We start from the raw sequence: 56235 nt of genomic DNA, 5'->3' as shown, positions 1-56235 counted from the left end.
CGGCTGGTGCTGGAGACGTCACCCGACCGTCCCGAGCAGGTGGTGGCGTACCCGAAACACGTCCACAGTCGCGAGACGGCACTGACCGCGCAGCTCGCCGCGCTGTGCCGGGCCCGCTCGACGCTGCCGCTGCGCTCCTACGACGAAGACCCGGCGCTCCACGACGACCAGCGCGCGGCGGTCACCATGGCGCTGACGAGCACGGTGTCGATCATCACGGGTGGTCCGGGGTGCGGCAAGAGCCACACCGTCAAGGCCGTCGCGGCCACGGTGCGGGCCGCGGGGGGCTCGGTCACGCTGACCGCGCCGACCGGCAAGGCGGCCAAACGGCTGTCGGAGCTGACCGGCATGCCGGCGATGACCGTCCACCGCATGCTCGCCCAGCAGCCCGACCCCGACCCCGAGACGCTGTTCGACGAGCGGCCCTCGCAGGCCGACCTGGTCGTGGTCGACGAGGCGTCCATGCTCGACCTCCACCTCGCCACCCGGCTCACCGCCGCCGTGCGGCCCGGCAGCCACCTGCTGCTCATCGGCGACGCCGACCAGCTGCCGAGCATCGGCGCCGGCGACGTCCTGGCCGACCTGCTGCGGGTGCCGGCGATCCCGCGCGTGCACCTCACCCACGTCTTCCGGCAGGCCGACGGCAGCGGCATCGTCGACGCCGCCCACCGGGTGCGCGCCGGCCGCCTGCCCGGGCTTCCGGGCGGCGGCGGGTTCTGGTTCGAGGAGCTCGACGATCCGGCTCAGGTGGCGCGGCGGGTCGCCCACCTGGCGATGGTGGCGATCCCGCGCAAGCAGGGGGTGCCGCCCGGGCAGGTTCAGGTGCTGTGCCCGATGCGCAAGGGCGAGACGGGCGCCACCGCCCTCGGGCGGCTCATCCAGGACCAGCTCAACCCGGCCGCCGACGACAAGCCCGAGCACTGGTCGGGGGCGACGGTGTTCCGGGTGGGCGACCGGGTGATGCCCATCCGCAACAACTACGACAAGGGCGTCTTCAACGGCGAGACCGGCACGGTGACCGCGGTGGTGCGAGAGGAGCGCGCGATCGACATCCGCACCGACGACGGCGAGACGGTCCGCTACGGCTTCGACGAGCTCGACGACCTGACCCACGCCTACGCGATCAGCGTGCACCGGTCGCAGGGCAGCGAGTACCCGTTCGTGGTGGCGCCGATCGTGGCCGAGTCCGGCGGCATCATGCTGCGCCGCAAGCTCCTCTACACCCTGGTGACCCGGGCCAAGGCCTGGGTCGTCCTGGTAGGCCAACGAGAGGCCCTCGAACTGGCCGTCCACCGTCTGGGCCACCCCCGCAACACCGGCCTCCCCCGCCGCCTCACCCTCGCCCTGAGCTCCTGACCCTCAGCCGGAACCTCGCGCTTCCGACCGTCGTGCGGGTGCCGGCGGCGGGCAGGCGCGAACCCGCGGCCGGGGGGCTAGCGGTGGGTGGGGGGGAAGGTGCGGTCGTAGGTGAGGGTGAAGGTGCGTCTGACCCAGCCGGCGCCGCGCGGGTCGCCGTCCGGGTCGGGGATGACGCCGTCGAGCACGGCGTCGCGCACCGCCGCCACCTCCGCGGAACGGTCGACGCGGGCGACCACGTGGCCCGCGTCGAGGACGACCTCGACCACGCGCGCGTACCTCCAGCCGGGCGCGAACCCCATGTCGACGTGCAGGTGCTCGATGATGCCGCGTCCGGCGAGCAGCCTGCCCGAGAACGGGACGTGCACGCTCAGCGGGGCCGCGGTGTACGACCCGTCGCCGGCGTCCTCGGTGACGCTCGCGCCGAAGACGGTGGCGCCGGGTGAGATGGGACGGCCCGCCACCGTCGCGTGCTGGCCGAGCACCAGCTCCCGCAGCGTCAGGCGGTCGTCCGCGATCGAGTAGCCGCAGACGTAGCCGCGGTGGCAGCCCGTGTGGAACGGTCCCGGGAAGACGTCGTGTCCAACGGGGTCGAAAAGCGGGTCACCGTCGACGGCGGCCAGGGCGTGCGGGCTGCCGTCGATGTCGATGGTGTCCGGGATCTGCGCGGTCACCGGACCAAAATCTCATGCCGGCCCGATGCCGCGAGAAGGTTGAGACTCTTTCGTCACCTGTTGGCACTCCAGCCGTTCCACGGCACGATGGCATCAATGGACGAGCAGCGCATCACGCGCATTTCCAAGTACCTCTCCCGGCATCTCCGGCACGATCCGCAGGCCATCGGGCTCGTGCTCGACAGTGGCGGCTGGGTCGAGGTGGAGACGTTGCTGCGGGCCGCCGCCGAGGACGGCTTCCCGATCACCGAAGAGGAACTGCGGGAGGTCGTCGCCGCTGACGCCAAGCGCCGTCACGCGCTGGAGGGCGGGCGGATCCGCGCCAACCAGGGGCACAGCGTGCCCGTGGACCTCGGGCTCGCGCGGGCGGAGCCGCCCGCGGTGCTGTACCACGGCACCGTCGGACGGTTTCTCGCCGCGATCAGGGACGACGGCCTGCGGCCGATGAGCCGGCACCACGTCCATCTGTCGCCTGATCGGGAGACGGCGACGCGGGTGGGGGCGCGCCGGGGCGTCCCCGTGGTGCTGGTGGTGGCGGCCGGGAGGATGCACGCCGACGGGTACGCGTTCCGGTGCAGCGCGAACGGCGTCTGGCTGGTGGACCACGTCCCACCGCCCTACCTGCTCTTCCCCTCCTGACCTCTTCGCGCTGTCGCGGGACCTCAGGTGGTGCGGAGGTCGGTGGGGTGGTTCGCGCGGAGGGTGGTGCGGGCGGACATCAGGGCGAAGCCGAGCAGGTTGAGTCCCTGCCAGGTCGTCGGCGAGGCGGCGCGGTCGTCGCCGGCGGACAGGCCGATGCCCCACACCCGGTCGTGCGGGCTCGCCTCCACCAGCACCCGGTCGCCGGTGGACAGGAGGAAGCCGAGCAGCTCCGGCTGCTGACCGAACTTGGCGACGTTTCCCCGTACCACGATGTCGAAGCGGCGCGACTCCCACACCGCCTGGTCGAACCCGCGTACGGCGCGGCCCAGGTTCTTGGCGTCCCTCGGGTGCCCGGCCGCGAGGATCGCCGCCGCGCTCGCCTCGTCGCCGAACAGCCAGGCCTTGTGCGCCATCATGTAGTGCTCGGCGGAGGCGTACGTGTGCCCGTCCTCGCTGAAGGCGCCCGGCCACCACTGACTCAGGCACCCGGGCCCGACCCCGCCGCCACGCGCGGGCCGATGCCCCCAGAAGTAGAGGTACTTCAGCCGCCGACCGGACTTCTCGGCGGCGACGGCCTCGTCCACGGACAGGGGCAGAGCTAACTCGTCGGACATACCGACCACAGTGCCACAACCGGCCATCTCGCCGCGCGAGACGCGAGCGTCAAGAAGGCATGGTTTCCCCGTCAAGGACACGTGGGTGCTCTGGCGCTCACCGGGCCTGTTACGGTAGGCCACGCGCCCGGGGGAACGGCCGGCACCGAGCATCGGCCGAAGGCCTCACGGGAGGCGTTACCACCCCCTGAGGAGCGAGTCACCGTTGGCTGAGTACAAAGGCGACCCGGTGGTCGTCATCGGCCTGGGCCGGTTCGGCACGTCACTGGCGCTGGAGCTCACCCGGCGCGGCACCGAGGTCCTGGCCATCGACAACCGGCCCAAGATCACCCAGAGCCTGGCGGGGCAGATCACCCAGATCGCGACCGCCGACGCCACCGACATGGAGGCCCTGCGCCAGCTCGGCGTGCCCGACTTCTACCAGGCGGTGGTGGCCGTGGGCGGCGACATCGAGGCCAGCATCCTCACCACGTCGCTGCTGGTGGAGCTGGAGATCAACGACATCTGGGCCAAGGCGATCAGCACCCAGCACGGCCGCATCCTGAGCCGCATCGGGGCCCACCACGTCGTCTTCCCCGAGCACGACATGGGCGAGCGGGTGGCCCACCTGGTGAGCGGGCGCATGCTCGACTACATGCAGGTCGACGAGAACTTCGCGCTGGCGAAGACCGCGCCGCCGAAGGAGTACGTCGGCGTGCCCCTCGGCCGCTCCAACCTGCGCCGCAAGTACGGCGTCACCATCGTCGCGGTCAAGCCCCGGGGTGAGGAGTTCACGTACGCCACCGCGGAGACCGAGCTGTCCTACGGCGACGTGGTGCTCGTCTCCGGCACCACCGAGCAGATCGACCGTTTCTCCGAACTTCCGTAGCCCCGCGCCGCGCGGGCGCGTCGGCTACCGTGAAGGCGGAGGCGACAATGCGCGCACGCGATCTCGCCGTCGAGTTCCCGACGGTCACCATGGACACCCCGGCGCTGGAGGCGGCCAGATTGCTGGCCGAGCAGGATCTTCCCGGCCTCATCCTCGTCGACGGCGACGGGCGGCCGCTGTACATCCTGCCCGGCACCCAGGTGCTGCGGCTGGCGGTGCCCGCCTACTGCCGCGACGACCCGGCGCTGGCCCGGGTGGTGGACGAGGCCCACGCCGACACGTTCCTGCAGCGGCTCGGCGGGAGGACGGTCCGCGAATGCCTGCCGGAGCAGCCGCGCGAGCTGCCGGTGGCCGACTCGAAGGCCACCGTGCTGGAGCTGGCCGCGCTGATGGCGCGCACCCGCAGCCCGGTCGTCGCCGTCGTCGAGGACGACCGTCTCACCGGCGCCGTCACCCTCCAGTCGCTGGTTGATCACGCCATCTGACACCGCGTCACCGTCGCCGTCCGGACGCGAGGGGCAGCGTCGTAGGGTGGGCACATGACCACGACCGCGACACGACAGCCCGCAGCCGCCCGGCGTGCGGACGGCGACCCCGCCGCCGCGATCCTCGAGGCGGGCGCTCGGCTGCTCAGCGCCGATCCGGCGGCGAACGTCGCGGACATCGCCAGGGCCGCGGGGGTCGACGAAGGCGTCCTGCACGGCCGTTTCCCGTCGCGTGAGGCGCTGGTCGCCGCAGTGCTCGACCGTACGGTGCGCATGACCGACGAGGCGCTGGCCGACGAGGCGATCGACGCGGCGCCCGCGCCCGAGGCCATGGCCGGGTTGCTGCGCTCGTCGTGGGAGGTGCTCGACCGGCACCGCAGGCTGTTGCCGTCCGCCGACCGGTTCCTCGCCTCCGACCTGGTGCGCGAGCGGCACGAGCGCCCGCTGCGGCGGGTCGAACAGCTCCTCGCCCGGGGCCGCCGCGACGGAGACTTCCGTACGGACCTGCCGCTGCCGTGGCTCGTCACCGTGTTTTTCTCGATCATCCACAGTGCCGCCCAGGACCGGGAGGCCGGACGGCTCACGACGGACGAGGCCGAGCGGGTGCTCGTGACGACGACGCTGTCACTCCTCAGCCACCCCGCTCCCGCGGCCGTGTCCACCCACTGAGTGCCCGCGCAACCTTCCCCGCACCGAACACCGGCTACCGCACGGGACGTCGCGGGAATATTCTTCGTGGATGGCGCATGTCCCCCGGCCGCGAACAGTGACGCCCTAGATGCCGCCGCTGTCGCTGGCGCACCACTACCTGCCCGGCGTGACGGTGATCACCGTCTGTGGTGAGGTCGACGCCACCAACCGGGCCCAGTTCGAGTCCTACCTGCGCGAGGCCAGGCGCGACCCGTCGGACGCGGTGGTGTTCGACCTGGCGCGGATGCCGTTCCTCGACAGTTCGGGTCTGCACGTCCTGCTGATGACCGCGACCGACTGCCTGCGGCACGGTGGCACGGTCCACCTCGCCGCGGCGCAACGCCTGCCCGCACGGCTCTTCCAGGTGACCGGCGTGGCGGCGCACATCCCCGTGTACGACACGGTCGAGGACGCCGTCGCCGCCGCGCGTCCCCCGTTCAAACGTTCACTCTGACGCGCCGCCGCGCGCCCGACGGTCCTGGCACGAAGAGAGCCGGCGGCTCTCGCCACCGGCTCTTGTTCCATGGGACCGGAGTTACCACCACCAGTCGTCCCAGCCGCGCCATGGACCGCCCCACCACCGCCTACGGCGACGGAAGCGGCAGAAGCGGCGGCGGCGCCAGCCTCGGCCACATCCCGGGTATTCAGCCATGCTTCCTCCCCCGTTGATTGATCCCAAAAACGACGCTAGCACCCAAATCAGGACAAATCATCCAACTTTCACTCATTTCACGGAGACTTGAAGGGAGCCCTCACACGCCCACGCAAGCGCAAAAATGCTTGTATTTCGTACTAACCAGGCACAGATCATGAAATAGCGCGCTGACCATAGCCGCACCGCCCTGCGGGACACACGAGCGCGCCCGTCACACCTCGGAAGGCAAAACGACGGTCCTCTTGGGTACGGCCCCTGTCCGGGTACAAGTCAGCATTAGGCACAGATAGCCCCATTGACGCCAGCTTCTCGACCCCCACCGGGAGGCCTCCGGACGCCTCGCCACGGCGTGCTCCTGCGGACCCGGCGGCCGGTCAGGTGAACATCAGCGGCCCGTCCTGGGGATGCCGAACCCCTGGACACCGACTCACGACCTTCCCGACATGGTCAACTTTTCTTGGACGTCGCCATACGGGGTGGTTCGTGGCGTGAAGAGTCCCCCTCACCTACGTTTTCCGCTGCAGATCACTTTGTGTAACCGAAAGGGGACTCGATGTTCCGTCATACCCTGGCAAGCGGGCTCGTCCTGGCCGCCACCAGTCTCGTCATGGCCGGCGCCCCCGCGGTCGCCGACGTCTACGCCCCTTACGCGAGGGCCGGGGCGATCATCGACGCGGACGGCACGCTGAACAACGCCAAGAACATCACCTCCGCCCGCCGCGTCGCCGTGGGGTCGTACTGCGTGGAGGTCGCCGAGACGGTGAACGCGGCGAACGCGATCATCCAGCTCACCCCGCGCCACGCCCGGCGGCTGCCGCACATCGCCTACCGCAACCCGTCGGCGCTGTGCGGCCAGACCAACAACACCGTGGCGGTCCAGGTCTACAGCACCGTGACCAACCAGCTCGCCGACAGCGGCTTCGACCTGGCGATCCTCTGACCGGAGTGACCATGCAGACCATCCTTCACCGCACCGCCGGCGTGCTCGCCGGAGCGGCGGTGCTCACCGCTCCGGCCCCAGCCACCGCCGAGACGCCGTACGCGCAGGCCTCGGCGCTGATCTCCCCGTACGGATACCTGGAGAACGGCGAGAACGTCGTACGCACCTGGCGGGTCGACGAGGGCGAGTACTGCGTCGCCCTCGACCACAGCGTCAACCTGGAGGAGACGCAGGCGATCCACGCGACGGTGGTGGGCGAGTACCGCACCGCGCGCGTGCTCTCGGTCCACCTGGGCGCGCCGCGCTGCGAGGACTGGCGGGGTGGCGGCGACGTCATCGGCGTCCAGAGCAGGGACGTGTTCAACCACGGGCGCGACACCGCCTTCTACCTGACGGTCTCCTGACGCGACGGCGGGGCGCCCTGGCACCGGGGCGCTTCGCCCGGACCAACCGTGAGACAATGAAGGTCCACGACAACCCTCTCCGCCGGCCCCGGCGAGAGGGTTTTTTCATGCCCGCGTACCGCTGACGTGCGGGCTTTCCCCCTCTCAAGGAGCACCTCCATGGACCTCGGTCTCACCTGCCCGCGTTTCCACTGGGACGGCGGCGACGCCGCCATCGCCGAGAGGTTCGCCGCCGTCGCCCGCGGTGCCGACCGCGCGGGCCTGCGCAGCCTGTGGGTGATGGACCACCTCTTCCAGATCCCGAACTTCGGCCGCGCCGAGGACCCGATGCTGGAGGCGTACGGGGCGCTGTCGTACGCCGCCGCCCTCACCTCGCGGGTGACGCTGGGCGCGCTGGTGACCTGCCCGGTGTACCGGGAGCCCGGCCTGCTGGTGAAGCAGGTCAGCACGCTGGACGCGCTGTCCGGTGGCCGGGCCGTGCTCGGCATCGGCGCCGGCTGGTACGAGGACGAGGCCCGCGGGCTCGGGCTGCGCTTCCCGCCGACGGCCGAACGGTTCGAGCGGCTGGAGGAGACCCTCCGGATCGCCCGCCAGATGTGGAGCGACGACAACGGCCCCTTCGAGGGCCGCCACTACCGCCTCGGACGGACGCTCAACGCGCCGCAGGCGAACCCACTCGTCCTGGTAGGCGGCAGCGGCGAGCGGCGGACGCTCCGCCTGGTCGCCCAGTACGCCGACGCCTGCAACCTGCTGTACGGCGCCGACGTCCCACACAAGCTGGGCGTGCTGCGCGCCCACTGCGAACGGCTCGGGCGGCCGTACGAGGAGATCGAGAAGACGCTGCACATGCGCGTGGCCGACGGGCAGAGCATGGCGGAGAGCGTCCGGCGCTGCGCGGAGCTCGCCGAGCAGGGCATCGACCACGTCATCGTGGCCGTCCCCGACCCGGCGGACGACAAGTGGCAGGCGTACGTGGGCGAGCTGGCGGAGCGCGTCGCCCCGATCACGGCGCGGGGCCGCTGACGCACGGGATGCGCAGGACGAAGCGGGCGCCCACGTCGGAGTCCTCGATGGTCAGGGTGCCGCCGTGGGCGTGGGCGATCTCGCGGGCGATGGGCAGGCCGAGCCCGGTGCCGCCGGCGTCGCGGCTGCGCGAGGCGTCCAGCCGGGTGAACCGCTGGAAGACGGCTTCGCGCTGGTCGGGCGCGATGCCGGCGCCGTCGTCGAGCACCTCGAGGACGCAGTCGCCGCCCTCCCGCCGCACGACCACGGTGATCTCGCGCTCGGCGTGCCGTTCGGCGTTGTCGAGCAGGTTGACCAGCAGCCGGGCCAGTTGCAGCGGGCTGCCCATGACGAACACGCCTTCCTGCAGCGAGGCGCGAACGGGCTTGCCGCGCTGCCGCATGGTCTCGTTGGTGACGAGTTCGGCGATGTCCACCGGCACGCGTTCTGCGGGGGCGTGGGCGTCGAGCTTGTTGAGGGTGAGCAGGTCGGTGACGATGGCCTGCAGCCGGTCGAGGCTGGCCAGCACCTCGCCGCCGACCTCCCGCCAGTCGGCGTCCTCTGGGTGCAGCAGGGCCTCCTCGACCTGCGCGCGCATCGCCGTGATCGGGCTGCGCAGGTCGTGGGAGGCGTCGGCGGCGAAGCGGCGCTGCAGCTCCATCGCCGACTCCTGCTGCTTCATCGCCGTGTGGAGCCGTTCGAGCGTGCGGTTGGCCGTCTCGGCGAGGTCTCGGATCTCGTCGTCGGACTCCGGGACGGGGATGTGCACGTCGCTGCGGCCCATGCTCATCTCGGACAGTCGCGCGGTGATGCCGCCGACGGGCGTGAGCGTCCTGGAGACGACGTGGGAGACGCCGATCCAGGTCAGCGCGACGAGCACCATCACGACGCCGACGTGGATGAGCAGCATCTGGATGCTGACGTACCAGGGGACGGCGGGGTCGAAGGCGTAGACGACCCAGGGGCCGTCCGGCTGGAAGGCGATCAGCGCCACGACGAGCTTGCACTGTCCGGGGAAGGCCGGCAGGTCGCAGAGCTCGGCCGTGTCGTTGGCCATGGTGCCGCGCGGGATCGAGGTCACCTGGCGCGGCTGCCCGGCCAGGCTGGGCGTGGACGAGACGGGCTTGCCGGCGGCGTTGACCACCTGAATGCCGTCGAGCCCGTCCTGATCGAGGACGGGGGGCAGCCGCTCGCGCTTGACCTCGAGGAGGACGCGTACGGCCTTGCCCGACAGGTCGTGCGTCCGGATGTCGGCGACCTCGCCGCGGATGCTGAGGATGGAGAACAGGCAGGCCACGAGGATCACCGCGAGCATGGCGAAGCTTGCGAGCAGCGCCAGGCGTGTCCGCAGCGAGTGACTCAACCGTGTGCTCAACCCGTCCCCCGCGACACAGAAGAACACGAGAACAACTATGGCCGCCAATTTCCGGCGATTCCCCCATAAAGCTGCCCTCGATAGCCGCCTACCCACGGTGAGCGACAGCAGATCACGGTCACGAACCGTACGCCGATCCGACCAATGGTGATGTTTCCTCCCAGCCACACCTTGAAGTACCCCTGCCCCATCGGCATAGTGGACGGGATCACCGGCACAACCGGCCGTGGCTGACATTTCTCGGGGGCGAGCGGGCCACGGCCACCCCCCAGGCGCACACCGTACGCGCGGAATTGGACATGATGCATGAGTTCGCCCCCGCCGCTCCGCACCAAGCTGCTCAGGATCCTCCTGCTCCCGCTCGTCTCCATGGTGGCGTTATGGGGGTTCATCGCGTACGCCAGCGTCGATGAGATCAGGACGATCTCGCAGACGCAGGACCGCTGGGAGGCCATCGGATCGCCCGTGCTGCGGCTCATCGTCGAGCTGCAGGGGGAGCGCCAGCTGTCGGCGGAGGCTCCGCGCGGAACGGCGACGCACGCGCCGCTGGCCGAGCAGCGGAAGGTCACCGACAGCCGGGTGGCGCGGCTGCGCGAGGTGATCGGGACGGTCGCCGCCAACCCCGACAGCGGCCAGCAGCCCGAGCAGGTACGCGCGATGATCCAGGCCCTCGACGGGCTCCAGGCGCTGCGCGCGGCCGCGGACGGAGGCGTGCTCGCACCGCCGCTGACGATCATCGAGGCGTACAACAACCTCATCGCCGTCGCCAATCAGCAGTTCAACGACCGCGACGCGCTGAGCAGCGTCTCCTCCTTCCAGGCGGTACGCGGCATGGCCGCCTACAGCACGGCCGCCGAGTATCTGGGCCGCGAGCACGCGGTGCTCACCAGCTCGATCGTGCAGCGCCGGATGACCTCGACCGACCGGGCCGCGTTCGTCGCCGCGATGACCGCCCGCCGGCTCGTGTTCGCCGACGCCGAGCGCGACGCCGGCCCCGCCCTGCGCGCGGAGTACGACAAGCTCGTGCAGAGCGCCGCGTACCAGCGGCTGGTGGCCGTCGAGGACGTCCTGTTCTCGTGGGACACCGGCGGCGCGCCGCCGGTCACCGCCGCCGCCTGGCGGACCGACGCCGAGGCCGTGCTGAACGCGATCAACCGCGGCACCCAGACCGAGCTGGTCCGCGCCGCCGCCGAGAGCGAGGCCTCGAAGGAGAGCGCGTACTGGCGGATCGGGCTGGTCGTGCTGTCGGGGCTGGCCGCGGTGCTGCTGTCGCTGGGCCTGTCGTACCGGTTCGGCCGTTCGCTGGTGAACGAGCTCAAGCGGCTGCAGGCGTCGGCGGTCGAGCTGGCCGAGCAGCGGCTGCCCCGGCTGGTCGAGCGGCTGCGGCGCGGCGACGACGTCGACCCGGCCACCGAGGCCCCCGTCCTGGAACCCGCCGACACGGCCGAGGTCGACCGCATGGTGGAGGCGTTCTCCGCGGTACGCCGCACCGCGGTCGAGGCGGCGGTGGGCCAGGCGGCCCTGCGCAAGGGCGTCGGCCAGGTCTTCCTCAACCTGGCCCGGCGCAACCAGGCGCTGCTGCACCGCCAGCTCGCGCTGCTCGACATCATGGAGCGCCGGGCGGAGGAGCCGGACGTCCTCGAGGACCTGTTCAAGCTCGACCACCTCACCACCCGCATGCGGCGGCACGCCGAGAACCTGATCATCCTGTCGGGCGCGACGCCCGCCCGCCGCTGGCACGAGCCGGTGCCGCTGTTCGACGTGGTACGGGCGGCGGTGCTGGAGGTCGAGGACTACACGCGGGTGAACGTCGTGCCGATGCAGCATCCCGCGCTGCTGTCCGGCCCGGCGGTCACCGACGTGATCCACCTGGTCGCCGAACTCGTGGAGAACGCCGCAGTCTTCTCCCCTCCGGACACGACCGTGTTCGTGCGCGGCATGACGGCGGCGAACGGCTACGCGATCGAGGTGGAGGACCGCGGCCTCGGGCTCAGCGAGGCCACCATCGCCGAGCTCAACGCCCGCCTGGCCGACCCTCCCGAGTTCGACCTGGCCGACAGCGACCGGCTCGGCCTGTTCGTGGTGGCCAGGCTGGCCGCCCGGCACGGCATCAAGGTGGTGCTGCGCCGCTCCCCGTACGACGGGACGACCGCGATCGTGCTGCTGCCGACCGCGCTGCTCTCCCCCGGCGGACCGCTCGCCGGCTCGGGAGGCGCATGGGGGACGGCGGGCCGCGCGACGCGGGCCATCGAAGCCGCCGCGGTCACGTCGTCCCCGAGGCGCGAACCGGCGAGCGGGATGGCGAACGGAGTGGCGGTCGTCGGCGAGCAGCCGCGCGCCACCTGGTTCGAGCCAGGACCGCCGCTGCGTCCCCCGGCCCCTCCCGCGGGCCCGCCGCCGGAGCGGCCGCGTCCGCCGACCGGGTGGAGCGTCACGGTGCCCGGCGACGAGGCGGACGAGGACCTCGACGGGCTGCCGATGCGCGTGCCGCAGGCCAGCCTCGCCCCGCAGCTGCGCGACAGCACCCTCACCGACCGGCGGTCGGTCCAGGAGCGCTCGCCGGAGGAACTCGCGCGGCTCATGTCGTCCATGCAACGCGGCTGGCAGCGGGGCCGCGGCCAGGCGGGTCATGACCACGACACCAGGAACGGAAAGGACGGCCACCCCGATGCCCGATCCCAGAACTGAACTGAGCTGGCTGCTCGACGACCTCACCCAGCAGGTCCCCGGCATCCGGCACGCCATCGTGCTGTCCTCCGACGGGCTGTCCATGGGCAGTTCCCGCCACCTGACCCGCGAGGACGCCGAACACCTGTCGGCCATCTCCGCCGGCACCCACAGCCTCGCGGCGGGCGCCGGCCGGCACTTCGGCCTGGGCGGCATCCGGCAGACCATCATCGAGCTGGAGGGCGGGTTCCTGTTCGTCACCGCGGCCGGGCAGGGCGCCCGGCTGGCCGTGCTCGCCTCGGCGGACGCCGAGCTTGGCCTGGTCACGTACGAGATGGCCCTCATGGTCAAGCGGGTCGGCGAGCACCTGACCGCCCAGCCGAGGGGGGCGGCACCGGCACCCGTCTGGAACGGCACGCGCCCGTGACGGACGAGGACCCGGGGCCACTCATCCGGCTGTTCGGGCTGACCAGGGGCCGGGCGCGCCCGCAGGGCGAGATGTTCGACCTGGTGGCCATCGTCACGACGGTGCTCGGCGGGCGCCCGCCCCACGACCTGCTCCCTGAGCACCACACCGTGCTGGCGCTGTGCCGCAGGCCCACGCCGGTGGCCGATGTCGCGGCGCACCTCGCGCTGCCGGTCAACGTCACGCGGGTGATCCTGGGCGACCTGCGGCGCGAGGGCCTGGTCACCATCGAACGCCCGCGCCCGGTCGCGCAGACGATCGACGTACGCATCTACAAGGAAGTGCTGGATGGCCTACGCAGCCTCTGAGCCGGGGACCACGGCGGTCGCGCCGGCCCTGGCCATCAAGATCCTCGTCGCGGGCGGCTTCGGCGTCGGCAAGACGACCATGGTCGGCACGATCAGCGAGATCCGCCCGCTGCACACCGAGGAGCTGCTGAGCGACCGCGGCATCGGCGTGGACGACACCTCCGGGGTCGAGACCAAGATCACAACCACGGTGGCGCTGGACTTCGGCCGCATCACGATCCGCGAGGGGCTCTGGCTCTACCTGTTCGGCACGCCGGGTCAGGACCGGTTCTGGTTCATGTGGGACGAGCTGGCGCTCGGCGCGCTCGGCGCGGTGGTGCTCGCCGACACCCGCCGGCTGCAGGACTGCTTCCCGGCCGTGGACTACTTCGAGCAGCGCGGGATCCCGTTCGTGGTGGGCGTGAACTGCTTCGAGGGCGCCCGCCGCCACGACCCGGTCAAGGTGCGGCGGGCACTGGGGCTGAACCCGTCGATCCCGATCGTGCTGTGCGACGTGCGGGAGCGCTCGTCGGTCAAGGAGGTGCTGACCACGCTGGTCACGTACGCGGTCGAGGGTTTCTGAGGCAGGGACGGCATTCCGGCGCTTGACGGGGGCGCCGGGAGCGCTTACGTTCCGGCCTATCGGTGAAATTATCGTGGCAAATCCGAAATTTTCGGAAAACCAGCCCGACTGCGGAGGTCAACCGGTGAAGCCCCTGCTCATCGCCCTCGCCCTCACCCTCGCCGCCCCCATGTTCGCGCACCCGCACCCGCACCCGGACCCGCACCAGCCCCGCGACCTGCGCGACGTCGCCAAACTCCACCGCATCGCGATCGGATCCGCCGTCGACATCGCGTCCCTGCACGCCGAGAAGGACTACCGCACGGTACTCAACCGCGAGTTCACCCACGTCACCGCCGAGAACGCGATGAAGTGGGAGTCGGTCGAGCCGGAGCGCGGCGTGTACACCTGGGCCGACGCCGACGCCCTGGTCGAGAACGCGCGCCGCAACCACCAGCAGGTCCGCGGCCACACCCTCCTGTGGCACAACCAGCTGCCCGCCTGGCTGACCTCCGGCGTCGCCGACGGCTCCATCGACGCCGCCGAGCTGCGCGAGATCCTGCGCGAGCACATCACCACCCAGGTCAAGCGCTACAAGGGCAAGATCAGGGCCTGGGACGTCGTCAACGAGGTCGTGGAGGAGGACGGCTCGCTGCGGCAGAGCATCTGGCTCACCCACCTCGGCCCCGGCTACATCGCCGACGCCTTCCGCTGGGCGCACCGCGCCGACCCGCACGCCAAGCTCTACATCAACGACTACAACCTCGAGTGGAACCAGCCGAAGATCGAGACGACGCTGTCGATCGTCAAGGACCTGAAGGCGCAGCGGGTGCCCATCCACGGCGTCGGCTTCCAGGGCCACCTCGGCATCCAGTACGACTACCCCGGCGACTGGGCGAACGTCATGCGCCGCTTCGCCGACCTGGGCCTGGAGATCGCCGTCACCGAGCTCGACGTCCGCATGGTGCTGCCCGTGACCCCCGACAAGCTCGCCACCCAGGCCGACTACTACCGCAGGGCCCTGGCCGACTGCGTCAGCGTCAAGGCGTGCAAGGAGCTGACCGTCTGGGGCTACACCGACCGGCACTCGTGGGTGCCCGGCTGGTTCGAGGGCGAGGGGGCCGCGTGCATCCTCGACGAGAACCTCGCGCGCAAGCCCGCGTACGACGCCCTGCTGGCGGTGCCCCGCCGGCGCTGACCCGCCTCCGCCCGGTCCCGTGTCAGGCGGGGCCGGGCGGCCCAGGGTCGAGACGCTGCAGCAGGCCGTAGACGAACCGGGCGCGGTGCCTCGACCCACCGTGGTCGAGGTCGACCGTCCAGTGCTGCGGTGCCGGGCCCTCCATCTGGACGGCGCCGGGGAAGCTCTCGCCCACGTCGGCCACGACGCACGTCCACGGGACGAGGTCGTCGAACGTCAGGGCCGCGGGGGCGCCCGGCCGGACGAACCACTGGTTCCACATCTCACCGCCCGGCCCGAGCAGCACCTCGAACTCAAGACCAGGGAAGGCCGGCAGCGGCCAGCGCAGCACCTCGCACCGCAGGCTCCCGGCCGGCCTGACCCCCCGGTACGGCGCGGGCCCGAGCGCCCGGCGCACCAGTGCGACCCCCTTCGGCCCGCGCGGGGCGTGCAGCGTCCGCGTCCACCGGGCGTGGGAGGCGCGCAGCTCGGCGCGGGTGGCTCCCATGGCGTCGAGAGCCTCGGCCACGCGTTCGGGGTTGAGGTCGCGCATGCGGTGCATCAACGCCAGCTGGAACTCCCGCACCCCGAAAACCATGCCACCAAGCATGCCGTCACCGCACCGCTGCGCGACACGGGTCAGCGGGCGCGGCGGTGCAGGAGCAGCATCGCGGCGTCGTCGAGGAGCGGGCCGCCCGTGTGCGCGACGAGGTCGGCGCGCAGCGCGTCGAGCGCGGCCTGCGGTTCCGCCCCCAGCACGAGCCTGGCGCGCTCGGCCAACGGGTAGAACGTTCCCGACGGGTCGCGCGCCTCGATGACCCCGTCGGTGAAGAACAGCACGCGGTCACCGCCCGTGAACGCGCTCCTGTGCCCCTTGGCCACCCCCACGTCGAACGCGCCGAGCCCCAGCGGCAGCGCGGGCTCGGGCGGCTCGATGCAGTGCGTCTCGCCGTCGGCGCGGATGAGGAGGGGCGGCGGATGGCCGAAGTTCACCAGCGACAGCGCGTCGTCGTGGATCTCGCCCACGATCGCGGTGACGAACTGCTCGCCGTTCAGGTGCCGGGCCAGGCTTGCCTCGAGCCGTTCCCCGATGTGGCCGAGGTCGGCCTCGTCGTACGCGGCCTCGCGGAAGGCGCCGAGCACCCACGCCGCTGTCTCCACCGCCGCGAGGCCCTTGCCCTGGACGTCGCCGATGAGCAGCCGCACACCGTGGGGTGTCGTGACGATCTCGTACAGGTCGCCGCCGATCTGGGACTCGGCCGAGGCGGAGGTGTAGGACAGGCCGACCCGCACGTCACCGGCGCGCCGCGGCACCGGGCGCAGCAGCACCCGTTGGGCGGCCTCGGCCACCCGGCGGACGCTCGCGAGCTCGCGTTCGCGCTGCAGGCGCAGCCGGCTGGCCAGCATGCTGGCCGCCGTCACCCCCGCGATGCTGACCATCGTGAGGTTGTTCTCCCAGGTGAACAGCACGTCGTTGCGCATCGCCATCGGCACGCAGATGGCCAGCGCGACCGCGCCCACCATGGCGGTACGCCGCACCCCGCCGGACAGCGAGGCGAAGGCGGGACCGAGCGTGAGCAGCGGCAGGAACACCAGGGACCGTCCCGCCAGCAGGTCGACCATCGCGACCGCGAACATGACGACGAACGGTAACCAGCGCAGGATCCGCAGCGACTTCATCCGACCCCCGAGCCGTGCAACAACTGTCGTCCCACGTACCAGCATCCCCTAGAGGCGACGCCGCCCTCAAGCACTCACCTCAACCAACGCCCTGGAGGCGCTCACCGGCCCGGCGCGTTGCGTTCGCGCCAGAGCGAACGGTGCCGGTCGGCGGCGTCCTTGGCCAGCTCCAGGGATGCGGCGTCCACGCGTTCGTCGGCCCACGCGTCGAGGCGGGCGACCATGAGCTCGACGAAGTGCTCGCCGGGCGCGGTGAGCCGCCCGCTGTCGAGGATGGTCCGCCCCACCTGGCGGGCCCCGTCGCGCCATCGGGCGAACTCGGCGCCCGCGCGGACCGCCTCCTCGCCCTCCTCCTGGTGGCGCTGGCGGCGCCAGAAGTCGGTGACGGCGAGGTAGGCGTAGGCGCCCTGGAGCAGCCCGCCGATGGGACGGGGGTCGGGACGCCAGGGCGCGTAGTGCAGGGACCCGTCGTCGGGCTCGGTCAGGGCGACGATGTCGAGCACGGCCGAGAGCTTCGCGTGGGCGGTCTCGTGGACGAGGGTGACGGCCAGCGCGTGGCCGTCGGGCGGCGTCGACAGCGCGATGCAGCCGAACGTCTCGCGGGAGGTGGCGCTGGACAGCCCCTGCGCCGGCGCGGACAGCGGGGTGAACACCCTGATGGCGCTCGCCACTTCCTGCGCGGCCACGCGGTGGTGGCCGGCCAGCAGGTGCCAGCCGTCGTCGAGCAGGTGCTGCCAGTGCCGCGACTCGTGCTCGGTCAGCCGGCCGCGCGCGTTGCTCAGCCCGGGGGCCCGGTAGGGGTCGACGTCGTCGACGACCACGTCGAGCCGGACACCCGCGGCCTCGGCCGACAGCGGGCGCAGGCCGTACCAGCCCGGTACGTTCTCGTCGAGCCGGACGATCTGCCCGCCCGCGCTGACCTCGGCGCCCTCGGCGGAGCAGTGGACGGTCGCCGCGCTGCCGGTGACGGTCACCTGTCCCAGCGACGGCAGCGTGAGGAACCCGTCGATGACGGGCACGTCGACCTCGCAGGTGATGCCGGCCCGGATCGCGGCGGCGGCGGCCAGCGCGGCGAGCTGCTCGGGTACGTCGAGCGTGCGGATCGTGTGGCGGGCCCAGGCGCCGACCGAGGGGTGGCGCAGCACCGCGTCGACCGCCTCGGGGTGTTCGCGCTGGACGGCGTCGAGCAGGTCGTAGGCCCGGCGCACCGCGGCCTCCGCCGGGTGACCGCCCTGTTTGGCGGCGTCGAGCACGCCTCTGACCAGCAGCAGGTGCTTGCTGTACTGGCCGCGGGCCAGCCACTCGATCGTCTCGGGCCCGCCGCCGCCCGTGGCGAGGTCGGTGAACATGTCCACCGGTACGCGGTGTTCCGTCAGGTTCATCGGGCTTCCTTGTGGTCGGTCAGGGCGAGATCCGCTGCGGCCGCGCCCACGTCGGCTCGGACGACGTCGCCGATGTGGGTGATCAGGCGCAGGAGGTCGGGGCAGTAGACGGACGGGTTGCGGAAACCGCTGCCCGGTCTGTAGCGGTGGGCGTAGTGGCCGCCCCCGCACACCTTCCGCACCGGGCAGGCGGCGCACTGCCCGGCGAGCGCCAGTGCCCCGATCTGGCGCGCGGCCACCCCGGGCAGGCGCAGCGCGTCGTCGAAGGAGTCGTGCTGGAGGTGCAGCCCGGTGGAGGGGGCTCCCTGGTACGCCACCTTGAGGATGTCGCTCAGCTCCAGCTGCCCGTCGGTCTCCACCACGACCATCGCGGCCGGGGAGAGACCCACCTGCTCGGTGGTGGAGGCGCCGCCGAGGAGCAGCAGCAGGATCTCGTCGAACAGCCGCACGCCGGCCGGGCGCGTGCGGTACCACTCGTCGAAGATCGCGATGAGCCAGTCGGCGTACGGCGTCGCCGTGGTCCTGACCGGCGGGGCCGCCCAGGTGGCGTGCGGCAGCAGGAAGTCGATCGTGGGCGGGGCGAACGCCAGCAGGGCCCGGTAGGTCTCGATCGGGTCGGTGGCCGGGTCGGCGGCGCAGAGCAGGCCGCGGAACACCATGCGGTACCGCGGCGAGGCCAGCCGCTCCAGGGCGGCGGCGACGCGGGCGTGGCTGCCGCGGCCGTCCGGGGTGCGCCGCCAGCGGTCGTGCGCCTCGGCCGTGCCGTCGAGGCTCACGCCGACACCCACGTCGAGCTCGGCGAACAGGTCGAGGAAGCGGTCGTCCAGCAGGGTGCCGTTGGTCTGCGTCACCACCTCGACCCGGGCCGGGATCTCGGCGCGGAGCGTCCGGACGAGGTCGCCCGTCCACTCAGGGCCGGCCAGCAGCGGTTCACCGCCGTGCAGGACGATCTCGACGGACGCGAGCCCGTGGGTCTCGACGTGCTCGGCGATGCGGGAGGCGGCCAGCTTGACGGTGTCGGGTGTCATCCGCCGGGGCTGGTCGCGCCAGCTCTGGTCGGCGTGCTCGTAGACGTAGCAGTAGGCGCACGCCAGGTCGCAGCGACTGTGGATCTTGAGGATGAACTGGCGGAAGGGCGTCGGCCGCCAACCCCCGGTCAGCAACGCTGCGACGTCGAGCGTCGCCGGCCACTCAGGCACTGGGTTCAAGGCCCCTCCGCGAGGCACTCAGCAGATGCTCGCCAGCATAGTCGCGTCAGGAGGAATCGCTCAGCAATTGCCGGGCCCGGGGAATCAGGTGTGGCGGAAGCTTGGACAGCATGCTCGCGAGCACGGCCGACGCGGCCCGGACCTTCAGGCGCATCAACGCCTGGACGAGCACCAGCTGCGCCTCCGGGTCGCCCGGCGCCCGCGACAGCGCCGCGTCGGCGTGTCTCATGGCCGAGGCCCAGTCCTCGCGCTCGAGCGCCAGCTTGGCCTGCGCGGTGAGCACGCGTGAGACCCCGTCGAAGCGCTGTTCCTGGGCGTAGCAGGCGGCGGCCTCGGCGAAGTGCCGCTCGGCCGCCTCCGGTTCGGCGTTCGCGGCCGCGATGAGGCCGAAGATCTCCTCGGTCTCACCGCGTACCCACGGGTCTCCGACCGCGGAGGCGCGGACCGCTTCGGTGGCGTAGCGGCGTGCCTGCTCCCAGTTGGACTCCTCCAGGGCGGCGCGGGCGCGGGCGAGATAGGCGTCGGCGTCCTCGAGGCGGGCGACGGTCTGGATGAGACGGTCGTGACGCAGCTCGTACCAGCGCAGGTTGAGCCGCAGCTCGGTGCGGAGCAGGTTGTGCTCGACCAGGGCGGCGGCGACGGCGTTGGGCATGCCCTGGGTCTGCGCGAGCCCTTCGTAGACGCTGTTCCTGGTGGCGTGCTCGGTGATGAACGTCCGCCGCAGCCACAGGCGGATGTCGCTCTCGGGGACGCCGCACTGCCGCGAGACCGCGGCGAGGGCCCGGTCGCAGTAGCCGGTGAGGAAGCGGTCGATGTTGCCGTACGTCCGCGTGTGCTCGGGCTCGATCACGGTGACGGAGGCGGGCAGCGACTCCCAGAGGGCCGCGCAGTTGATCTGCAGCTCGAACGGGTCGACGAGGCCGTAGGTGACCTGGGACAGCAGCCCGTCCTCGTCGAGCAGCCCGGCCCGGTGCACGCCCTCGACCAGCAGCTCGGCCGCGCCGGGCGCGTAGCTTCGCCCGGTGCGGGCCACGGGGGCCGTGACCGCCTCCAGTGCCGCCTCCGCGGTGAACGGCAGCAGGTGGAAGCGCGTGCGCGAGCCCCGGCCGAAGGCGCGCTCGTACGGGATGACCTGGTACAGGAACTCCTCGCGCAGCGAGAGCAGCAGGTGCAGCCGGTCGTGGTCGTTGAGCGCCTCGGCGAGCTGGCGCAGCATCTCGCCCTGCTCGGCGCCCAGCGAGACGCGGCCGTGGAACATCTCCTCCGCCTGGTCGATCGCGACGAGGACGGGAACGGGGTCGCCGTACTCGTCGTGCCGGGTGGGGTGGACCTCGCTGAGGAACCGGGAGATCGTGAGCTCGGCCAGCCGGGCCGGGTCCTCGTCCGGCGCCCAGCACGACAGCAGCGCGGTGACGTAGGGGTTGCCCGGCCCCGGGGTGCGGGGCGTGATGCGGGCCACGGGCAGCTGGTCGACCCGCTCGTGGTCGAGGCGGGGCAGCACGCCGGCGCTCAGCAGCGAGGTCTTGCCGACGCCGGAGGCGCCGTACAGGACGGTCAGGCCGGCGGCCTGCCAGAGGGTGGCGACCTGGCGGGCCTCCTTGGTGCGGCCGTGGAACAGCGGGTGCTCGTCACGGCCGAAGGGACGCAGGCCGACGTAGGGTCCGCTGTCTGTCATGACGCTCCCATCCTGGTGCGCAGTTCGTGAAAGAACCGTTCGCCGGAGCCGATGAAGATCGAGATGTTCCAGCCGTCCAGGTACTGCTTGAGGTACTTCGTCGCGCGTTCCTCGGCGTCGGCGTTGCCGTTCAACGTGGTGACGAGCTGGACGCTGATGCTCCTGCGGGTGCGCCGGAGCTTGCTCAGCAGGCTGCTGTAGAGCACGCGGAACGCCCAGTCCTGGAGGCTGTAGCCGATCATCAGCAGCGGCGAGCCGGTGATCGCGTCGACCACCTGCTCGGGCAGCGGCATCGGCTCACCCGACGCCGCCGCGCTCACCATGCCGTGCTGGTAGTCGATGAAGTCGTCGTCGGTGAGCACGATCTCGTCGGGGTTGTCCCAGTTGCCGTGGAGGTGGTAGACGAGCGGGCGTCCGGGGGTGGGGTCGACGACCTCGGACCCGTAGGACCTGCCGAGGACCAGGCGGGAGGCGGCGACCTGGGGGTCTCTGGCGACGCCGCGCAGGGCTTCGGCCATGAGGTTGTCGTAGTTGGTCGTGAGGAACGTCTTGATGGGGAAGCGCGCGAGCTCGACGTGCGGGTCGAGGACGTCCGCCGGAGGAGGCGCCTCCGCGAGATAGTGCTCCAAATGTCGGCATATGTCGCGTTTGACCTCGATAGGGTCACCTAAATGCGTTGTTGCCGCAAATTGTGCCACGCGAGGCAGATTGTCAGTATCGGTGAACGGGTAATTGTATTCTTCGGCGAAATGGCGGCTCAACATGCCGCCCGTGGGAAGACGGTGGGCACACGCCCCCGCCCCGAGCAACGGGGTGCATTCTCCGCTTTGCAGTTGCCTGATGAGGCGAGTCCAGTCCCCGTCTTCCACGCGTCACCTCATACGGGCTCAGAGCGCAGACTGAAAGCCGGCCACCGGACCTGAGTCGGCCGCCAGCAGGCGGCGCAACGCGACCTTGAGAGCCGGGCTCTCGATCGCGGCGACCTCGCCCAGTGTGAGACGGCTCAGGTCGATCAGGCCGTTCCCGTAGCTTTCCGCGGCTTCGCTGTCCATGTGCTTTTTCGGCTCCTCACCATAGCGCTTCCGCCATTTTCGCACGGCAGCTCCCCGGTTCGGCATAGGGCGAGACCGGATTCTCCCATTTTCTCAGTGCCCCGTACAAGCTAAGATTGTTTCGACAATCGGCTGGACTGGGGCGGTGGCGTGTCGGTTTCGTCAGCACACGATTTCAGCCGCGAGCCCGCGGTCTGGGGGAAGATCCCGCAGCGCAACATCAACTTCACCGGCCGCACCGAGCTGCTGGAGAAGCTGCACGAGGCGCTGCGGGCCGACGTCACCGCCGTCCTGCCCGATCGCGACCAGGGCAACGTGCCACGCACGCTGCACGGGCTCGGCGGCGTGGGCAAGACCCAGCTGGTGATCGAGTACGCCCACCGCTACAAGGGCGAGTACGACCTGGTCTGGTGGGTCCCCGCCGACCAGCCGGTGCTGCTCAAGTCGTCGCTGGCCGGCCTCGCCTCCCGGCTGCAGCTGTCCGTCTCCCCCTCGCTCGGCGTCGAGGCGGTGACCTCCGCCGTGCTCGACGCCCTGCGCCGCGGCGAGCCGTACTCCCGATGGCTGCTCATCTTCGACAACGCCGACGCGCCCGAGAGCATCAGCGACGTCATCCCGCACGGCCCGGGCCACGTGCTCATCACCTCGCGCAACCACAGCTGGCAGGGCGTGGTCGACACCATCTCCGTCGACGTCTTCGAACGCGACGAGAGCATCGAGTTCCTCATGAAGCGGATCCGCCGCCGCATCAACAGGGAGCAGGCCGGGCAGCTCGCCGACGCGCTCGGCCACCTGCCACTGGCGCTGGAGCAGGCGGGCGCCCTCCAGGTCGAGACCGGCATGGAGGCCGACGAATACCTCCGGCTGCTCGACGAGCGGGTCACCGAGCTGCTGTCGGCGAGCAAGCCCTCCGACTATCCGCACTCGATGACCGCGGCCTGGTCGATCTCCGTGGCGCAGCTGAAGGAGCGCATGCCCGAGGCGGTCGACCTGCTGCGCGCCTGCGCGTTCTTCGGGCCCGAGCCGATTCCGCGCAACGTCTTCCGTCAGCTGCCCGCCCGGTTCGCCGAGTCGTCCAGGTTCGCCAGGATGCTGGGCAACACCATCCAGATCAGCCGCGCCATCGGCGAGCTCGGACGCTACGCGCTGGCCCGCATCGACTCGCCCGACGACCACAGCCAGAGCCCCGACCGGCCGCGCCACACCATCCAGGTGCACCGGCTCGTCCAGGCCCTGCTGCGCGACGAGATCTCCCGCGACGAATGGCCCGGGTGGCGGCGCGAGGTCCACCTGCTGCTGGCGGCGGCCACCCACAACCAGGAGCCTGACGACAACGCGTCCTGGTCGCAGTACAGCTGGCTGGTCGGGCACGTGCTGCCGTCGCACGTGGCCGAGAGCGACGACCCGCGCGTGCGCGCATTCGCCCTCAAGACGGTCCGCTACCTGTACACCTCCGGCGACTTCAAGTCCGCCCGCGAGATGGTCGAGCTCTTCATCGAGCGCTGGTCGGCCGACGGCGACGACGACGACCAGTTCCTCCTGGGCGCCCAGCGCCACCTCGGCATCATCATCCGCGAGCAGGGCGAGATCAGGACGTCGTACGAGCTCAACCGGCGGCTGATGGACCGCATGCGCGCCGCCCTGGGCGACGACCACGACGAGACCCTGCTGCTCGTCAACAGCCACGGCGCCGACCTGCGCTTCCTCGGCCGCTTCAGCGAGGCGCTGAGCCACGACCGCGACTCCCTGCGCCGGCACGAGGAACGCTTCGGCCCCGACCACCCGCGCACCCTGCGCGCCAAGAACAACCTCGCGCTCGACCTCCTGCTGGTCGGCGACTACGCCGAGGCCGAGCGGCTGCAGGAGGAGACGTACACCACGCAGGAGCAGGCCGGGTCGAGCAAGCAGAACATCCTGGCCTCGCTCAACGGCCTCGCCCGGGTCGTGCGCCTCAGCGGCCGCTACCGCGAGGCCTGCGACATCGGCCAGGACGCCTACGCCTACGGTCTGCAGGAGATCCCCGGCCACCCGTGGACGCTGCGCGCGGCCAAGGACCTGTCCATCGCGCTGCGCCGTGCCGGGCAGGCGGAAGAGGCGCTCGAACTCGCCCGCCGCACCTTCGAGTTGCAGCAGAGCACGGTCGGCCTGGCCCACCCCGACAGCCTCGCGGCGGCGTTGTGCCTGGCCAACGCGATGCGCGCCACCGGCTCTTTGGAAGAGTCGCTGACACTGCTGGTCGAGGTGGTCAAGCTCTACCCGCAGATGTTCGGCGAAGAGCATCCGTTCCGCTTCGGGTGCGACATGAACCTGGCGCTCCTGCTGCGGGTCAACGACCAGGCCGACGAGGCCAAGAGGCTCGACGAGCGCGCGCTCGAGGGGTTCGACCGCACGCTGACCCGTGACCACCACTTCACGCTGACCTGCGCCATCAACCTGGCCAGCGACATGGCCGTCCTCGGCGACGTCGGCGCCGCCCGCGACCTGGGCGAGACGACGCTGCGCCGGCTGCGCGACCTGCTGGGGTTCGACCATCCGCTCACGCTGGCGTGCGCGGCCAACCTGGTCGCCGACCTGGCCACGCTGGGCGACGACGGCGCCGCGGCGCTGCGCGAGGAGACGCTCGCCGCCTTCGAGCGGGTGCTCGGGCCCGACCATCCCGACACCCTGGTCGCCGTCAGTGGCGGCCGGCTCGACTTCGACTTCGACCCGCCGGTGCTGTGAGCCTCGCCGCTCAGGCGGCGATCGTCATCATGGGTGGGCGTTCGCCGATGCCGACGTCCTTGGTGCGGACGTCGTGGCCGTACTCGCTGCGGCAGAACTGGTCGAGACACGGGATGGGCTCGTCGAACGCCTGGATCTTGCCCTGGCGCTTCAGGCGTGCCCACGCGGCCAGCATGATGTGGCAGGCCATGCAGCCGAGCGCCTCGATGCACTGCGGCGCGTGCTCACGGGAGCCCAGGTCCACCTGGGCGAGTGCGTCCAGGCCGGCCAGTTCGAGCAGGTCCACCAGGAGCCCCAGCTCGACTCCGTAACCCGTGACGAAGGGGACGCGTTCCAGGGCCGTGCGGCGGCCCGCGTACTCCCCGGCGAGCGGCTGGACGAAACCGGCCAGCTGGGGCCAGTGCAGGTTCAGCAGCGGGCGGGCGACGAGCTCGGTGACCCGGCCGCCGGCGTTGGGCGCGCCGTCGAGCGGCCGGTCATAGCACCCTTTGACGTACGCGACGGCGGGGTCGGTCAGCATGGGCCCAAGAAGCCCGAAAACCAGACATGAGCGAAATTTCCGGATATCGGCGTCCACGAAGGCCACCACGTCACCGGTCGTGACGGCCAGCGACTTCCACAGTGCCTCGCCCTTGCCGTCGAGCGGCTTCAGTTGCGGCAGGATCTCGTCCTGGGCGTACACCGTGGCCCCCGCCCGCGCCGCCACCTTCGCGGTGTCGTCGCGGGAGCGCGAGTCGATGACGACGACCTCGTCCACGAGGTCGCCCAGGTCACGCCGGATCACCCCGACGATCTCCCCCACGGTCTCCCGTTCGTCGCGGGCCGGCAGCACCACGCTGATCGTGGTGCCTCCCTTGGCGGCCGCCAGTTCCCGGGGATTCCAGTCTCCGGCGGACGAAGTACGGCGAAGCAGCCATCCGTGCACTTCAGGAAGCATGGGAGCCTCCCCCCGTATCACCACATATAGCTTATGTGGTGCTTGCGTGGCGCTCCAGGAAGGTATAGACATCGGCCTCGTCCACGCCCGGGAACGACCCCGGCGGAAGCGCGGCCAGCACGTGGGAATTGGCCCGCGCCGACGGCCAGGCGAACCCCTCCCAGCGTTCTGCCAGCTCCGCGGGCGGCCTGCGACAGCAGTCACCGGTGGGACAGAAGGACTTCGTGCGATGCGTGGTCTCCCGCCCCCGGAACCACCGCGACTCCTTGTACGGCACCCCGAGGGTGATCGCGAAGTCGCGCTCGCGCGAGGGATCGACGTGGGCGACGCAGAAGTACGTGCCCGTGGGCGAGTCGGAGTACTGGTAGTAGACGGAGAACCGGTCGGGCGAGGCGAACACCTGCCTCCCCGACCACTGCAGGCACATCCGCTGCCCCTCGATGGCGCCCTGCTCGTCGGCCGGGAAGACGATGCCGTCGTTCTCGTACGCCTTGTAGATGGTGCCGCTGGCGTCGTTGCGCACGAAGTGGCAGACGAGGCCGAGGTGGTGGGTGGCGAGGTTGGTGAAGCGGTGGGCCGCCATCTCGTACGAGACCGCGAACACGTCGCGCAGGTCCTCGACCGACAGGGACCGCGCGGCCTTGGCCTCCTGCAGGTAGAGGGCCGCGGCGGTCTCCGGGACGAGCACGGCGGCGGCGAAGTAGTTGGCCTCGGTGCGCTGGCGCAGGAAGTCGGCGAAGTCGCGCGGCCGGTCGTGGCCGAGGGCGAGGTGGCCGAGCGTCTGCAGCAGGATCGTGCGCGGCGTGTGCATGCCGAGCTGCTCGTGCTTGACGTAGATGCGGCGGTTGCGCATGTCGGTGATGGAACGCACCGAGCGCGGCAGGTCCTGGGCGGTGTGCACCGTGTAGCCGAAGTGCGTGACCAGGCGCTGGATCATGCTCTGCGACAGGGCGCCCGTACGGTAGCCGACCGCGTCGAGGGCCTCTGCTGCGGCCTTCTCGATGTCGGGGAAGTAGTTGCCCACCTCGCGCTGGCGGCGGCGCAGCTCGGCGTTGGCGACCCTGGCCTCCTCGGGCGTGGCCGTGCCGCGGGCCTGGCGGGCGCGCAGCTCGCCGTACAGGCCGAGGACGTGTTCCAGGACGTCGTTGGGCACGCGGGCGGAGACCTTGAGCTTGGGCAGGCCGAGACCGGCGTAGAGGGGGTCGCGCTGCGCCTCCTCCAGTGCGATCTCCAGCTGGGCGCGGCGGTTGGGCGGCTGGCGGCGCAGCAGTTCCTCGACCGGCACGCCGAGGGCGCTCGCCAGTGCCTTGAGCAAGGACAGCTTCGGCTCGCGCTTGCCGTTCTCGAGCAGGGAAAGTTGGCTGGGCGCGCGCCCCACGCGGGAACCCAGGTCGGACAGCGTGAGACCACGCTGTTTCCGCAGGTGGCGCAGGCGTTGGCCGAACGCGATGAGATCAAGCTCCTGCGTCAAAGACAGTGGTTCTTCGCCCAGCAAGGAGGACATGCGGGCATCTTAGACAGAAATTCGGCCCATTTTCCAGAGGATTGATCACGCTGGCGCACCACAACCTACCGCACAAGGCATTGGTCTAGTCCAACGGTAAAACTTGCTATTTCTTCGCTCCCGAATACCCGTGGGTAATATACCTCAACGAAATTTTCGAGAATCTTCTCATCGCCACGGGCTGTTGACCCCTCCTCCCAGGGCAGAAACTCGGCGTAAGCCCCCAGGGGACGGCAAAAGGAGTGAACAGTGAGTGATCGCCTCAAGGGAGCCGCGGACCAGCTGCGGGACGCATGGGACAACGACCCTCGCTGGGAGGGCATCGAGCGCACCTACACCGCCGAGGACGTCATCAGACTGCGCGGGAGCGTCCAGGAGGAGCACACGCTCGCCCGGCTCGGCGCGGAACGGTTGTGGAAACTCCTGCACACCGAGGACTTCGTCTCCTCGCTCGGCGCCCTCACCGGCAACCAGGCGGTGCAGCAGGTGAAGGCCGGGCTCAAAGCGATCTACCTGTCGGGCTGGCAGGTGGCCGCCGACGCGAACCTGGGCGGGCAGACGTACCCGGACCAGAGCCTCTACCCCGCCAACTCCGTCCCGGCCGTCGTCCGCCGGATCAACAACGCGCTGCTGCGCGCCGACCAGATCACCTGGGCCGAAGAGTCCGAGGACGCGCCGTACTGGCTCGCACCGATCGTGGCCGACGCCGAGGCCGGCTTCGGCGGCGTGCTCAACGCGTTCGAGCTCATGAAGGGCATGATCGCGGCCGGTGCCGCGGGCGTGCACTGGGAGGACCAGCTCGCCTCCGAGAAGAAGTGCGGCCACCTGGGCGGCAAGGTGCTGATCCCGACCGGCCAGCACATCAAGACGCTGAACGCCGCCCGTCTGGCCGCCGACGTGTGCGGCGTGCCCTCACTGATCGTCGCGCGGACCGACGCCCAGGCCGCGACACTGCTGACCAGTGACGTGGACCCGCGCGACCAGCGGTTCCTCACCGGCGAGCGCACCGCCGAGGGCTTCCACCGGGTCAGGAACGGCCTAGAGGCCTGCGTGGCGCGCGGCCTGGCGTACGCGCCGTACTCCGACCTGCTCTGGATGGAGACGGGCACGCCCGATCTCGACGTCGCACGCACCTTCGCCGAGGCGATCAAGGCGGAGTACCCGGACCAGATGCTGGCCTACAACTGCTCGCCGTCGTTCAACTGGAAGAAGCACCTCGACGACTCGACCATCGCCAAGTTCCAGCGCGAGCTGGGGCACATGGGGTACAAGTTCCAGTTCATCACGCTCGCCGGGTTCCACTCCCTCAACTACTCCATGTTCGACCTCGCCAAGGGGTACGCCTCCGACGGCATGTCGGCGTACGTGGAGCTGCAGGAGGCCGAGTTCGCGGCCGAGCGGCGCGGCTACACCGCCACGCGGCACCAGCGCGAGGTCGGCACCGGCTACTTCGACCTGGTCAGCACCGCGGTCGCGCCCGACTCCTCGACGACCGCGCTCAACGGCTCGACCGAGGAGGAGCAGTTCCACCACTGACGGCCGCCCCGTACGCGGGCTGAGCCGGACACCGAGGCTCGCCGGACACACCTCCCTGGGCATGCGAGGGTCTCCCGGCGAGGGCCGCGCCGGTCCCCCCAGCACCGGCGCGGCCCCCTCGTGCCGTGGGCTCTCACGGGGTCGGGGTGGGTGTGGGAGGCGTCGGGTCCGTCGGGGTCGGGGTGGGGGGCAGGGACTCGCCGGGGCCGTCCTGGGGGATCGTGGTGATCGGGACGGACGGGCGCGGGCAGTCGGGCCGGCCGGCCGAGCCGCCGCGCCCGCGGCCCGCCGGGGTCACGCAGCCGTCCCCCGGGCCCGGCCGGGGCCCCGAGGTGCGCGGCGGCGGTACGGGACGGCCGCGCCGCGGCGGCGTGCTCGCCGCGAAGGGCGGCTCCAACGGCCGGGTGACGACCACGCCGGGCAGAACGGACGTCCGGTCGGGGACCGCGGCCGTCCTCGCCGCGCGTGCCGTCGGCCGCGCCTGCGGGGTCGCGGAGACGGGACGCACCGTGGACGCCGCCGTCGGGTCCGTACCCTCGTACGCGCCCCCTTCCGTGCTCTCGTACGCGCCCCCGTCCGCCTCGGGGTCCGGCCGCTGCCGCGCGGGGTCCACGGTGGCCGTGCCGTACGTGCGCGCCGGAGCGCCGTCAGGGAACAGCGCGCCGCCCATGCCGAGCCCGTCGCCGCCCGAGGCCGCGACGACCGTGATGGCCGCCATCGAGACCGTGGCGAGGGCCGCGAAGCTCGCGTGCGACAGCTGGGCCCCCGCCCTGGCCCGGCGCCGCCGCCCTTCGGAACGCTCCACATCGGGCTCAGAGCCGGGCGGGTGAGGGACCGGCGTCCAGGCAGCCGCCAGCACGTCGTCCACCGCCCTGCGCAGGTCCCACGGCTCGGCGACGCCGCCCGCGGCGAGCAGCGCCCGCAGCAGCTCGGCGGCTCGCGGCCGGTCGGCGGGCTCCTTGGCGAGCGCCGCCTGGACGGCGGGACGCAGCACGGCCGGCACGCCGTCGAGGCGGGGCGGCTCGAACAGGATGCGCCGGGTCAGCACGTCGGGCTCGCCGCCGCCGAACGGATGGTGCCCGGTGGCCGCGAAGGCCACCACGCAGCCCCACGCGAAGACGTCGGAGGACGGCAGCGCCGCCCCGCCGGTCAGCCGCTCGGGAGCGACCCAGCCGGGGCTGCCCATGACCTGTCCCGCCTGGGTGTGCGCGCCGGCGGTGTCCAGGTCGCGGGCGATACCGAAGTCGATCACGCGCGGCCCGTCCGGCGACAGCAGCACGTTGCCTGGCTTGAGGTCACGGTGCACCAGGCCCGCCTCGTGCACCGCCACCAGCGCGGCGGCCACGCCCAGCGCGACGCCGTAGGCCAGGTCGGGCGTGAGAGGGCCGCCCGCGAGGACGACCTGGGAGAGCGCCGGGCCGGGGATGTACTCGGTGACCAGGTACGGACGGCCCCGGTCGCTGCCGTCCTCGATCACTGCGGCGGTACAGAACGGCACCAATCTCCGCGAGAACGCCACTTCCTCAGCGAAACGGGCGCGCAACGTGGCATCGTGGAGATGCACCGCGTGCGGCGTCTTGAGCGCCACCAGGCCGCCCTGAGGGTGTTCGGCCAGGTAGACGACTCCCATCCCGCCCGTGCCGAGGCGGCCGAGGAGCAGATAGCGGCCGATGACGACCGGGTCCCCCACCGTAAGCGGTCGCACGCCTGGAGGCATGCCGCTCGCACCACGCGCCATCCGGTTCGCCTCTCGAGTCTGCGGTCTCCGGCCATGCACACTGTGGCCGCATCCGCGGAGGCTTTTCGCATGTCTTACGGAAGGGGTATTGGAGGTAAGACTGTCGTACCCCTTAAGTCAGTAAATAGTGGGATCAGGCGGTCTGAAGTGGTGAAACGTGGCGATCAGGAGGCGATCGCGGCAGCCTCCTCTTCCTCCACCCGACGGTTCCAGTCGCGCTTGACCGCCCGCCACGCCTCGTCGTCGACGCCCCTCCGCCAGTAACCCGAGATGGACAGCTGGTCGAGCCCCACGCCCCGGTCGACCCGCAGGTGGCGGCGCAGCTCCTTGACGAACCCGGCCTCGCCGTGCACGAACGCGTGCACCCGTCCCCCGGGGAACTCCAGGTCGCGCACCGCCCGCACGAGCCGCTCGCCCACGGGACGCCCGCCCCGGTGGATCCACGAGATCCTGGCGTCACCGGCGGTCTTCGTCTCCTGCTCGTCCTCGGGGCCGTCCACCTCGACGAACACGTGCGCGGGCGCGCCCGCCGGCAGCGCCTCCAGCGACGCGGCGATGGCGGGGAGCGCGCTGAGGTCGCCCACCATGAGATGCCAGTCGGCGTCGGGCGCGGGCGCGTACCCGCCGCCGGGGCCCATCATCACCACCTCGTCACCCGGAACGGCGCGCTCGGCCCACGGGCCCGCCAGCCCCTCGTCGCCGTGCACCACGAAGTCGAGCGTCAGCTCGCGCACCTCGGGGTCCCAGGCGCGCACGGTGTAGGTGCGCAGCCGCGGCCACAGCTCGCGCGGCATGGTCTCGTGGCAGGTCTGCACGTTGAGCGGCTCGGGGTACTCGACGCCCTCGTACGGGAAGACCAGCTTGACGTAGTGGTCGGTCAGCCCTGAGGTGGCGAACTCCGCGAGCCCGTCGCCGCCGAGCACGACCCGCACCATGGTGCGCGAGATGCGCTCGGTACGCTGCACGACGCCCCGATGGTGCTTCCTGGGCTTTCCGGCCACGATGATCCATCCCCCTGACGAACGGTACTTAGGCATACCTAACTTACACTGCTCGCCGGCCCGGACGTAAGAGAATCCCGACAAAGCGGGGCACGGGTCACGCGGCCGCCGTGCCCCCCACCGACCCCTCGCGTTCCGCCACCGCTCCCAGGAACTGCGACATGTGGCGGAACGCCATCCGCGCCTCCGGCACCACGTCCGCCAGGATCGGGAAGACGTGCGGCATCCGCGGCCACTCCTCGTACCAGACCGGCACCCGCGCCTCGCGCGCCCGCTGCGCCACGCGCCTCGCCTCGTCGCGCAGCACCTCGGTCGAGCCCGTCACGATCATCAACGGCGGCAGTCCCGTGAAGTCGCCGTGCACCGGCGAGACGAGCGGGTCGCGCGGGTCGAGCCCCGACGTCCAGCGCCGCGCCAGCCAGCGCACCCGGCTCGCGGGCAGCATCGGGTCCTGCCACCGGTTCTCCCGCCGCGGGCTGTCGGTCAGGTCGGCCCACGGCGACATGCAGATCGCCGCCGAAGGGAGCGGCATCTCGCGGTCGCGCAACGCCAGCAGGGTCGCCAGGGTGAGGTGGCCGCCCGCGGAGTCACCCGCCACGATGATGTCCTCTGCCGCGTGCCCCCGGCTCAGCAGGCACTCGTACGCGTCCAGCGCGTCGGTCAGCGAGTCGGCCAGTTTGTGCACCGGCCCCTGCCGGTAGTCCAGCGCCAGCACCGGCCGCCCGGCGACGGCCGACAGCCGCCACGTGATGGACCGGTGCGTGCACGGCGAGCAGGAGAAGTAGCCGCCGCCGTGGAAGTACAGCACCACCTTGCGCTCGTCGAGCACGTCACCGCCGCGGACCCACTCGCCGCCGCACGCGGTGAAGACCTCCTGCTTGAGTGAGACGCCCGCGGGAGCGGGGACCTGGACCAGTCGCGCGAGGTCACCGAGCCGGGCCGCCCCGGCCAGCGCGAGCGGATGGCGCATCAGCAGGGTGGACGCCGGCTTCAAGGTGCCCCACATGAGCCCGATCAGCGCTCGGGCCTGCCAGCTCATGGGGTAGTCCGGAACCATATCCTTGTCGATCCCCATATCGACCCTCCAAGGATTGTTGTTCCCCCTTCAACATCGTCCTACCGACCAGTAAGTATCTCGTCCCTTACGCGGCTGTTTCTGCGGTGTGACACGCCTGCCTGAGCGGACCCCCTTCCGCTTCCCCCGGAGCCGTCCTCGTCACCTGCCCAGGGAGCGCCGTCCCGCACTATTCCGTTGCGGGAGCGGCCCGCGGCGGCCGATAATCCGGTGTTTCCACTCGGTGAACCGTGCCCGAACCCGTCACGTTCCGCCACCACTTCGCCACAGGAGGTGCGCGACGCCGTCCCTCTACGCCCGCCTCGTCCGGTACGGGTTTCGCAAACACGCCGCCTATGCCGGGGCCGCACTCGCCGGCGCGTTCACCAACAGCGTGTTCGGCGTGCTGCGCGCGTACGTCCTCATCGCGCTCTGGCAGGCCCGCCCAGGGCTGGCCGGCTACGACGTGGCCGACGCCGTCACCTTCTGCTTCGTCACGCAGGCGCTCATCGGCCCGATGCAGCTCTTCGGTGGCGGCCTGACGCTGCCCGAACGCATCCGCAGCGGCGACATCGCGCTCGACCTCGTCCGTCCCGCGCCTTTGCAGCTCTGGACGCTCGCCGAGGACGTCGGCAGGGCCGCCTACCTGTTCGCGGTCCGCAGCCTCCCGCCGATGCTGCTCGGCGCCGCCCTCTTCGGCATCGTCGTGCCCGCCGACGCCGGCCGATGGGCGGCGTTCGCGGCCGGGTTCGCGCTCGCGCTGGTCGTCAGCTTCGCCTGGCGCTACCTGATCGCGCTGTCGGTCTGCTGGCTGCAGGACGACCGCGGCGTCGCCGTCCTGTCGCTGGTGCTGACCACGTTCTTCAGCGGCATGATGGTGCCCCTGCACCTCTTCCCCGGCCGGCTCGGCGACCTGGCGACGTCGCTGCCGTGGGCGGCGATGGTGCAGCTGCCCACCGACCTCTATCTCGGCAAGGCGTCCGTGCCGGAGACGCTCGCCCTTCAGGCGTTCTGGGCCGCCGCCCTGATGGGGTTCGGCGCGCTCGCCACCCGGGCGGTCCGCCACAAGGTGGTGATCCAGGGTGGTTAGGACGTACGCGCTGCTGGCCTGGACCTGGACTCGCGCCGCGGCCGCCTACCGGGGCTCGTTCGCGCTGATGGTGCTGCTCGGCTTCGTCGTGGCCGCCGTCGACGTCGCCGTGATCCTCGTCGTCTTCGCCAACACCACGGCGCTCGCCGGGTTCACCCGCGACGAGGTCCTCCTGCTGTACGGCGCGGCGAGCCTGTCCTTCACCCTGTGCGACATGCTCGTCGGCAACCTTGACCGGGTCAGCGCGCACATCAAGGCCGGCACCTTCGACACGTTCCTCATCAGGCCGATCGGCGCGTGGGTGCAGCTGGCCGCCGACCGGTTCAACCCCACGCGGATCGGCCGCATCGTGCAGGCCGTCCTCGTGCTCGGCCACGCCGTGACCGCGCTCGGCGTCGGCTGGGACCGCGGCTGGATGATCGCCGTCATGGTGGCCACCGGAATGGTGATCTTCGGCTCGCTCTGGACCCTCGCCGGGGCGCTGCAGTTCCTGCTCACCGACGCGCCCGAGGTGGTCAACACCTTCACCTACGGCGGCCAGCAGCTCACCCAGTACCCGCTCGCCGTCTACTCCCGCGAGCTGGTCCTGGGCGTCACGTACGTGCTCCCGCTCGCCTTCGTCAACTGGCAGCCCGGCCTGTACGTGCTCGGCCGCGACGACCCGTTCGGCACGCCGGAAGCCCTGCGTTTCCTCGGTCCCGTCGCCGCGCTCGTCCTCGCCCTGGCGGCCATGGCGGCCTGGCGGCAGGGCGTCCGCCACTACCGATCCACGGGGAGTTGACCTGCCATGATCCGGCTCGACCGCGCGGGACGCACGTTCAAGGTCAGGCGGAACGTCGTCCATGCCGTACGCGACCTCTCGTTCTCCGTGGCCGCCGGCGAGTTCGTCGGCTGCCTCGGCCCCAACGGCGCGGGCAAGTCCACCACGATCAAGATGCTCTGCGGCATCCTCACCCCCACCTCGGGAACGGTCAGGATGGCCGGCCTCGACCCGGCGCGCCGGCGCACCACCGTGGCGCGGCGCATCGGGGTGGTGTTCGGGCAGCGGACGACGCTGTGGTGGGACCTGCCGCTGCTGGACAGCTTCGAACTGTGCCGGCACCTTTACAAAGTAGATCGGGGGTTGTTCCGGTCTCGCCTCGATGAGCTGACCGAGACGCTCGATCTCGGCGCGTTCCTCCGCACGCCCGTGCGCCAGCTCAGCCTGGGCCAGCGCATGCGGGGCGACCTCGCGGCGGCGCTGCTGCACGCCCCCGACGTCCTGGTGCTGGACGAGCCCACGATCGGGCTCGACGTGGTGAGCAAGGCCGGCATCCGCGACTTCCTGCGGCGGGTCAACACCGAGCGCGGCACGACCGTGCTGCTGACCACGCATGACCTGGTCGACGTCGAGCGACTGTGCCGCCGGGTCGTGCTCATCGACCACGGGCGGCTGGCCTTCGACGGCAGCCTGGAACAGCTGATGGCCACCGCGCCTGGCCAGTCGTCGATCGAGGACGTCGTGACCCGCCTCTACACCGGCGGCGCCCGCCCTCCGGGCGACGTGGCGCGTCAGTAGTAGCCGCTCTCCTGCGTGCTCTCGTAGTCGTCGTCCAGCTCCTCGCGGCGTGACCAGCGCGAGGGCATCAGCACGGGGATGAACAGGGCCACGCCGAGCAGGGCGTACACGCCCGTGATGAGCAACGTGCGACTGCCGTTGCCGGCGTCCAGGAGCGCCCGGTGGTACGACGGCTCCGCGGGGATGAAGGACATCGCCCGGTTCACGTCGAGGGCGTAGACCACCGTCCAGGCCAGCAGCACCATCGACGGCACGAACGTCGCCATCGGCGAGATGCGGCCCGCCACCACCAGGCCGAGGACCAGACCGACGGCGGCCATCGAGCCGAGGCTGATCCAGACGACCTGCGGGTCGGGCGAGCTCTGCGCGGCATTGACGAGGGCCTGCTGGACGGCCCAGCCACCACCTCCGAGCAGCGCCGCGGTCACCACGATGCCGACAAGTAATCCACCCAAGTGCCGCAACGTTCTCACCTCAATGTCAACGTGGTGGGGACGACCATAGCGACAAATGCCGCTTACGGCGCAGCCATTGTCCAGCTTGGCGCACAACGTCTCAAGAGTTCCGGCACCGTGAGAACATGGGGCGGACCCATGCGTGCGCACCTACCTCTCCGGCTCGCGCGGACGGCCGCCTTCGCCGCCGTCTGTGTGATGCTGGCCGCGTTCGCCCACCTGCTCGGCGGGGGCGAGGCTCCCGATCCGGGCACCGCCGGGCTCGGGCTCGCCGTGGTGGCCGCGCTGGGCCTCGGGCTGTGCGGCCGCGAGCGTTCGGCGGGCACGATCAACGTCACGCTGATCGGGGTGCAGATCGGGCTGCACGAACTGTTCGCAGGAGAGGGCGCCGGCTACGTCTCGGTGCACGGGCACGCGCACGGCGGCCTGGCGGTCGGCACCGGCATGCTGCTCACCCACCTGACGGCCACCGTGATCACCGGTCTGTGGCTGTCGCGGGGCGAGGCCGCGCTCTGGGCGGTGCTGCGCCGCCTCGGCAGGCGCCTCCCCGTGCTCCTGCCGGCGCCGGCGACCGTGGCGGCCGTGCGTCCCTGCCCGCCGGTCGTCCGCACCCGGGTGGTTCCTCCACAGCCGGAGTTCCGGCATCAACTGGCCAGGCGTGGTCCTCCACTTCCCGCCTGACCGTCTGACACCCCTGTTCCATCCCTGAGACCAAGTGGAGATCTCGCATGTCCTTCATCCGCCGTGCGGCGACCGTGCTCGCCGCCACCACCGCACTCACCGCGGGCCTCGCGCTGCCCGCGCTCGCCCACGTCAGCATCCAGCCCGGCAGCGCCGAGCAGGGCTCGTTCAGCAAGGTCGCCTTCCGGGTGCCGAACGAGCGTGACGACGCCTCGACCACCAAGGTCGAGGTCTCGCTGCCCACCGACCACCCGCTCGCCTTCGTCTCCGTCAAGCCCGTGCCCGGCTGGAAGGTCCAGGTCACCGAGGGCAAGCTGCCCGCGCCCGTCAAGACCGAGTACGGCGATCTCGACGAGGCCGTCACCAAGATCGTCTGGTCGGGCGGCGAGATCAAGCCGGGCGAGTTCCAGGAGTTCGAGGTGTCGCTGGGCAAGCTGCCCACGGACGTCGACCAGCTCTTCTTCCCGACGAAGCAGACGTACTCCGGGGGCGAGGTCGTCGACTGGTCGGACGCGCCGAAGGCCGACGGCAGCGAGGCCGAGCACCCGGCGCCGCTGCTGAAGCTGGTGCCCGCGGCGGCGGGCGGCGGCCACGGCGCCCCGGCGAGCGCGGCCCCGGCCGCGGGGACGCCCACTGCGGCGGCCTCTGCGGCGGCCTCTGCGGCGCCGGCCGCGGCGGCCGAGACGTCGCAGGCCGACAGCACGGCCCGCCTGCTCGGCGGGGCCGGGCTCGTGGTGGGCGTGATCGGCGTCGTGGTCGGCGTCGTCGGCCTGCGCCGCCGTCCCACCGCCTGACATCGCCCGCGTGCCGGGGAGCGGGTGGCCCCGGCACGCGCGGTCAGGACGTGATGTCCTTGCCCGAGAAGCGGGCCCAGGCGATCGAGCCGAACAGCACGACGTACGCCCCGAACGCCCGCAGGCCCTCGCCCAGCGCGGCCCAGTCGACCGGGCTGCGCAGCACCGCGTCGAACTTCATGAACCAGGTCGGCAGCAGGTAGGGCGCCACCGCGTCCAGCGCGGGGACGGCCCGCAGCACCTGGCAGAGCACGACCAGCACCACGGTGGCGGCGATGGCCCCGATGGACACCTCGGTGAACGCCGACATCGCGAGCGCGACCGCCGCGAGGGCGGACATCGCGGCGCCGACGTAGCCGACGGCCAGCGCGATCCGCAGCAGCCCTTCCGCCATGGTGATCGTGGTGCCCGACAGCAGCGTCACGGGCCCGGCGGGGAACAGCACAAGCCCGGTCACCAGCGCCGACAGCGCCACGACCGCCGTGGCGGCGTAGGCGTACACGGCCGCGTTGAGGTACTTCACGGCCAGCAGCCGCGTCCGCCCGGCGGGCGCGGCGAGCAGGTAGCGCAGCGTCCCGCCGCCGGCCTCGCCCGCGAGCGCGTCGCCCGCGACCACGCTCACCGTCACCGGCATGAGCAGGAGTACCAGGAACGAGAACGCCGCGAACGTCAGCATGAGGCTGTTGCCCGCCACCGCGGCGATCATCCCGCTCAGGTCGTCGTCGGGCGCGCCGACCAGGCGCAGCCCGATGCCGACGACGACCGGCACGACGGCGAGCACGGCCAGCATGAGCAGGTTGCGCGGGCGGCGGAAGGTCAGCGCCAGCTCCGAGCCGAGCAGCCGCCAGAACGCGCCGGCCCTGCGCTGCGGCGCCGCCGGAGGGCGGCCCGCCGCCGGCGCGGGCTCGACGGGACGGCGTTCGGCGGTGCTCCTGGTCTCCGCGACGGACACCAGACCAGGCGCCCGCCGCGGCCCGGCCGCCACCACGGTCGCTCCCCCACCGGGCGCGGTCCCACCGCCCCTGGACGCGGTCATGCCGGGCTTGGTCGTTTCTGGCGCGGTCGTTTCTGGCGCGGTCGTTTCTGGCGCGGTCGTTTCTGGCGCGGTCGTTTCTGGCGTGGTCTGGGCCGTCGCGGTCGCCGTCCCGGTCGGTGGGGTGTCCTCAGCCGTCGACATCGAAGCCCTCCCCTGTCAGTCGCACGAACACGTCCTCGAGGCTCGGCCGGGCCACGGCCAGCCCCCGTACGGCCACGCCCTGCTCCACGAGCGCGGCGTTGAGCCGCTCCGGCGCGTGTCCACCCAGCTCGGCCGAGACCAGACGCGCCCGCGCGTCGGCACCGTCGATCTCCTCGACGCGGACGTCGGCCAGGCCGAGCCCGCGCAGCACCTGTGCGGCGCCGGGCGCGTCGGGCGTCTCCACCCGGACCCTGGCGGCCGTCCCGGCGTTCAGCGACGCGATCGTGCCATGCGCGACGAGCCGGCCGGCACGCATGATCGCCGCGTGCGTGCACATCTGCTCGACCTCGGCCAGCAGGTGCGAGGAGACGAACACCGTGGTGCCGTCGGAGGCGATCTCCTTGACCAGCGTGCGCACCTCGCGGGTGCCCTGCGGGTCGAGGCCGTTGGTGGGCTCGTCGAGGATGAGCAGCTCGCGCGGCCCCAGCAGCGCGGCCGCGATGGCGAGGCGCTGGCGCATGCCGAGGGAGTAGTTGCGGTAGCGCTTGCCCGCGGCGGCCGTGAGCCCCACCCGTTCGAGCGCCTCGGCGATCCGCCGCGCGGCGGTGCCCCGGGACGCGGTCGGGTCGGCGGCGTCGAAGCGCCGCAGGTTCGCCTCCCCCGACAGGTACGGGTAGAACGCCGGCCCCTCGACCAGCGCCCCCACCCGCGGCAGCGCCTCCGCCGGACGCGTCCCCAGCACCGAGAACTCGCCGGCGGTCGGCGCCACCAGGCCGAGCAGCATGCGGATCGTGGTGGTCTTGCCTGAGCCGTTCGGGCCGAGGAAGCCGAACACCGAGCCGCGCGGCACGGCTAGGTCGAGCGCGTCCACGGCGACCTGGCCGCCGCGGAAGCGCTTGGTCAGCCCGCGCGTGACGATCGCCTCGCCGCCCGCGCCGGGCGGGGCCGCCCCGAAGGGCGCCCCCGCTTCGTGCGTCACGGCGGTCACTTGACGCCCGCCGCCTTGACGATCTCGTCCGGCGTGACCGCGCCCGCGAGGATGCGTCCGTCGTCGGTCAGCAGGACGGTGACCAGCTTGGTGCGGATCAGCTTGCCCGAGCCCCAGTCGCCGCTCACCGGGGTGGCGGACTTCAGCACGGCGTCGAGCATCGCCTGCGGGTCGGCGTCGCCGCGCGCGCCGGACGCGTCCTTCCCACGGGCCTCGGCGCTCAGGTCGTCCAAGGAGAACGGCACGACGGCGACCGCCGACCAGCCCTCGCCGACGACCTTCGCCTGCTCTGCGACGTCCTTGGCCCGCTCGGTGCGCTCCTCCACCCGCCGGCCGACCAGGTCGGCGAGGTCGATCGTGCGCTCCTCGACCTTGGCTCCCGCGGGCGGGGTGAAGGTGAAGTTCTCCTCGGCGGGAGGCGTGAACGTCACCTGGGTGAACCCCACCTGGAACGCCGGCTCGGCCGAGCCCTTGGCGTACACCTGGACCTGGAGCGGGACGTACGTCTCGCCGTCGAGGGCGATGCGCACCTCCCGCACCAGCGAGCCCTCGTCCTTCGGCGTGATCACCAGCTGGTACGCCGGGCGGCCGGCCACCTCGGCCGTGTTGACCACCCGGACGGCGGTGTGCTCGTCGGCGCGGGCGAGCAGCTGCTCGGTGAGCTGCTGCGGCGTCAGCGCGGCCTGCTCCGGCAGCGGCGGCACCGGGCGCTTGTGACCGGCAGGGGTCTTGACGGTCATCCTGGTGGCGGTGTTGGTGTCGCTCTCCCAATACCAGACCTGACCGCCGTTGACGATCAGGTTGGTCTCGTTCATCTGGGTCGGCATGGCCACGCGCAGCTTGTCGGCGGCGCCGTACCAGACCTTCACCTCGTGCGAGCCGGACAGCAGGCTGAGCGGCGACGACCCGCCCGCCTGCGACAACTGGGGCAGGGCCGGCAGGCCGAGCGAGGCCGTCTGCTGCACCGTGCCTGACATCGGGGCGATGCCGCCCTTCTGGGTGGCGGCCGTGGCGTCGGCCAGCAGCTGCGCGGCCGAGCGTTCAGGAAGTACGGGGTCGCCGCTGACCGCGGCGATCACGGGACCGGCGCCGATCGCGGCTCCGATCACCGAAGCCACCGCGACCGGCAGTCCCCACCTCACGAGCGTGCCTCTACGCATCTCACTCCTCAACGGTATGTCGATGCCCTGAGCCTGCGGCATCCTTGCTGTGGCGGACCTGAGACCGCCTGAGACCGCTCTCAGGCTTCTCAGCCCCTTCTCAGCGCAGGAACAGGAGAATCGCCCCATGAGAGTGCTTGTCGTCGAGGACGAGCGGCGCATGGCGGCCGCGCTGCAGCGGGGTCTGCAGGCCGAGGGGTTCGCCGTCGACCTCGCCCACGACGGCGAGGAGGGGCTGCACGCGGCCCGGCACGGCGACTACGACGTCGTGGTGCTCGACATCATGCTGCCGAGGCTGTCCGGCTACAACGTGTGCAAGCAGCTGCGCGCCGAGGAGAACTGGGTGCCGATCCTCATGCTGTCGGCCAAGGACGGCGAGTACGACATGGCCGACGGGCTCGACCTGGGGGCCGACGACTACCTGACCAAGCCGTTCTCGTACGTGGTGCTGGTGGCCCGGCTGCGGGCGCTGATGCGGCGCGACGCGGGGCGGCGGCCGTCCGTGCTGGTGGCCGGCGACCTGTCGCTCGACCCGGCCCGCCGCCGGGTCGAGCGCGCCCAGCAGCCGGTGGAGCTCACGCCACGGGAGTTCGCGCTGCTGGAGTTCCTGATGCGGCGACGCGACGAGGTGGTGTCGAAGTCGGAGATCCTGGAGCACGTGTGGGACACCTTCGACACCGACCCCAACGTGGTCGAGGTGTACGTCGGCTACCTCCGGCGCAAGATCGACGCCCCTTTCGGCAGGAACGCCCTGCAGACCGTGCGCGGCGCGGGCTACCGGCTGGCGGGCGACGGTGGCTGAGTCGCCGCTGGTCTGGTGGCGGCGGCAGGGGCTGCGCTTCCGGCTGACGGCCGCGGCCGCCGCGGTGCTCGCGCTGGCGCTCGCCCTGTCGGCGTCGGTGCTGCTCAGCGTCCTCGAACGGACGCTGATGCAGACCGTGGGCGACGCCACCCGCGCGCAGGCGCAGGCCGTGCGCGTCGCTGCCGACGCGGGCACGCTGACCAACCCGATCACCACCCACGACGGCACGATCGTGCAGGTCATCGACGCGAGCGGGCGGATCACGCACGTCACCTACGGCACCGACCGGCTGGTGCCGCTGCTGAGCGCCGCGGCCCGCGAGAAGGTGCTGGCGACGGGCGAGGCCACGCTGCTGGACGGACGGCCGTACGCGATCTCGGGGTTCCTGCTCGCGGTGGTGCTGCGCGCCGACCGCGGGCAGACCGTGGTGGCGGCCAGGCCCATCGGTGAGATCCAGACGAGTCTCGCGACGGCCGGCCGGGTGCTGCTGGTCGGCACGCCGGCGCTCATCGTGCTGCTGGCCGTGGCGAGCTGGCTCATGATCGGCCGTACGCTGCGCCCGATCACCCTGTTGCGCCGGGGCGCCGCGGAGATCACGCACACGGCGAGGTCGCGCCGGTTGCCGGTGCCGCAGTCGCGCGACGAGGTGCACTCGCTGGCCACCACGCTGAACGACATGCTGGCCCGTCTGGAGGAGGCAGAGCAGCGTCAGCGGGCGCTGGTCTCCGATGCCGCGCACGAGCTGCGCAGCCCGCTGGCCAGCATCCGGCTGCAGCTGGAGGTGGCGCTCGGCCACCCCGACGGGCAGGACTGGCGCGAGACGGCGGAAGGCGTGCTGGAGGACACGCTGCGGCTGTCGCGGCTCGCCGAGGACCTGCTCGCCCTGGCCCGGCTGGACGAGCGCGGCGGCGTGCCGGCCCGGCGTGAACCGGTCGACCTCGACGAGGTGGTGCGCAGGACGGTCGACCGCTACGCCGGGGTGCGGCTGAGCGCGTGCGAGCCGGTGGTGGTGCGCGGTGACGCGCTCGACCTCGGGCGCGTGCTGACCAACCTCCTGGACAACGCGGTCCGCCACACCACGTCCAAGGTGGAGGTGGCGTTGACGGCCGACGGCCTGCTGACCGTCGCCGACGACGGCCCCGGCATCCCGGAGGACGACCGGGAGCGCGTCTTCAACCGCTTCACCCGGCTCGACTCCGGGCGCAGCCGCGACGAGGGCGGCACGGGGCTGGGGCTGGCGATCGTCAGGGAGACCGTGCGCGCGCACGGCGGCACGGTGACCCTGGAGGACGCCGGCCCCGGCCTGCGTGCCGTGGTGCGCCTCCCGGTAGCGGGCTGACCCCGTACGGCACTCGTCCGCACGCGTGCGGACCTGGTACGGCACGCGTGCGGCACTGGGGACGCCGGTGGCCCGAGCGGGCGACGGCGAGGCCGGTGGGGCGGGCGGGCCCGTCGCGGGGAAGTTCCGTCGACGGCGACGGAGGGGGCGGCGGGACCGGTGAGCTCCTGCCGCGTGCCTGGCGCGGGCACGACGGCGGCTTCCCGGGAGGTGCTGGGGGTCTCGGGCCGACAGCCTGGGACCCTCGGGGCACGGCTTTCAGCCGGGCCGTGAAACCGTCCTCGATCACCGGGCCGCTGTCGCGCGGGTCCCGCAGGGGACGGTCGTCGTGCTCGTCGGGCTGTTCCAGGCGGTCGCCGTCGAGGCGGTCCCCTGGTCAGCGGTGGTCAGGTGTCGGGGGATGTGGATCGTTCCTGTTTGGTCAGGCGGCTGTTCCCTTCTCGGCGGTGGTCAGGAAGTCCTGGGCGATGAGGGGCAGGCGCTTGCGCGCGTGCACGACGGCGATGACCCGGCGGACGGCGGGTTCGAGCGAGCGCACCACGAGTCCCGCGCGGCTGGCCTGCTCGGCCATCCCGCGGTACCAGAGCAGTGACGCCTGCCCGTTGCGCACGGCCTTGAGCCATCCGTTGCGCTCGTCGGTCTCGAGCACGACCACTGGCGCGACGGCGTACCTGCCGAACATCGCGTCGAGCTCCCTGCGCCGCAGGCTGCCGCGGGCCGGCAACGCCAGGCGCATGCCGTTCAGCTTGCGCATCGGCACCGGGTTGGGCAGGTCGAGCCCAGGCGGGGAGATCAGGACGATCTCCTGGCGTTCGAGCGGGTGGGTGATGAGATCGGTCGGGACGGGGAGATCGGTGAGCCCGAGATCGGCCCGCTGATCCCTGATGGCGCTGACGACGGCGTCTCTGCCGTCGCAACGCACGATGTGCACGCGCACGCCCGGGTGCTCGGCGCTGTAGGCCGGCAGGAGCCGTCCGGCGAGCCCCGGTTCGAGGCTCGGGGTGGAGGCGATGCGGAGTTCCGCCTCGGTGGCGCCTCCCTGTCCGGCGAGCCCTTCGATCTCGTGGACGGCGTCGAGCGCCTCCCTGGCCAGCTTGACCACCCGAAGGCCCTGCGTGGTGACGACCACGCCGCGGCCGGAACGGGCGAACAACGTCAGGCCGAGCTCTCGTTCGAGATCGCGGATCGCGCGTGACAGCGCAGGCTGCGCGATGTAAAGCGACCTGGCCGCGTCGGTCATGGTGCGGTGCTCCGCTGTCGCGACCACATAGCGGAGCTGCTGGAGATTCATGCCAAAGAAGCTAGGACACCACCCGCCGCCGGGACCGGGAGATAGCGGAGATCACCTCGAATGATTTCGGACTGTGACCGAGTACCGCTACATCCGTGACGGGTGAGAAATCAGTATGCTTTTGCCCCAAATTTTCCAAGGGTCCGGCGCGTCGACGTGCAAAACCGTCATTGCACGACATGCCGGTGAACGGGGCTACACAGTGACAGGGAACGGGCAATACCCACCCCCGCCACAGGGGTCAGGATCGCCGCAGCGGCCACCGTCGTTACCGTGGCCGCCGCCCGGCCATGGGCAGCAGCCTCAGGGAGCGGGCGGCCCGGGGAACGCGTACCCGCCGGCCGCGCCGCCGCGCGGCAACCCGTACCCGCCTCCCCCACCACAACCGCAACCGCAGCCGTACGGCATGCCGCCGCAGGGCCCGCCCCAAGGACCGCCGCACGGGCCGCACCCTGGTCCGCCGCAGCCGTACGGACAGCAGCCGTACGGACAGCAGCCGTACGGGCAACCGCCGTACGGGCAACCGCCGTACGGACAGCAGCCCCCGTACGGGCAGCAGCCGCCCCCGCCGCCGCTCATGCCGACGCGCCCGTTGCCGCCGCCACCGCCCAGGAAGGGCGGCATGGGCGTGGCCGGAGTGCTCGGCGCGGTGATCGGCTCGCTGGCGGCGCTCTTCGTGCTGATCGTCGTCGGCGCGGTGCTGTTCGGCCGCGGGTCGAGCACGGACACTTCGCCGGTCGCGATCCCCACGTACGAGTCCTCCGACTCCCCCACCGACGAGCCCGCGCCCACGCGGACGCGGCGCGAGGAGTCCGCCGAGCCCACCCCCGAGCCGGAGCGGCCGACGACCCAGGAGTCGGACACGGGGGATGACTCCACCGCCACGCAGGCGCCGACGCTCAACACGAGCCTGAAGAACAACACGATGTACCTCGCCGGCGGGCTGCCCCGGGTCAACTGCCGGGCCGGCAACGCCAGCATCTTCAACCACGCCCAGCTCAAGGCGCTGATCCTGAAGACCGGTTCGTGCATGGACCGGAACTGGCGGACCGCACTCACCCGGCAGGGCATCCCGTTCACCCCTCCCCGATGGGCGATCGTCGCCAAGCGGGGCAGAGGCGCGTGCGGCGACTTCCCACATTCGGGCAGCATCGTGCCGTACTACTGCCCGCAGAACAGGACGATCTACGCCTCCACCTCGGCGATGGTGCGCGGCAACGGCAGCTCCGGCGGGTACGGCCAGCTCATCACCTGGAACGGCGGCATCGTCAGCATGATGGCCCACGAGTACGGCCACCATGTCCAGAACCTCACGGGCCTGCTCGACTCGTGGTGGGACTCCTCGCTGGAGTCGAGCCGGAGCGGCAAGCTTGCGCTCAGCCGACGGCTGGAGCTCCAGGCAACCTGCTTCGGCGGCATGTGGATGCGATCGGTGGCGACGTCCTACCCGGTGAGCTCGGCCAACCGCTCCCAGCTGTTCTGGTTCTACAGCCGGGTCGGCGACCAGCCGGGATATCCGCGTGACCACGGCTCACCGGCGAACAACAACCTGTGGTTCCGGCAGGGGTGGGAGAAGAACAAGACGTACCAGTGCAATACCTGGATGGCGCCGTCCTCGACGACCAACTGACCTTGGTGTGCGGTTCATCTCAGGTTGAGCACATGTCTCTGTTGTCCAGGTATGGGGGCTAGAATCCTGGCAATCTTGGGCCTGTTGGGGGCCAGACATCAGTTTTGCCTGGTAGGCGTGTAAGGAGCCGGTGTGAGCAATCGCGATGGGGTAGGTACCGCGCCAGGAGGCAGGAAACGACGCCCCGCGCGACGCCCCCGTCCGGCTCCTGACGGCTCCCCCGCCTCCTCGCCGGACCCCCAGGGCCCGCGCGCCCAGGCGCCCGACTCTTCCGAATCGGGCGCACCGGGTTCGGGCGCTCGGCCGCAGGGCCGCAAGGCCCGTGCCGCCGCGCCGTCCGGCGCGGAACCGCAGGGCCGCCCGGCGCGGGGCCCGCGGCCGTCGGGCCGCCCGGCACCGGCCGGCTCACGCGCGCCGCGTTTCGCCCCGCTCACGCCCGCCTCCGTGCTCGGCTGGACCGCGTTGTCCGCCATCGTGCCCGGCGCCGCCCACCTGCGCGCCGGGCACCGCCGTACCGGGCTGGTGCTCATCAGCGTGTACGCGGTGCTGCTGCTCGGGGCGCTCGCGTACGGGCTGAGTGTGGCAGGCGACCTGCAGAACGCGACGGTGTTCGTCGACCCCGACGCGATGCTGTGGCTGATCATCCTGGCGTCCGTGGCGGGGCTCGCGTGGTTCGCGCTGCTGGTGGCGTCGTACATCGTGCTGCGTCCGCACAAGCTGAAGAAGCAGGGCCAGATCCTCACCGGCACCCTGGTGGGCCTGCTGTGCGTGGTGGTCATGTCGCCGTTCGCCCTCGCGGCGCAGTCCGTCGTGACCCTGCGCGACGCGGTGACCTCCATCTTCGGCAACCCCGACGACCCGGACGCGCCGCCCCGGCCCACGAACCCGGCCGACCCGTGGAACGGCAAGACCAGGGTGAACATCCTGCTGATCGGCAGCGACGCGGCGGGCAACCGGGTCGGCGTGCGCACCGACAGCATGAACGTGGCCAGCATCGACGTGAAAACCGGCAACACCGTCCTGTTCAGCCTGCCGCGCAACCTGCAGCACGTGCGCTTCCCGCCGTCGTCGCCGCTGCGCAAGCAGTTCCCGAACGGCTACATGGCCGAGCTGCCGAACGGCGGCCTGCTGAACGAGGTCTGGCAGTACGCCAACGACCACCCGGACATCATGCACGGCCACAACAAGGGCCCCCGCGCGCTGATGGACGCCATCGGCTACACGCTGAACCTGGACATCGACTACTACGCGATGATGAGCATGTTCGGCTTCGCCGACCTGGTCGACGCCATCGGCGGCCTGCGGATCCGGGTGGAGCAGGACATCAAGTGGGGCGGCCACTACGGCACGGCCGGCACCATCAAGGCGGGCTACCGCAAGCTGACCGGCGAGGAGGCCCTGTGGTACGGCCGCTCCCGCGTCGACAGTGATGACTTCTCCCGGATGTCCCGTCAGCGCTGCGTCATCGCCGCCTTCGCCCAGCAGGCCACGCCGACCGTGATCCTGACCCGCTTCAACCGGATCGCCGGCGCCGCCAAGCGGCTCGCCCAGACCAACATCCCGGAGGACCTGCTCCAGCCGCTGGCGGGTCTGGCCGTCAAGGTGAAGGACGCCAAGATCACGAGTTTGCAGTTCGTGCCGCCGGAGTTCTACTCGGGCCGTCCCGACTGGGTCAAGATCCGCCAGGCGACGAGGAAGGCGATCACCGACTCGACGCGGCCGGCCCGCCGCCCGCAGGCCGCCACCGCGAGGCCGAGCACGGGAGCCACGGGAGCCACGGGCGCGCCGACCGCGACGGCCACCCGCCAGCCGGTCGCGCCCACGCAGACCCCGACCCGCAACACCGATCACGCCGCCGCGCAGTCGATCGACGACATCTGCGGCATCTGACCGAGCAGGGCCGCCCGCCGGGCGGGCGGCCCTGGGTCAGGCCAGAGCGGGCCGCCTCGGCAGCAGGGCCATGGCCCCGAGGTAGAGGACAGCGGCCACGACGAGCAGCCCCTGGTAGCCGATGACCAGCGCCGCGTACTCGAGGCAGCCGCCCACCATGGCGCCCAGCAGGTTGGCGCCGAAGGACGTGGTGGCGTCGGCGGTCTCGGCGAAGCGCTTGGCGAAGACGACGTTCGCCGCGAAGATCGGCAGGAACGCCACCGTCACGGCCGCCACCGCGCGCAGCGGCACCGGGAGCGAGAGCAGCCATTCGGCGGGCACCAGCCAGGCGAGCAGCAGGCCGGCGAACAGCACGCCGTACATGACGGGCAGCGGCGGGGTGCGGAAGCGGCGGGTCACCTCGACGGCGGCGAGGACGGCGACGAGCACGCCCCCGAAGACGATCGCGTTGACCACCCAGGTGGTGCCGAACAAGAGCGCGAACCCGGTCACGCTCTTGGTCTCCAGCAGCATGAACGCCACGCCGAGCAGGAGCAGGTCGGCGTATGGGCGCATCCGCCGGTACGGGCCGGCCACGACGCGGACGGCGAGCAGGCTGACCAGGAGGATGAGACCCAGCGTGATCAGGTAGAGCGGCGGGATGGTCGCGTCCTTGAGGTAGAGGAACGGCCGGTCGTCGTCGGCGGGCGGCGGCGTGCCGGCGGCGGCGCCCGGCCACGGAGCGGCGCAGCGCTGGTCGGCGGCGGTCAGCCCGGCGGTGATGACGGCCTGGTGGCCGGCGGTGCTGACCACGTCGACGCAGGGCTTGTGGCCGAAGGCGCGCTGCAGGGTCGAGGCGAGGCGGTCGACGAGCCAGCTCTCGCGGTAGTAGTTGTACATCGAGAACGCCCCGCCCGGCTTGAGGCGCTCGCGGGCGGCCCGCATGGCCTCCTCGGTGAACAGGTAGCTCTCCAGCCGCAGCGAGCTGGCCCCGGAGACCAGGGTGAGCGAGTCGGGCAGGGCGAACAGGATGAGGTCGTAGGTGCGGGGGGTGCGTTCCAGGAAGGCGCGGCCGTCGGTGATGTGCGTGGTGACGCGCGGGTCGGCGTAGGGCCGGTCGGGGTGCAGGGTCGCGCCGAGCTCGCGCAGCTTGGGGTCGATCTCCACGGCGTCGACGCGGGCGGCGCCCTTGGACAGGGCGATCGCGACGTCGGTGCCGCTGCCGGCGCCGACGATCAGCACGTCCTGGGGCGGCTTGACGGCCCGCTCGTACGGCAGGCCGTACTGGCGTTCCAGCTGGAGCCGGGCGGCGGCGGGCATCGCGCGCTGGTGCGGGATGCCGTTGACCGCGATGTCGGTGACGGAGGGGACGGAGGGGTCGTCCAGTTCCTGGTAAGTGACCTTGTAGTACGGCGACCAGAGCGTTCCGGTGTGCAGCGTCTCGGCGAGCAGGAAGCCGACCACGGCCAGCGACGGCACGGTGACCAGGCCGACGTACAGGGAGCGCGGCCGGGGCAGCAGCAGCACGCCGTAGCAGACGGCGGCGATGAGGCCCCAGAACACCGGTGGCGCGCTCAGGAACGACAACGCGGTGAACGCCGCGATGCCGGTGAGGCTGCCGATGAGGTCGTAGCGGTAGGCCTCGAGGCGCGGCAGTTCGGGGAAGCAGCGCCCGACGAGCTCGGCGGGGCCCATGAGGACGGCGGCGGCCGCGCAGAAGATCACCGGCAGGATGAGCCAGGCGGGCGGGCCGGTGGTGGCCAGGCTGGTCCAGTACAGGACGCCTTCGGTGTCGCGGTCGACGGTGACCGGGAACAGGTGGACGACGATCACGAGCGCCGCGAGCACGACGGGCGAGTAGTAGGGCTGCCGCCGCGAGCGGCCTACCCGCAGGAAGCCGAGCCCGATGCCGAGGAACGAGCCGAGCAGCACGAAGTTGGTGAAGTAGCTGAGGTGGACGATGTTCGAGCCCGTCCACCGGATGAGCGCCAGCTCGAGGAAGAGCATGAAGGCGCTGGCGAGGACGAGCCTCGGGCGCACCGCCAGCCAGTGGGTCCGCGCGTCGCCGTCGACCGCCTTCTGCGCCTGGAGCGTCATGGTGCCTCACCGTAGTGAACGGACGGGGATCACGGAAGCCTGACGCCCCACGCGCGGAGATCTCCGGATTCACGGCAAATGCGGGGTTTTTGCAGGTCGCGAACTTGCCGATTCCGCTGGACGAGCCGGGACGGATGACGGAATGTTGGGAAGGTTCCCTCCCCCACGACCCCTCCGGTGGTGACAGATGCGGGTGCTGATCGAACTCCGTCCCTCCGCCGCACTCGCCGCGGCCGTCGCCGACCCTCGCGGGTCCGTCGCCGTGGCCGACCTCGCCGGCCAGATCAGGCGCGCGCTGCCGGAGGTCGAGCTCGATGCCTCCTTCGCGCCGGTGACCGCGCCCCGACCGATCCCGGGGTCCGGCGGCGAGCCGGCCACGCTCCGCTCGTCCGAGGAGGTCCGCGTGCTCGTGCGCGGCACGATGCCGGACGACGCCGCGCTCGCGGCGGGGCCGACCGGCGAGGTGGACCTCTACGCCGACCCGTTCCTCGATCACGCGCCGCCGGTCGCGGACCCGCCCGTGGGCGACTGGCACGACGTCGAACGCCTGCTGAACGTCGCCGGCCTGCACGCGGAAGGGCTCGACGGCGACGGCGTGCCGCTCGCCCTCCTCGGCCCCGGGCTGGACACCGGGCAGGGGGCGATGTGCGCGTTCTCCGCCCTGATCGCCGCCCCGCACGCCAGGCTCGTCGACATCCCCATGCCGCCGCCCACCCGCAGCGGCGTGCCGCTTCCCTGCCTGCTGTCCGACGCGGTGGCGGGACTCGCGCGACTGCTCACGGCATTGGAGGCACAGCCCGCGGAGTCGCGGGCGCTGGTGGTGAACGGGTCGTGGACGTCGTCGCGCCCCGACAGCGACCTGCCTCCCGGCCACCCGGGCAACTACTCCGCCAACCCCGCCCATCCGTTCCACCTCCTGGTCGCCGTGCTCGACAGGTCGGGCGCCGACATGGTGTTCCCGGCGGGCGGCGACGGGCCCATCGCGGGCGCGGGCTCCCATCCGAAGGCGCTGTCGGTCGGGGCCGTCGACGTCGGCGGCCACCGGTTGCGCTACTCCGGCCAGGGGCCGGGCCGGCTGAGCGCCCGCAAGCCCGACGTGTGCGCGTACGCGCATTTCCGCGGGTCGGAGGTGTTCGGGACGGGCCGTCCCGACGCGGACGCCTCCGTCGCGGCGGCCGTCGCGGCCGGACTCGTGGCCGCGGTGCGCACCCGGTGGCCGGCGTCCCGGCTGCCGCCCGCCGAGTTGCGCGCGCTGCTACGGCGTACCGCCGAGGCCCCAGGCGAGGCCGGCTTCGACTACGACCACGGGTACGGCACCGTCGACCCGTCCGAGGTCATCGCCGCCCTGCAGGGGCGGGCCGTGCCCGTGGCGTGACCGGCGCCCCTCAGGCGTGCTCCCGGTCGTGGACGCGGGCGCCGACCAGCAGGCCGGCCGCCGCGAACAGCACGGCCACCGCGACGCCGGCGGCCACGGTCGAGGTGGCGTACCGGCCGTGGAAGAGGTCGCGGACGGCCTCCAGCACGTACCTGAACGGGCTGGCGTGGGACAGGACGTCGAGCCAGCCCGGCGCCATCGACATCGGCAGGAACGAGCCCGACAGCAGCGTCAGCGGCACGACGGCGGTCGTCATCACGGGCGCGAACAGGTGCTCGTTCACGGTCAGTGCGACCGCGTACGACAGCGCCGCGAGTCCGGCCCCGAGCACGACGACGAGGACGAACCCGGCGAGCAGCCCGGCGGCCGGGACGCGCAGCCCGAAGGCGAAGGCCACCGCGAGCAGCAGCGCCGTCTGCACGGCCAGCGTGACGAGGTTGGCGAGCACGCGTCCGAGCAGCAGCGCGGAGCGGCTCGCCGGGGTGACCCGCAGGCGTTCGAGCGCGCCCGTCCGCTTGTCGAAGACCATGCTGAACCCGGCCAGTCCCATGCTGATCAGCCCGAGCTGGATGATCAGCCCGGGGACGAGCGTCTCCCACGTGCCGAACGTGGCGAAGATCGGTCCGAACAGCACCAGGAACAGCAGCGGCTGGAGGGCACCGACGACGATGCCCGCCTTGTGCCGCAGCGTCTCGCGCACGCCGTGGCGGAACAGGACCCAGGTGTCGCGCAGCATCAGATGCCCGCCTCCTCGCGCAGCGCGCGGCCGGTGATGTCGAGGAACGCATCGTCGAGCGTGCGGCCTCCGGTCTTGAGCTGCGCCGGGGTGCCCTCGGCGACGATGCGACCGTGGTCGATGACGAGCAGCCGGTCGCAGAGCGCGTCGGCCTCGTCGAGGTAGTGGGTGGTGAGGAACACCGTCGTGCCCCGGTGCGCGCGCAGCGCCCGGATGTGGTCCCACAGCTGGGCGCGGCTCTGCGGGTCGAGGCCGGTGGTGGGCTCGTCCAGGAAGAGCAGCGCCGGGTCGTGCAGCAGCGCGAACGCGACGTCGAAGCGTCGGCGCTGCCCGCCGGACAGCGCCGCGGCGGGCCGGGCGTCGAGCCCGGTGAGCTCGAGCCGGGCGAGGACCTCCTCGGCGCGGGCGGCGGTCTCGCGGCGGCCGAGACCGTGGAGCAGGCCCTGAAGTTCGAGCTCGTCCCTGAGCGGCGTGCCGGACGGCAGGGGGCTGCTCTGGGCGACGTAGCCGATGCGCCTGCGCACCTCGCGCGGCTCGGCGACGAGGTCGTGCCCGGCCACCGTGGCGGTGCCGGACGTGGGGCGCAGCAGCGTGGTCAGCATGCGCATGGTGGTGGTCTTCCCCGCGCCGTTCTGGCCGAGGAAGCCGACGATCTCGCCCGCCTCCACCTCGATGTCGACGCCCTGGACGGCTTGCACGCCGCCCTCGAAGGTCTTGCTCAGACCCGCAGTCATGATCATTTCATCGCCTCCAAAAATAGGGTAATCACAATTTTGGTGTCGATGCAACAAAGGTAGGATGGCGGCATGGCAGAGGGGTTGCGCGAACGGAAGAAGCGCGAGACCAGACAGCGCATCTCCGACATCGCGATGGGGCTGTTCATGGCGCGGGGGTTCGACAACGTGACCGTGGCGGAGGTGGCGCGCGCCGCCGACGTGTCCGTGAACACGGTCTTCAACTACTTCACGACCAAGGAAGACCTGTTCGCCGACCGGCACGAGACCGCCGTCGACCTTCCGGTGCGCACGCTCCAGGCTCGCGAACCGGGCGAGAGCGTGGTGGCGGCCTTCCGCCGCGACTTCTTCGACGCGATCGACACGCGCGACTGGCGTTACGGGCTCAACCCCGGCGCCGACCTGTTCGCGAAGGTCGTCGGCGACAGCCCGTCACTCGTGGCGCGGCTGCGCGCGATCCACGAGGAGCGCGAGGCGGCGCTGGCACGGGCGATCGCCGACGAGACCGACGCCGGCGCCGACGACCTCACGCCCCGGCTGGCCGCCGCGTACATCCTCGGCACCCTGCGCATGCTGAGCGACCACGCCGTACGGGGGCAACTGGCGGGTGAGTCGTGGGAAAGCGTCGAGCCCGGCCTCAGAGCGGCCGCCGCGACGGCGTTCGACCTGCTGGAGACCGGGCTCGGCGGGTTCGGCGAGCGGGCGCTAGTAGCCGGCGGCGCCGGCGACGATCGCGACGACGAAGGCGAAGACCGCGAAGACGAGGCCGAGGCCTAGCAGCACCGTGGCGATGATGCCGCAGATGCGGCCGGCCTGCACCTGCCCGCGGTTGTCGAAGACGTAGCCGCTGGAGTCGATCTGGCGCAGCGCCTTGGTGCCCATCACCCAGGCGAAGGGGCCGAGGAAGGAGCAGATCACCAGGCTGAGGATCCCGAGCACGAGGATGGTCGTGCCGTTGGGATGACTCTGCGGAGGCGGACCGTAGTAGTTCGGGTACGTCATGGCTTTCGGTTGCCCCCTTTTTATGGTTTCGCAGGGGTTTATATCATGGTCAACGAGTTGATCAGTTTGCGCCATCATGGGAGAGCACATGATCGACCTCCGGAGGAGCTCCCCCCGTGCGTGAACGCATCCACGCGTTGATCGCCCACCCGCGGTTCCAGCAGTTCATCGTCGGCGTCATCCTGGTCAACGCGGCCACCCTCGGCCTCGAGACCGTCCCGGCCGTCGAGCAGAGCTACGGCTCGCTGCTGAAGGTGGTCGACCACATCGCGCTCTACATCTTCACCGTCGAGCTCCTCGCCAAGATCTACGTCGAGCGGGCCAGGTTCGTCCGTGACCCCTGGAACCTCTTCGACACGGCCATCGTCGCGATCGCGTTCGCCCCCGTCGCGGGCGGCCTGTCGGTGCTGCGCTCGCTGCGCATCCTGCGGGCGCTGCGGCTGTTGTCGGTGGTGCCGAGCCTGCGCCGCGTGGTGTCGGCGCTGCTGCGGGCCATGCCGGGGATGAGCTCGATCGTCGTCCTGCTCTCCCTGGTGCTGTACGTGGCCGCCGTCATGGCCACCAAGCTCTACGGGGGAGACACGCCCGACCGGTTCGGGAGCCTGCCGACCTCGCTGTTCACGCTCTACCAGACGATGACCGGCGACGACTGGGGCAACATCGCCCGCGAGGTGATGGACAAGCACCCGTCGGCCTGGATCTTCTTCACGATCTTCATCCTGCTGTGCACGTTCGTCGTGCTCAACCTGTTCATGGCGGTCGTGGTGAGCGCCATGGACGAGGAGAACGCCGAGGAGCGGGCCGCCCACGCCGAGGAGCGCGCCGCGCACGACGACACGGCGGTCCACACCCGGCAGATCCTGGACGAGCTGACCGAGCTCCGCAAGGAGATCGCGGAGCTGCGCGCGGAGCGGGTGCCCGCGTCCTCGGGTCAGCGGGAGTAGAACTCCACGACGAGCTGCTCGTCGACGGGCACGTCGATCTGCTCGCGCTCCGGGCGGCGCGTCAGCGTGAAGCGCAGCTCCGGCAGCTCCACCGACAGGTAGGGGGCGGTGCGCTCGTCGGCGTGCACGCCCTCGGCCGCGGCCACGAACGGCTGCATGCGGCGTGACCGCTCACGCACCGAGACGACCTGCCCCGGCCTGACGAGGTAACTGGGGATGTCCACCTTGCGGCCGTCCACGGCGATATGGCCGTGGTTGACGTACTGCCGGGCCGCGTAGATCGACGGCGCGAGCCCGGCGCGCAGCACGAGCGAGGCCAGGCGGGTCTCCAGCAGCGTGACCAGCTCGGCGCCCGACGCGCCCGACCTGCGTACGGCGAGGTCCCAGTAGCGGCGCAGCTGCCGCTCGGACACGTCGTAGTACCAGCGCAGTTTCTGCTTCTCCAACAGCCGCACCCCGTAGTCGCCGGTGTTGCGGCGGCTCGTCTTGCGGCCGTGCTCGCCCGGCGGATACGGGCGCTGCTCGAAGTAGCGGACGGCTTTCCTGGTCAGCGGGACACCCGCGCGACGCGACAGTCGCACCTTGGGGCCGGTGTAGCGCACGTTCACCTCGATGTGCTTAGGTAACCCTTACTTAGGCAAGGCTAACCTACACTTGCTCGCGTCCTCAAGGAGCCGCCATGCTGCCGATCCCCGAACGGGTCCGCACCCTCGCCGCGACCTCCGGCGTCGCCAAGCTCACCGTCGACGGCGCCCCCTCCCCCGTCCGCGGCGGCGTGGACACGCGCGGGCGGCCCGTGCTGCTCGTCCTGCCCGGCGAGCCCCTGCACGGGGTGCGGGAGGACGCCGTGGCGGCGGTCGACCTGACGGCGACGCGGCGGCTCGGCCAGGACACGCACCCGCGCGCGATCATCGAGGTGCAGGGGTGGGCGGAGCCCGTGCCGGAGGAGGAGGCGCGCGCCGCGGCGGTGACCGTGGCATCCCACCGCGCCGACGAGGCCCTGTTCGAGGCGCTGGAGGGGTACGGGCGTCCGGACGCTCCCCGGCTGCTGCGGCTGGACGTGGGCCAGGTCGTCTACCTGACCGGCCAGGAGTCGGGGATGCTGGACGCCGGCGACTACCTCGACGCCTCCCCCGACCCGCTGACGGAGGTGGCCGAGCGGGTGCTGGCCCACGTCAACGAGTCGCACCGGGCGCAGCTCGCGGCGGGCGTCGCCCGCCGGCTCGGCGAGCCCGCCGAGGAGGTGTGGCTGTGGGAGCTGGACCGCCTGGGAGCCACCGTACGGGTCGGCGACTCGCTGCTGCGCTTCCCGTGGCCGTCCGCCGCCCACTCCGCCCTGTCGCTGGAGACGTCGCTGCGCGCCCTGCTGTGCACCTGCTGAGCCGGCCGGTCTCCTAGCCGACCGGGCGCGGGGTCAGGTCCTCGGCGCGCAGGGACGTGACGGACATGCTCTCGTCGACGGCCTCGGGCGACAGGACGTGGTCGAGCACCATCACCGCGCAGCCGCTGATGCCCGCGCCCGCGCCGAGCCGGCTCGGCTCGATGCGCAGCCGCCGGGTCGCCAGGGCGGTGGAGCGCCGGTAGACGACCTCGCGGATGCTCGACACGAGCGGGCCGAACGCCTCGGCCACGTCGCCGCCCAGCACCACGACCGCCGGGTTGAGGATGTTGACCGCCCCGGCGAGGACCTCGCCGATCCGGCGCCCGGCCTCGCGCACGGTCGCCATCGTCTCGGCGTCACCGGCCCGGACGAGCGCGGTCACGTCGGCGATCGTCTTGACGTCCTTGCCGAGGGCGCGCAGGTCGCGCAGCAGGGCGGTGCCGCTGGCCACCGAATCGACGCAGTCGGTGTTGCCGCAGCGGCACAGCACGCCGCCGCCGTCCTTGACCGGGATGTGGCCGATCTCGCCCGCCGCGCCGAGGGCGCCGCGCAGGATGCCGCCGCCCGCGATCACCCCGGCGCCGATCCTGGTGGAGACCTTGACGAACATGAGGTCGCTCAGGTCGGGGTAGATGCCGCGGTGCTCGCCGATGGCCAGCACGTTCACGTCGTTGTCCACGAGCACGGGCACGGGGAAGCGCTCGCGGATGATGGGCGGGATCACCACGCCCGTCCAGGTCGCCATGACGCGGGCGCTCTCCGTACGGCCCTCGGCGAACT

55 protein-coding genes (2 of these 55 running past the window's edge) are annotated in these 56235 nt (G+C 71.7%); 29 read left to right on the top strand and 26 right to left on the bottom strand.

Annotated features, from left to right (window positions below; translation table 11 throughout):
• Positions 1-1356, top strand: partial view of an SF1B family DNA helicase RecD2 gene (gene recD2 / locus BLR04_RS08160; RefSeq protein ID WP_090761298.1) — the 3' portion only. The gene continues 777 nt to the left of window position 1, outside the view; only the last 1356 of its 2133 coding nucleotides appear in the window; its start codon lies off the left edge, out of view; the stop codon is at positions 1354-1356.
• Positions 1357-1433: 77 nt separating this feature from the next.
• On the opposite strand, the gene BLR04_RS08155 is transcribed toward recD2, so the two are convergent.
• Positions 1434-2030 carry a hypothetical protein gene (locus tag BLR04_RS08155; RefSeq protein ID WP_090761296.1) on the bottom strand — a complete coding sequence of 199 codons (597 nt, stop codon included), beginning with the start codon at positions 2028-2030 and terminating at the stop codon, positions 1434-1436.
• Positions 2031-2126: 96 nt separating this feature from the next.
• Between BLR04_RS08155 and BLR04_RS08150 the strand changes: the two genes are divergently transcribed.
• A complete protein-coding gene (locus BLR04_RS08150) occupies positions 2127-2669 on the top strand; it encodes an RNA 2'-phosphotransferase (RefSeq protein WP_090761294.1) in 543 nt (180 codons plus the stop codon).
• A gap of 23 nt (positions 2670-2692) precedes the next feature.
• On the opposite strand, the gene BLR04_RS08145 is transcribed toward BLR04_RS08150, so the two are convergent.
• On the bottom strand, positions 2693-3286 hold the full coding sequence (locus BLR04_RS08145; protein ID WP_090761292.1) for a riboflavin biosynthesis intermediates N-glycosidase: 594 nt from the start codon (positions 3284-3286) through the stop codon (positions 2693-2695).
• A gap of 205 nt (positions 3287-3491) precedes the next feature.
• Between BLR04_RS08145 and BLR04_RS08140 the strand changes: the two genes are divergently transcribed.
• The 7 genes from BLR04_RS08140 to BLR04_RS08110 all read left to right on the top strand — a co-directional run bounded on the left by BLR04_RS08140 (position 3492) and on the right by BLR04_RS08110 (position 8351).
• Positions 3492-4154, top strand: a complete 663-nt coding sequence (locus tag BLR04_RS08140) for a potassium channel family protein (protein WP_176902997.1) — start codon at positions 3492-3494, stop codon at positions 4152-4154.
• Positions 4155-4201: 47 nt separating this feature from the next.
• Positions 4202-4639, top strand: a complete 438-nt coding sequence (locus BLR04_RS08135) for a CBS domain-containing protein (RefSeq protein ID WP_090761290.1) — start codon at positions 4202-4204, stop codon at positions 4637-4639.
• Positions 4640-4693: 54 nt separating this feature from the next.
• Entirely contained in the window at positions 4694-5308 is a 615-nt protein-coding gene (locus tag BLR04_RS08130) for a TetR/AcrR family transcriptional regulator (protein WP_090761288.1), read from the top strand.
• A 109-nt stretch (positions 5309-5417) separates the two neighbouring features.
• Complete coding sequence (locus tag BLR04_RS08125) at positions 5418-5783, top strand: STAS domain-containing protein (RefSeq protein ID WP_090761284.1); 366 nt, start codon at positions 5418-5420, stop codon at positions 5781-5783.
• Between the two features lie 754 nt (positions 5784-6537).
• Complete coding sequence (locus BLR04_RS08120; protein WP_090761282.1) at positions 6538-6924, top strand: hypothetical protein; 387 nt, start codon at positions 6538-6540, stop codon at positions 6922-6924.
• 11 nt (positions 6925-6935) lie between these two features.
• A complete protein-coding gene (locus BLR04_RS08115) occupies positions 6936-7328 on the top strand; it encodes a hypothetical protein (RefSeq protein WP_143021983.1) in 393 nt (130 codons plus the stop codon).
• Between the two features lie 159 nt (positions 7329-7487).
• The gene (locus BLR04_RS08110; protein ID WP_090761278.1) at positions 7488-8351 is read left to right on the top strand and encodes an LLM class F420-dependent oxidoreductase; all 864 of its coding nucleotides are present in this window, start codon (positions 7488-7490) and stop codon (positions 8349-8351) included.
• Here the strand turns inward: BLR04_RS08110 and BLR04_RS08105 are convergent.
• Positions 8332-9705, bottom strand: a complete 1374-nt coding sequence (locus BLR04_RS08105; RefSeq protein WP_245740106.1) for a sensor histidine kinase — start codon at positions 9703-9705, stop codon at positions 8332-8334. The genes BLR04_RS08110 and BLR04_RS08105 overlap by 20 nt on opposite strands.
• 306 nt (positions 9706-10011) lie before the next feature.
• On the opposite strand from BLR04_RS08105, the gene BLR04_RS08100 reads away from it, so the two are divergent.
• The 5 genes from BLR04_RS08100 (at position 10012) to BLR04_RS08080 (ending at position 14885) form a co-directional block, all read left to right on the top strand.
• Positions 10012-12393: a sensor histidine kinase gene (locus tag BLR04_RS08100; RefSeq protein ID WP_090761276.1), complete on the top strand. Its 2382-nt coding sequence runs from the start codon at positions 10012-10014 to the stop codon at positions 12391-12393.
• Complete coding sequence (locus tag BLR04_RS08095; protein ID WP_090761274.1) at positions 12374-12799, top strand: roadblock/LC7 domain-containing protein; 426 nt, start codon at positions 12374-12376, stop codon at positions 12797-12799. The genes BLR04_RS08100 and BLR04_RS08095 overlap by 20 nt, the downstream gene beginning before the upstream one ends.
• On the top strand, positions 12796-13146 hold the full coding sequence (locus BLR04_RS08090) for a DUF742 domain-containing protein (RefSeq protein ID WP_245740105.1): 351 nt from the start codon (positions 12796-12798) through the stop codon (positions 13144-13146). Before BLR04_RS08095 ends, BLR04_RS08090 begins: the two co-directional genes overlap by 4 nt.
• A complete protein-coding gene (locus tag BLR04_RS08085; protein WP_090761270.1) occupies positions 13127-13708 on the top strand; it encodes a GTP-binding protein in 582 nt (193 codons plus the stop codon). Before BLR04_RS08090 ends, BLR04_RS08085 begins: the two co-directional genes overlap by 20 nt.
• Before the next feature lie 124 nt (positions 13709-13832).
• Positions 13833-14885 (top strand): endo-1,4-beta-xylanase, encoded by a 1053-nt coding sequence (locus BLR04_RS08080; protein WP_218128762.1) that lies wholly within the window; start codon positions 13833-13835, stop codon positions 14883-14885.
• Positions 14886-14907: 22 nt separating this feature from the next.
• Here the strand turns inward: BLR04_RS08080 and BLR04_RS08075 are convergent, their stop codons facing one another.
• From BLR04_RS08075 to fxsA, 7 genes are all read right to left on the bottom strand, one after another.
• Positions 14908-15462: a hypothetical protein gene (locus BLR04_RS08075; protein WP_090761268.1), complete on the bottom strand. Its 555-nt coding sequence runs from the start codon at positions 15460-15462 to the stop codon at positions 14908-14910.
• Between the two features lie 41 nt (positions 15463-15503).
• A complete protein-coding gene (locus BLR04_RS08070) occupies positions 15504-16544 on the bottom strand; it encodes a PP2C family protein-serine/threonine phosphatase (protein ID WP_090761267.1) in 1041 nt (346 codons plus the stop codon).
• A 101-nt stretch (positions 16545-16645) separates the two neighbouring features.
• On the bottom strand, positions 16646-17926 hold the full coding sequence (locus BLR04_RS08065; protein WP_090761265.1) for an HEXXH motif domain-containing protein: 1281 nt from the start codon (positions 17924-17926) through the stop codon (positions 16646-16648).
• Positions 17923-19125: an FxsB family cyclophane-forming radical SAM/SPASM peptide maturase gene (locus tag BLR04_RS08060; protein ID WP_090761263.1), complete on the bottom strand. Its 1203-nt coding sequence runs from the start codon at positions 19123-19125 to the stop codon at positions 17923-17925. Before BLR04_RS08060 ends, BLR04_RS08065 begins: the two co-directional genes overlap by 4 nt.
• 55 nt (positions 19126-19180) lie before the next feature.
• The gene (locus tag BLR04_RS08055; RefSeq protein ID WP_090761261.1) at positions 19181-20809 is read right to left on the bottom strand and encodes a tetratricopeptide repeat protein; all 1629 of its coding nucleotides are present in this window, start codon (positions 20807-20809) and stop codon (positions 19181-19183) included.
• Complete coding sequence (locus tag BLR04_RS08050; RefSeq protein WP_176902996.1) at positions 20806-21438, bottom strand: SIR2 family NAD-dependent protein deacylase; 633 nt, start codon at positions 21436-21438, stop codon at positions 20806-20808. Before BLR04_RS08050 ends, BLR04_RS08055 begins: the two co-directional genes overlap by 4 nt.
• Positions 21439-21696: 258 nt before the next feature.
• On the bottom strand, positions 21697-21861 hold the full coding sequence (fxsA, locus tag BLR04_RS08045) for an FxSxx-COOH cyclophane-containing RiPP peptide (protein ID WP_176902995.1): 165 nt from the start codon (positions 21859-21861) through the stop codon (positions 21697-21699).
• A 150-nt stretch (positions 21862-22011) separates the two neighbouring features.
• Between fxsA and fxsT the strand changes: the two genes are divergently transcribed.
• Positions 22012-24582 (top strand): FxSxx-COOH system tetratricopeptide repeat protein, encoded by a 2571-nt coding sequence (gene fxsT / locus BLR04_RS08040; protein WP_090761255.1) that lies wholly within the window; start codon positions 22012-22014, stop codon positions 24580-24582.
• Between the two features lie 10 nt (positions 24583-24592).
• Here the strand turns inward: fxsT and BLR04_RS08035 are convergent, their stop codons facing one another.
• Positions 24593-25519 (bottom strand): glucosyl-3-phosphoglycerate synthase, encoded by a 927-nt coding sequence (locus BLR04_RS08035; protein ID WP_090761253.1) that lies wholly within the window; start codon positions 25517-25519, stop codon positions 24593-24595.
• A gap of 31 nt (positions 25520-25550) precedes the next feature.
• The gene (locus BLR04_RS08030; protein ID WP_393495628.1) at positions 25551-27023 is read right to left on the bottom strand and encodes a helix-turn-helix transcriptional regulator; all 1473 of its coding nucleotides are present in this window, start codon (positions 27021-27023) and stop codon (positions 25551-25553) included.
• Positions 27024-27272: 249 nt separating this feature from the next.
• Between BLR04_RS08030 and aceA the strand changes: the two genes are divergently transcribed.
• Positions 27273-28559, top strand: a complete 1287-nt coding sequence (gene aceA / locus BLR04_RS08025; RefSeq protein WP_090761249.1) for an isocitrate lyase — start codon at positions 27273-27275, stop codon at positions 28557-28559.
• Positions 28560-28692: 133 nt separating this feature from the next.
• Here aceA and BLR04_RS08020 read toward each other — a convergent pair whose 3' ends face one another.
• The 3 genes from BLR04_RS08020 to BLR04_RS08010 all read right to left on the bottom strand — a co-directional run bounded on the left by BLR04_RS08020 (position 28693) and on the right by BLR04_RS08010 (position 32355).
• Positions 28693-30264 (bottom strand): serine/threonine-protein kinase, encoded by a 1572-nt coding sequence (locus tag BLR04_RS08020; RefSeq protein ID WP_176902994.1) that lies wholly within the window; start codon positions 30262-30264, stop codon positions 28693-28695.
• 197 nt (positions 30265-30461) lie between these two features.
• Positions 30462-31298 carry a siderophore-interacting protein gene (locus tag BLR04_RS08015; RefSeq protein ID WP_245740104.1) on the bottom strand — a complete coding sequence of 279 codons (837 nt, stop codon included), beginning with the start codon at positions 31296-31298 and terminating at the stop codon, positions 30462-30464.
• A 97-nt stretch (positions 31299-31395) separates the two neighbouring features.
• The gene (locus BLR04_RS08010) at positions 31396-32355 is read right to left on the bottom strand and encodes an alpha/beta hydrolase (protein WP_245740103.1); all 960 of its coding nucleotides are present in this window, start codon (positions 32353-32355) and stop codon (positions 31396-31398) included.
• Between the two features lie 241 nt (positions 32356-32596).
• On the opposite strand from BLR04_RS08010, the gene BLR04_RS08005 reads away from it, so the two are divergent.
• The 3 genes from BLR04_RS08005 to BLR04_RS07995 are packed head-to-tail and all read left to right on the top strand — an operon-like array spanning position 32597 to position 35000.
• Positions 32597-33442, top strand: coding sequence for an ABC transporter permease (locus tag BLR04_RS08005; protein ID WP_090761243.1), 846 nt, complete (start codon positions 32597-32599; stop codon positions 33440-33442).
• On the top strand, positions 33435-34223 hold the full coding sequence (locus BLR04_RS08000) for an ABC transporter permease (protein ID WP_090761242.1): 789 nt from the start codon (positions 33435-33437) through the stop codon (positions 34221-34223). Before BLR04_RS08005 ends, BLR04_RS08000 begins: the two co-directional genes overlap by 8 nt.
• 6 nt (positions 34224-34229) lie before the next feature.
• A complete protein-coding gene (locus BLR04_RS07995) occupies positions 34230-35000 on the top strand; it encodes an ABC transporter ATP-binding protein (protein WP_090761240.1) in 771 nt (256 codons plus the stop codon).
• On the opposite strand, the gene BLR04_RS07990 is transcribed toward BLR04_RS07995, so the two are convergent.
• Positions 34994-35455, bottom strand: a complete 462-nt coding sequence (locus BLR04_RS07990; RefSeq protein WP_245740102.1) for a hypothetical protein — start codon at positions 35453-35455, stop codon at positions 34994-34996. The two genes, BLR04_RS07995 and BLR04_RS07990, sit on opposite strands and share 7 nt — an antisense overlap.
• A gap of 138 nt (positions 35456-35593) precedes the next feature.
• On the opposite strand from BLR04_RS07990, the gene BLR04_RS07985 reads away from it, so the two are divergent.
• A complete protein-coding gene (locus BLR04_RS07985; protein ID WP_090761238.1) occupies positions 35594-36136 on the top strand; it encodes an MFS transporter in 543 nt (180 codons plus the stop codon).
• A 47-nt stretch (positions 36137-36183) separates the two neighbouring features.
• Positions 36184-36930, top strand: coding sequence for a YcnI family copper-binding membrane protein (locus tag BLR04_RS07980; RefSeq protein ID WP_090761236.1), 747 nt, complete (start codon positions 36184-36186; stop codon positions 36928-36930).
• A 43-nt stretch (positions 36931-36973) separates the two neighbouring features.
• Here BLR04_RS07980 and BLR04_RS07975 read toward each other — a convergent pair whose 3' ends face one another.
• The 3 genes from BLR04_RS07975 to BLR04_RS07965 are packed head-to-tail and all read right to left on the bottom strand — an operon-like array spanning position 36974 to position 40255.
• Positions 36974-38107, bottom strand: coding sequence for an ABC transporter permease (locus BLR04_RS07975; protein WP_245740101.1), 1134 nt, complete (start codon positions 38105-38107; stop codon positions 36974-36976).
• Positions 38094-39086: an ABC transporter ATP-binding protein gene (locus BLR04_RS07970; RefSeq protein WP_245740100.1), complete on the bottom strand. Its 993-nt coding sequence runs from the start codon at positions 39084-39086 to the stop codon at positions 38094-38096. The genes BLR04_RS07975 and BLR04_RS07970 overlap by 14 nt, the downstream gene beginning before the upstream one ends.
• 5 nt (positions 39087-39091) lie before the next feature.
• Entirely contained in the window at positions 39092-40255 is a 1164-nt protein-coding gene (locus BLR04_RS07965; RefSeq protein ID WP_090761231.1) for a LolA family protein, read from the bottom strand.
• Between the two features lie 127 nt (positions 40256-40382).
• Here BLR04_RS07965 and BLR04_RS07960 point away from each other — a divergent pair, with 127 nt between their 5' ends.
• Both BLR04_RS07960 and BLR04_RS07955 read left to right on the top strand, forming a co-directional pair.
• Positions 40383-41057: a response regulator transcription factor gene (locus BLR04_RS07960; protein WP_090761229.1), complete on the top strand. Its 675-nt coding sequence runs from the start codon at positions 40383-40385 to the stop codon at positions 41055-41057.
• Complete coding sequence (locus tag BLR04_RS07955; protein ID WP_090761228.1) at positions 41050-42396, top strand: sensor histidine kinase; 1347 nt, start codon at positions 41050-41052, stop codon at positions 42394-42396. The genes BLR04_RS07960 and BLR04_RS07955 overlap by 8 nt, the downstream gene beginning before the upstream one ends.
• A 421-nt stretch (positions 42397-42817) precedes the next feature.
• Here the strand turns inward: BLR04_RS07955 and BLR04_RS07950 are convergent, their stop codons facing one another.
• Positions 42818-43687, bottom strand: coding sequence for a LysR family transcriptional regulator (locus BLR04_RS07950; protein ID WP_090761225.1), 870 nt, complete (start codon positions 43685-43687; stop codon positions 42818-42820).
• Positions 43688-44093: 406 nt separating this feature from the next.
• Here BLR04_RS07950 and BLR04_RS07945 point away from each other — a divergent pair, with 406 nt between their 5' ends.
• Together BLR04_RS07945 and BLR04_RS07940 are read left to right on the top strand one after the other, a co-directional pair.
• The gene (locus BLR04_RS07945; RefSeq protein WP_245740099.1) at positions 44094-45317 is read left to right on the top strand and encodes a neutral zinc metallopeptidase; all 1224 of its coding nucleotides are present in this window, start codon (positions 44094-44096) and stop codon (positions 45315-45317) included.
• A 444-nt stretch (positions 45318-45761) separates the two neighbouring features.
• The gene (locus BLR04_RS07940; RefSeq protein ID WP_245740098.1) at positions 45762-47207 is read left to right on the top strand and encodes an LCP family protein; all 1446 of its coding nucleotides are present in this window, start codon (positions 45762-45764) and stop codon (positions 47205-47207) included.
• A 36-nt stretch (positions 47208-47243) separates the two neighbouring features.
• Here BLR04_RS07940 and BLR04_RS07935 read toward each other — a convergent pair whose 3' ends face one another.
• A complete protein-coding gene (locus BLR04_RS07935; RefSeq protein WP_090761219.1) occupies positions 47244-49283 on the bottom strand; it encodes a spermine/spermidine synthase domain-containing protein in 2040 nt (679 codons plus the stop codon).
• A gap of 187 nt (positions 49284-49470) precedes the next feature.
• Here BLR04_RS07935 and BLR04_RS07930 point away from each other — a divergent pair, with 187 nt between their 5' ends.
• A complete protein-coding gene (locus BLR04_RS07930; RefSeq protein ID WP_090761217.1) occupies positions 49471-50658 on the top strand; it encodes a S8/S53 family peptidase in 1188 nt (395 codons plus the stop codon).
• Between the two features lie 10 nt (positions 50659-50668).
• Here the strand turns inward: BLR04_RS07930 and BLR04_RS07925 are convergent, their stop codons facing one another.
• Both BLR04_RS07925 and BLR04_RS07920 read right to left on the bottom strand, forming a co-directional pair.
• Positions 50669-51394, bottom strand: coding sequence for an ABC transporter permease (locus tag BLR04_RS07925; RefSeq protein ID WP_090761215.1), 726 nt, complete (start codon positions 51392-51394; stop codon positions 50669-50671).
• Positions 51394-52128 (bottom strand): ABC transporter ATP-binding protein, encoded by a 735-nt coding sequence (locus BLR04_RS07920; RefSeq protein ID WP_245740097.1) that lies wholly within the window; start codon positions 52126-52128, stop codon positions 51394-51396. The genes BLR04_RS07925 and BLR04_RS07920 overlap by 1 nt, the downstream gene beginning before the upstream one ends.
• A 72-nt stretch (positions 52129-52200) precedes the next feature.
• On the opposite strand from BLR04_RS07920, the gene BLR04_RS07915 reads away from it, so the two are divergent.
• Positions 52201-52905, top strand: coding sequence for a TetR/AcrR family transcriptional regulator (locus BLR04_RS07915; protein WP_090761211.1), 705 nt, complete (start codon positions 52201-52203; stop codon positions 52903-52905).
• Here the strand turns inward: BLR04_RS07915 and BLR04_RS07910 are convergent.
• On the bottom strand, positions 52834-53130 hold the full coding sequence (locus BLR04_RS07910) for a DUF4190 domain-containing protein (RefSeq protein WP_090761209.1): 297 nt from the start codon (positions 53128-53130) through the stop codon (positions 52834-52836). The two genes, BLR04_RS07915 and BLR04_RS07910, sit on opposite strands and share 72 nt — an antisense overlap.
• Before the next feature lie 116 nt (positions 53131-53246).
• Between BLR04_RS07910 and BLR04_RS07905 the strand changes: the two genes are divergently transcribed.
• On the top strand, positions 53247-54074 hold the full coding sequence (locus BLR04_RS07905; RefSeq protein ID WP_090761207.1) for an ion transporter: 828 nt from the start codon (positions 53247-53249) through the stop codon (positions 54072-54074).
• On the opposite strand, the gene rpsD is transcribed toward BLR04_RS07905, so the two are convergent.
• Positions 54062-54676 carry a 30S ribosomal protein S4 gene (rpsD, locus tag BLR04_RS07900; RefSeq protein ID WP_090761561.1) on the bottom strand — a complete coding sequence of 205 codons (615 nt, stop codon included), beginning with the start codon at positions 54674-54676 and terminating at the stop codon, positions 54062-54064. The genes BLR04_RS07905 and rpsD overlap by 13 nt on opposite strands.
• Before the next feature lie 77 nt (positions 54677-54753).
• Here rpsD and BLR04_RS07895 point away from each other — a divergent pair, with 77 nt between their 5' ends.
• Positions 54754-55455 (top strand): DUF2470 domain-containing protein, encoded by a 702-nt coding sequence (locus BLR04_RS07895; RefSeq protein ID WP_090761205.1) that lies wholly within the window; start codon positions 54754-54756, stop codon positions 55453-55455.
• Between the two features lie 13 nt (positions 55456-55468).
• Here the strand turns inward: BLR04_RS07895 and BLR04_RS07890 are convergent, their stop codons facing one another.
• Positions 55469-56235 carry the 3' portion of an ROK family transcriptional regulator gene (locus BLR04_RS07890; RefSeq protein ID WP_090761559.1) on the bottom strand. 448 nt of this gene lie beyond the right edge of the window, so the window shows 767 of its 1215 coding nt (coding positions 449-1215); its start codon lies off the right edge, out of view — the gene reads right to left on this strand; the stop codon is at positions 55469-55471.

The organism is Nonomuraea maritima, assembly GCF_900100395.1.
Lineage (GTDB): Bacteria > Actinomycetota > Actinomycetes > Streptosporangiales > Streptosporangiaceae > Nonomuraea > Nonomuraea maritima.
This window is presented reverse-complemented; position numbering and strand designations above follow the sequence as displayed.

Coding starts and splice junctions, on each gene's coding strand:
- BLR04_RS07930 (WP_090761217.1), top strand. CDS start 49,471: ATGCGGGTGCTGATCGAACTCCGTCCCTCCGCCGCACTCGCCGCGGCC.
- BLR04_RS08150 (WP_090761294.1), top strand. CDS start 2,127: ATGGACGAGCAGCGCATCACGCGCATTTCCAAGTACCTCTCCCGGCAT.
- BLR04_RS07985 (WP_090761238.1), top strand. CDS start 35,594: ATGCGTGCGCACCTACCTCTCCGGCTCGCGCGGACGGCCGCCTTCGCC.
- BLR04_RS08065 (WP_090761265.1), bottom strand. CDS start 17,926: ATGAACCTGACGGAACACCGCGTACCGGTGGACATGTTCACCGACCTC.
- BLR04_RS07920 (WP_245740097.1), bottom strand. CDS start 52,128: ATGACTGCGGGTCTGAGCAAGACCTTCGAGGGCGGCGTGCAAGCCGTC.
- BLR04_RS08130 (WP_090761288.1), top strand. CDS start 4,694: ATGACCACGACCGCGACACGACAGCCCGCAGCCGCCCGGCGTGCGGAC.
- fxsA (WP_176902995.1), bottom strand. CDS start 21,861: ATGGACAGCGAAGCCGCGGAAAGCTACGGGAACGGCCTGATCGACCTG.
- BLR04_RS08120 (WP_090761282.1), top strand. CDS start 6,538: ATGTTCCGTCATACCCTGGCAAGCGGGCTCGTCCTGGCCGCCACCAGT.
- BLR04_RS07935 (WP_090761219.1), bottom strand. CDS start 49,283: ATGACGCTCCAGGCGCAGAAGGCGGTCGACGGCGACGCGCGGACCCAC.
- BLR04_RS07895 (WP_090761205.1), top strand. CDS start 54,754: ATGCTGCCGATCCCCGAACGGGTCCGCACCCTCGCCGCGACCTCCGGC.
- BLR04_RS08055 (WP_090761261.1), bottom strand. CDS start 20,809: ATGACAGACAGCGGACCCTACGTCGGCCTGCGTCCCTTCGGCCGTGAC.
- BLR04_RS08115 (WP_143021983.1), top strand. CDS start 6,936: ATGCAGACCATCCTTCACCGCACCGCCGGCGTGCTCGCCGGAGCGGCG.
- BLR04_RS08010 (WP_245740103.1), bottom strand. CDS start 32,355: ATGGTTCCGGACTACCCCATGAGCTGGCAGGCCCGAGCGCTGATCGGG.
- BLR04_RS08075 (WP_090761268.1), bottom strand. CDS start 15,462: ATGGTTTTCGGGGTGCGGGAGTTCCAGCTGGCGTTGATGCACCGCATG.
- BLR04_RS08095 (WP_090761274.1), top strand. CDS start 12,374: ATGCCCGATCCCAGAACTGAACTGAGCTGGCTGCTCGACGACCTCACC.
- BLR04_RS07925 (WP_090761215.1), bottom strand. CDS start 51,394: ATGCTGCGCGACACCTGGGTCCTGTTCCGCCACGGCGTGCGCGAGACG.
- BLR04_RS07910 (WP_090761209.1), bottom strand. CDS start 53,130: ATGACGTACCCGAACTACTACGGTCCGCCTCCGCAGAGTCATCCCAAC.
- BLR04_RS08135 (WP_090761290.1), top strand. CDS start 4,202: ATGCGCGCACGCGATCTCGCCGTCGAGTTCCCGACGGTCACCATGGAC.
- BLR04_RS07980 (WP_090761236.1), top strand. CDS start 36,184: ATGTCCTTCATCCGCCGTGCGGCGACCGTGCTCGCCGCCACCACCGCA.
- BLR04_RS08125 (WP_090761284.1), top strand. CDS start 5,418: ATGCCGCCGCTGTCGCTGGCGCACCACTACCTGCCCGGCGTGACGGTG.
- BLR04_RS08110 (WP_090761278.1), top strand. CDS start 7,488: ATGGACCTCGGTCTCACCTGCCCGCGTTTCCACTGGGACGGCGGCGAC.
- BLR04_RS07915 (WP_090761211.1), top strand. CDS start 52,201: ATGGCAGAGGGGTTGCGCGAACGGAAGAAGCGCGAGACCAGACAGCGC.
- BLR04_RS07960 (WP_090761229.1), top strand. CDS start 40,383: ATGAGAGTGCTTGTCGTCGAGGACGAGCGGCGCATGGCGGCCGCGCTG.
- BLR04_RS08100 (WP_090761276.1), top strand. CDS start 10,012: ATGAGTTCGCCCCCGCCGCTCCGCACCAAGCTGCTCAGGATCCTCCTG.
- BLR04_RS07945 (WP_245740099.1), top strand. CDS start 44,094: ATGCCGCCGCAGGGCCCGCCCCAAGGACCGCCGCACGGGCCGCACCCT.
- BLR04_RS08035 (WP_090761253.1), bottom strand. CDS start 25,519: ATGCTTCCTGAAGTGCACGGATGGCTGCTTCGCCGTACTTCGTCCGCC.
- BLR04_RS08145 (WP_090761292.1), bottom strand. CDS start 3,286: ATGTCCGACGAGTTAGCTCTGCCCCTGTCCGTGGACGAGGCCGTCGCC.
- BLR04_RS08085 (WP_090761270.1), top strand. CDS start 13,127: ATGGCCTACGCAGCCTCTGAGCCGGGGACCACGGCGGTCGCGCCGGCC.
- BLR04_RS08030 (WP_393495628.1), bottom strand. CDS start 27,023: ATGTCCTCCTTGCTGGGCGAAGAACCACTGTCTTTGACGCAGGAGCTT.
- BLR04_RS07965 (WP_090761231.1), bottom strand. CDS start 40,255: ATGCGTAGAGGCACGCTCGTGAGGTGGGGACTGCCGGTCGCGGTGGCT.
- BLR04_RS07950 (WP_090761225.1), bottom strand. CDS start 43,687: ATGAATCTCCAGCAGCTCCGCTATGTGGTCGCGACAGCGGAGCACCGC.
- BLR04_RS07975 (WP_245740101.1), bottom strand. CDS start 38,107: ATGTCGACGGCTGAGGACACCCCACCGACCGGGACGGCGACCGCGACG.
- BLR04_RS07995 (WP_090761240.1), top strand. CDS start 34,230: ATGATCCGGCTCGACCGCGCGGGACGCACGTTCAAGGTCAGGCGGAAC.
- BLR04_RS08070 (WP_090761267.1), bottom strand. CDS start 16,544: ATGAAGTCGCTGCGGATCCTGCGCTGGTTACCGTTCGTCGTCATGTTC.